Source organism: Pseudoalteromonas sp. Of7M-16 (assembly GCF_022347805.1).
Classification (GTDB): Bacteria; Pseudomonadota; Gammaproteobacteria; order Enterobacterales; family Alteromonadaceae; genus Pseudoalteromonas; species Pseudoalteromonas luteoviolacea_F.
In genome coordinates, this window is sequence record NZ_JAKRFY010000005.1 from 115,343 (window position 1) to 173,013 (window position 57,671).

Annotated in this window: 40 protein-coding genes (2 of these 40 running past the window's edge); 20 read left to right on the plus strand and 20 right to left on the minus strand. The window is 41.3% G+C overall.

Features of this window, described 5'->3' with window-relative positions; all coding sequences use genetic code 11:
* From MHN81_RS06975 to MHN81_RS06990, 4 genes are all read left to right on the plus strand, one after another.
* Window positions 1-361: the 3' portion of a sulfite exporter TauE/SafE family protein gene (locus MHN81_RS06975; protein ID WP_239425371.1), read on the plus strand. Its footprint begins 311 nt before the window's first position; 361 of the gene's 672 nt are visible here — the last part of the coding sequence; its start codon lies beyond the left edge, outside the window; it ends in the stop codon at window positions 359-361.
* A gap of 185 nt (window positions 362-546) precedes the next feature.
* A complete protein-coding gene (locus MHN81_RS06980) occupies window positions 547-1,275 on the plus strand; it encodes an FNR family transcription factor (protein WP_023401635.1) in 729 nt (242 codons plus the stop codon).
* Window positions 1,276-1,370: 95 nt separating this feature from the next.
* Window positions 1,371-2,294, plus strand: a complete 924-nt coding sequence (gene uspE / locus MHN81_RS06985; protein WP_023401634.1) for a universal stress protein UspE — start codon at window positions 1,371-1,373, stop codon at window positions 2,292-2,294.
* A 456-nt stretch (window positions 2,295-2,750) separates the two neighbouring features.
* Complete coding sequence (locus MHN81_RS06990) at window positions 2,751-6,845, plus strand: GEVED domain-containing protein (RefSeq protein WP_239425372.1); 4,095 nt, start codon at window positions 2,751-2,753, stop codon at window positions 6,843-6,845.
* 429 nt (window positions 6,846-7,274) lie between these two features.
* On the opposite strand, the gene ccoG is transcribed toward MHN81_RS06990, so the two are convergent.
* The 6 genes from ccoG to dapB all read right to left on the minus strand — a co-directional run bounded on the left by ccoG (window position 7,275) and on the right by dapB (window position 16,310).
* On the minus strand, window positions 7,275-8,657 hold the full coding sequence (gene ccoG, locus MHN81_RS06995) for a cytochrome c oxidase accessory protein CcoG (RefSeq protein ID WP_239425373.1): 1,383 nt from the start codon (window positions 8,655-8,657) through the stop codon (window positions 7,275-7,277).
* A 138-nt stretch (window positions 8,658-8,795) separates the two neighbouring features.
* Window positions 8,796-10,235 carry a sigma 54-interacting transcriptional regulator gene (locus MHN81_RS07000; RefSeq protein WP_239425374.1) on the minus strand — a complete coding sequence of 480 codons (1,440 nt, stop codon included), beginning with the start codon at window positions 10,233-10,235 and terminating at the stop codon, window positions 8,796-8,798.
* Window positions 10,236-10,402: 167 nt separating this feature from the next.
* Complete coding sequence (gene greA, locus MHN81_RS07005) at window positions 10,403-10,879, minus strand: transcription elongation factor GreA (RefSeq protein WP_023401630.1); 477 nt, start codon at window positions 10,877-10,879, stop codon at window positions 10,403-10,405.
* A 46-nt stretch (window positions 10,880-10,925) separates the two neighbouring features.
* Window positions 10,926-14,144 (minus strand): carbamoyl-phosphate synthase large subunit, encoded by a 3,219-nt coding sequence (carB, locus tag MHN81_RS07010; protein WP_023401629.1) that lies wholly within the window; start codon window positions 14,142-14,144, stop codon window positions 10,926-10,928.
* A gap of 18 nt (window positions 14,145-14,162) precedes the next feature.
* Complete coding sequence (gene carA / locus MHN81_RS07015; protein WP_023401628.1) at window positions 14,163-15,299, minus strand: glutamine-hydrolyzing carbamoyl-phosphate synthase small subunit; 1,137 nt, start codon at window positions 15,297-15,299, stop codon at window positions 14,163-14,165.
* Window positions 15,300-15,509: 210 nt separating this feature from the next.
* Window positions 15,510-16,310, minus strand: a complete 801-nt coding sequence (gene dapB, locus MHN81_RS07020; protein WP_023401627.1) for a 4-hydroxy-tetrahydrodipicolinate reductase — start codon at window positions 16,308-16,310, stop codon at window positions 15,510-15,512.
* Window positions 16,311-16,696: 386 nt separating this feature from the next.
* Between dapB and MHN81_RS07025 the strand changes: the two genes are divergently transcribed.
* From MHN81_RS07025 to MHN81_RS07055, 7 genes are all read left to right on the plus strand, one after another.
* Entirely contained in the window at window positions 16,697-18,010 is a 1,314-nt protein-coding gene (locus MHN81_RS07025) for a Na+/H+ antiporter NhaC family protein (RefSeq protein WP_023401626.1), read from the plus strand.
* 112 nt (window positions 18,011-18,122) lie between these two features.
* Window positions 18,123-18,908 carry a nucleoside-binding protein gene (locus tag MHN81_RS07030; protein ID WP_239425375.1) on the plus strand — a complete coding sequence of 262 codons (786 nt, stop codon included), beginning with the start codon at window positions 18,123-18,125 and terminating at the stop codon, window positions 18,906-18,908.
* Between the two features lie 294 nt (window positions 18,909-19,202).
* Window positions 19,203-19,718: a hypothetical protein gene (locus tag MHN81_RS07035; RefSeq protein ID WP_023401624.1), complete on the plus strand. Its 516-nt coding sequence runs from the start codon at window positions 19,203-19,205 to the stop codon at window positions 19,716-19,718.
* Window positions 19,719-20,257: 539 nt separating this feature from the next.
* A complete protein-coding gene (locus MHN81_RS07040) occupies window positions 20,258-24,307 on the plus strand; it encodes a protein kinase (RefSeq protein ID WP_239425380.1) in 4,050 nt (1,349 codons plus the stop codon).
* Between the two features lie 14 nt (window positions 24,308-24,321).
* Entirely contained in the window at window positions 24,322-25,185 is an 864-nt protein-coding gene (locus MHN81_RS07045) for a hypothetical protein (RefSeq protein WP_023401622.1), read from the plus strand.
* A gap of 49 nt (window positions 25,186-25,234) precedes the next feature.
* A complete protein-coding gene (locus tag MHN81_RS07050) occupies window positions 25,235-26,464 on the plus strand; it encodes a YcaO-like family protein (RefSeq protein WP_239425381.1) in 1,230 nt (409 codons plus the stop codon).
* Window positions 26,461-27,552 (plus strand): TfuA-like protein, encoded by a 1,092-nt coding sequence (locus tag MHN81_RS07055; RefSeq protein WP_239425382.1) that lies wholly within the window; start codon window positions 26,461-26,463, stop codon window positions 27,550-27,552. The genes MHN81_RS07050 and MHN81_RS07055 overlap by 4 nt, the downstream gene beginning before the upstream one ends.
* Here MHN81_RS07055 and MHN81_RS07060 read toward each other — a convergent pair.
* Together MHN81_RS07060 and MHN81_RS07065 are read right to left on the minus strand one after the other, a co-directional pair.
* Entirely contained in the window at window positions 27,549-27,914 is a 366-nt protein-coding gene (locus MHN81_RS07060) for a VOC family protein (RefSeq protein ID WP_023401619.1), read from the minus strand. The two genes, MHN81_RS07055 and MHN81_RS07060, sit on opposite strands and share 4 nt — an antisense overlap.
* Before the next feature lie 614 nt (window positions 27,915-28,528).
* A complete protein-coding gene (locus MHN81_RS07065; protein WP_239425383.1) occupies window positions 28,529-29,131 on the minus strand; it encodes a short chain dehydrogenase in 603 nt (200 codons plus the stop codon).
* A gap of 112 nt (window positions 29,132-29,243) precedes the next feature.
* Here MHN81_RS07065 and MHN81_RS07070 point away from each other — a divergent pair, with 112 nt between their 5' ends.
* Complete coding sequence (locus tag MHN81_RS07070) at window positions 29,244-30,122, plus strand: LysR family transcriptional regulator (RefSeq protein WP_239425385.1); 879 nt, start codon at window positions 29,244-29,246, stop codon at window positions 30,120-30,122.
* A gap of 31 nt (window positions 30,123-30,153) precedes the next feature.
* On the opposite strand, the gene MHN81_RS07075 is transcribed toward MHN81_RS07070, so the two are convergent.
* Complete coding sequence (locus MHN81_RS07075) at window positions 30,154-31,926, minus strand: winged helix-turn-helix domain-containing protein (protein ID WP_239425388.1); 1,773 nt, start codon at window positions 31,924-31,926, stop codon at window positions 30,154-30,156.
* A gap of 116 nt (window positions 31,927-32,042) precedes the next feature.
* Here MHN81_RS07075 and MHN81_RS07080 point away from each other — a divergent pair, with 116 nt between their 5' ends.
* Complete coding sequence (locus MHN81_RS07080) at window positions 32,043-33,530, plus strand: amidohydrolase family protein (RefSeq protein WP_239425396.1); 1,488 nt, start codon at window positions 32,043-32,045, stop codon at window positions 33,528-33,530.
* A gap of 51 nt (window positions 33,531-33,581) precedes the next feature.
* Here MHN81_RS07080 and MHN81_RS07085 read toward each other — a convergent pair whose 3' ends face one another.
* Window positions 33,582-33,950, minus strand: a complete 369-nt coding sequence (locus MHN81_RS07085) for a cupin domain-containing protein (protein ID WP_023401614.1) — start codon at window positions 33,948-33,950, stop codon at window positions 33,582-33,584.
* A gap of 98 nt (window positions 33,951-34,048) precedes the next feature.
* Between MHN81_RS07085 and MHN81_RS07090 the strand changes: the two genes are divergently transcribed.
* From MHN81_RS07090 to MHN81_RS07105, 4 genes are all read left to right on the plus strand, one after another.
* Window positions 34,049-34,972, plus strand: a complete 924-nt coding sequence (locus MHN81_RS07090; protein WP_239425397.1) for a LysR family transcriptional regulator — start codon at window positions 34,049-34,051, stop codon at window positions 34,970-34,972.
* Window positions 34,973-35,095: 123 nt separating this feature from the next.
* Window positions 35,096-37,627 (plus strand): TonB-dependent receptor, encoded by a 2,532-nt coding sequence (locus MHN81_RS07095; RefSeq protein WP_239425398.1) that lies wholly within the window; start codon window positions 35,096-35,098, stop codon window positions 37,625-37,627.
* 1,981 nt (window positions 37,628-39,608) lie between these two features.
* The gene (locus MHN81_RS07100; protein ID WP_023401610.1) at window positions 39,609-39,806 is read left to right on the plus strand and encodes a hypothetical protein; all 198 of its coding nucleotides are present in this window, start codon (window positions 39,609-39,611) and stop codon (window positions 39,804-39,806) included.
* Between the two features lie 395 nt (window positions 39,807-40,201).
* Complete coding sequence (locus tag MHN81_RS07105) at window positions 40,202-40,468, plus strand: hypothetical protein (RefSeq protein WP_023401609.1); 267 nt, start codon at window positions 40,202-40,204, stop codon at window positions 40,466-40,468.
* A gap of 280 nt (window positions 40,469-40,748) precedes the next feature.
* Here the strand turns inward: MHN81_RS07105 and MHN81_RS07110 are convergent, their stop codons facing one another.
* Window positions 40,749-41,117: a DDE-type integrase/transposase/recombinase gene (locus MHN81_RS07110; protein WP_275446949.1), complete on the minus strand. Its 369-nt coding sequence runs from the start codon at window positions 41,115-41,117 to the stop codon at window positions 40,749-40,751.
* Between the two features lie 742 nt (window positions 41,118-41,859).
* Here MHN81_RS07110 and sbcB point away from each other — a divergent pair.
* A complete protein-coding gene (gene sbcB / locus MHN81_RS07115; protein ID WP_023401607.1) occupies window positions 41,860-43,329 on the plus strand; it encodes an exodeoxyribonuclease I in 1,470 nt (489 codons plus the stop codon).
* A 40-nt stretch (window positions 43,330-43,369) separates the two neighbouring features.
* On the opposite strand, the gene MHN81_RS07120 is transcribed toward sbcB, so the two are convergent.
* From MHN81_RS07120 to MHN81_RS07155, 8 genes are all read right to left on the minus strand, one after another.
* Window positions 43,370-44,539: a cystathionine beta-lyase gene (locus MHN81_RS07120; protein WP_239425400.1), complete on the minus strand. Its 1,170-nt coding sequence runs from the start codon at window positions 44,537-44,539 to the stop codon at window positions 43,370-43,372.
* Between the two features lie 3 nt (window positions 44,540-44,542).
* A complete protein-coding gene (gene nudC, locus MHN81_RS07125; protein WP_023401605.1) occupies window positions 44,543-45,496 on the minus strand; it encodes an NAD(+) diphosphatase in 954 nt (317 codons plus the stop codon).
* Between the two features lie 258 nt (window positions 45,497-45,754).
* The gene (gene nagB / locus MHN81_RS07130) at window positions 45,755-46,549 is read right to left on the minus strand and encodes a glucosamine-6-phosphate deaminase (protein ID WP_239425401.1); all 795 of its coding nucleotides are present in this window, start codon (window positions 46,547-46,549) and stop codon (window positions 45,755-45,757) included.
* Between the two features lie 253 nt (window positions 46,550-46,802).
* Window positions 46,803-47,930: a DUF5009 domain-containing protein gene (locus MHN81_RS07135; RefSeq protein WP_023401603.1), complete on the minus strand. Its 1,128-nt coding sequence runs from the start codon at window positions 47,928-47,930 to the stop codon at window positions 46,803-46,805.
* Window positions 47,931-47,997: 67 nt separating this feature from the next.
* Window positions 47,998-49,122 (minus strand): N-acetylglucosamine-6-phosphate deacetylase, encoded by a 1,125-nt coding sequence (nagA, locus tag MHN81_RS07140; protein ID WP_239425471.1) that lies wholly within the window; start codon window positions 49,120-49,122, stop codon window positions 47,998-48,000.
* Window positions 49,119-50,030, minus strand: a complete 912-nt coding sequence (locus MHN81_RS07145; RefSeq protein WP_023401601.1) for a BadF/BadG/BcrA/BcrD ATPase family protein — start codon at window positions 50,028-50,030, stop codon at window positions 49,119-49,121. Before MHN81_RS07145 ends, nagA begins: the two co-directional genes overlap by 4 nt.
* 246 nt (window positions 50,031-50,276) lie before the next feature.
* Window positions 50,277-51,119 (minus strand): 2OG-Fe(II) oxygenase family protein, encoded by an 843-nt coding sequence (locus tag MHN81_RS07150; protein WP_239425402.1) that lies wholly within the window; start codon window positions 51,117-51,119, stop codon window positions 50,277-50,279.
* Window positions 51,120-51,299: 180 nt separating this feature from the next.
* Window positions 51,300-52,409, minus strand: a complete 1,110-nt coding sequence (locus MHN81_RS07155) for a response regulator (protein ID WP_023401599.1) — start codon at window positions 52,407-52,409, stop codon at window positions 51,300-51,302.
* A 108-nt stretch (window positions 52,410-52,517) separates the two neighbouring features.
* Here MHN81_RS07155 and MHN81_RS07160 point away from each other — a divergent pair, with 108 nt between their 5' ends.
* Window positions 52,518-56,300 carry a response regulator gene (locus tag MHN81_RS07160; protein WP_239425403.1) on the plus strand — a complete coding sequence of 1,261 codons (3,783 nt, stop codon included), beginning with the start codon at window positions 52,518-52,520 and terminating at the stop codon, window positions 56,298-56,300.
* 52 nt (window positions 56,301-56,352) lie between these two features.
* Here MHN81_RS07160 and MHN81_RS07165 read toward each other — a convergent pair whose 3' ends face one another.
* A complete protein-coding gene (locus MHN81_RS07165) occupies window positions 56,353-57,039 on the minus strand; it encodes a DUF3334 family protein (RefSeq protein WP_239425404.1) in 687 nt (228 codons plus the stop codon).
* A gap of 117 nt (window positions 57,040-57,156) precedes the next feature.
* Between MHN81_RS07165 and cmoA the strand changes: the two genes are divergently transcribed.
* Window positions 57,157-57,671, plus strand: the 5' portion of a protein-coding gene (gene cmoA / locus MHN81_RS07170; RefSeq protein ID WP_036977273.1) for a carboxy-S-adenosyl-L-methionine synthase CmoA. 211 nt of this gene lie beyond the right edge of the window; only the first 515 of its 726 coding nucleotides appear in the window; it begins with the start codon at window positions 57,157-57,159; its stop codon lies beyond the right edge, outside the window.

Here is a 57,671-nt window from a genome sequence, read left to right on the forward strand (position 1 = left end):
GTTAGAAAAACTTGGTGACTTCATTATCTGGCAACGAATTGTGAAGTTAAACAAACATATTTTGCCAATTGATACCAAGACAAAAGCATTAGCATACGGCGCACTTTGGGGGTGGCTGCCATGTGGCCTAGTTTACACCGCACTATTGTGGAGCCTACAAGCCAAAAGCGCTCTTTACGGAGCGCTTACTATGGTAGCTTTTGCCTTGGGTACCTTCCCTGCACTCTTGGTTGCGGGGCAGTCAGCGCAGTTGCTGAACAAATTTTTGAACCACACAATTACGCGCATTGCGCTAGGAAACCTTTTTGTGTGGTATGGGTTTTACTTGATTATCATTACTAGTAATAAATTAGTAGATTAATCTAGTTTTATGCTTGCGAATATTAGATAATAGCAAGCATCAATTAAGCTTTTAAAAGCAGGAGTTTTTAAAGGCTTGTATCGTGAAAATTTCGAAGTACTGAACTTAATTGAAATATTTAAGTTTTTATTTCATGCAATTTTTGAATTTATTTTTTATGTGCGTCTAAGAGTAATGGATTAATTATGGATTTAAATAATCGCTCCAAAAGTCAGTGTACAATAAGTTGTACAAATTGCAGTATAAGCCAGCTTTGTCTGCCTTATTCACTTAACGGCAACGAAATGGATAAGCTCGATGAAATCATTGAGCGCAAAAAGCCTCTTCACAAAGGAGACTTTTTGTTTGAGTCTGGCTCACCACTTCAGGCTATCTTTGCTGTGAGATCTGGCTCATTTAAATCTTACACCCTGTCTGAACAAGGTGACGAGCAAATTACAGGCTTCCATCTTGCTGGTGATTTGGTGGGTTTTGATGCTATCAATAAAATGCAACATCAAAGCTTCGCTCAAGCACTTGAAACGTCCATGGTATGCGAAATACCATTTGATACACTGGACGAGCTCGCTGGTAAATTGCCAAAACTTAGACAGCAGATCATGCGCTTAATGAGCAATGAAATCAATTACGATCAAGAGATGTTGCTGTTACTCAACAAAAAGACCGCTGAAGAAAGGCTCGCAACATTTATCTTTAATCTATCTAATCGTTTTGGTGAACGTGGTTTTTCTCGTAAAGAGTTCCGCTTTACTATGACTCGAGGCGAAATTGGTAATTATCTTGGCCTCACTGTTGAGACAATTAGTAGGCTACTGAGCCGATTCCAAAAAGCTGGTCTTATCAAAGTCGAAGGCAAATTCATTACTATTTTAGAGTCACAAGGATTAGCTGCTGCGGCAGGTATTACTACTTGATCTAAACCAATTTTTCCATCGAAATAGCTTTATACCTTGGCTATATCAGTTACACTCAAAGTATATTGATTAGCCAAGTGCCACAGGAGGCTTGTATGGATAAGATAAAGAGAATCCTTACTGTTATTGACCCGACTAAAGAGCAGCAAAACAGTCTTGAGCGCTCAATTAGTCTCGCGCAAACAACCGGTGCTGAAATAACGGCGTTCCTTTCCATCTATGATTTTTCCTATGAGATGACAACAATGCTCTCTAAAGAGGAGCGTGAGGCCATGAGGCTTGCGGTCATCAAGGATAGAGAAGCGTGGATCAATGTGTTGATAGAGCAATATACAGATCTTGATATACGAGCCAAAGTGGTATGGCACAATCGGCCGTATGAAGCCATTATTGAAGAAGTACTCAACGAACAGTTCGACATCGTCATTAAGTCCACACATCAACACGACACTCTAAAGTCAGTGATTTTTACGCCAACTGATTGGCATTTAATAAGAAAGTGCCCTGCTCCCGTTTTGCTGGTTAAAGATCAAGCTTGGCCTGAGCATGGTGAAATTATTGCTGCGGTCAACTCTGTAAGTGACAATGAACAACATCAAGAGCTCAACCAACGAATAATTAAAGACGCAAAATTCATTTGTAATTTAGCAAATGCGTCTTTAAGTTTGGTTAATACCTACCCAGCAACTCCGGTGAATATTGCAATAGAGATCCCCGAGTTCAATCCGTCTCAATATAGCGAAGCGGTGAAAAAGCATCACGAAGACGAAACATGGTCTTTGGCCAACCAGTTCGAAATTGCCAGAGAAAAATGCATTATTGAAGAAGGTCTCCCTGAAGATGTGATCCCCTCTGTCGCAGAGAAAAAGTCAGCTGAGCTAGTTGTCATTGGCACAGTTGGACGCACAGGGTTGAGCGCAGCATTAATTGGCAATACAGCAGAGCATGTGATCGACAGTTTGGACTGTGATGTGTTAGCACTAAAACCAGATGGCTACAAGAGCCCACTAGACCACTAACAAAAGAAAAGTCCGATATTAGTATCGGACTTTTTTCTCCTAGCTGTATAACACGCCCATGTGAAAGCTTCGTTCGTTACCATTAATGTACAGCCACCACTTTCGAATTAAAAACTCCCTCCTACTTATAACAGCAAGTCAAACACTCGTTTACATAAAAAATAGTAAATTTTTTTCTGTCCGTACCTAGATTTGTACCTCTTTGATTTTGTTAATGAAAAAGGAACTTAAAAACCTTGTTTCTTATTTAAACACCTCATTACGTTGATAATAATTCAACAAAACCATGTACAAATCTTAATCGCATACTATATATTGTATACAATCATACTTTATAAACTGTCATTAAAGTATGGTATGCAAGAGGTACGTCATTGAAATCAAACGGCTAAAAACCTCTTTAACAACATGTGAAGCATATTTTGCTTTACCCATACTCGTTAAAGGAAAGTTACAGTGCGACAAAAAAAACAATTAAGAAAGCTAGCCCTAGCTACGGCTATCACTGTTTCATTTTCAGCATCTGCTCAAGAAACCTATCTATTTGATAGACAATTGAGTTTCGAAAATGAAATTTCAAACCTAGTGGTGTCATCAACAAATGAACCTACCCAAACAAAGCAAAAGCTAATTTTAGATTCAATCAAACTAAACAGCGCTTTGGGTGAAAACCTGCAAGTAGGAAATTCACTTAGCCTTACAATTGATGGGCAGTTTGTACAAATTCACCTGTACGAAGTAACAAAACAAAATAGTAAAATAACCTATATAAATGGCCGCTCGTCCGACGGGCATGCCAAGCTGTCAATGATAAAAACAAATAACAGCTACAGCGCGAAGATTTATATTGGCAATGCTGGCTATTTATTAACCCCCGCGGGAAATGGACTTTATAAGTTAAGTAAATTTGTCCAAGATAACTCCCCTATTGACTCTACAGCTGATAGACCTGGTTTGGAGCACGGGGACTCTTCACACGGTTTAGTCGGTCACACAGAGATCTCGCCTTTCTTACGCGCAGCACCAAACAGCGATGCCAATGCAACGCCTGAAGTAACCGTCGTAGTTGCCTATACAGATAAACTCGCGGCCGAGGTTGGCGATGTCGATGCATACCTAGCTCTAATGGAAAAAGACACCAACGACAGCTACACAGCTAGTGGTATTAACGCCAGCGTCAGAATCATACACTCCTACCAAACTGGCTATGTATCTACCGGAGACATGGCAGAGGACAACTCGTTACTACTAAATGAAGACACAAGTAGTTGGCTGGAAGAACCTAACCCACTGGCCCCAAACGGATTTGGCGTAGAACTGAAAAGTATTCGAGATGAACACCAAGCAGATATTATGGTGTTTTTAGCAGACCAAAATGCCAGCTCTCCTTGGGCTGGATGGGCAGGACAAATCGGTACGGATGCTGAGAGCGCCTTATTTACTTTAAGTAGCTGGGGTACTTTTAAAAATACATTTGCTCATGAACTTGGACACTTGTACGGTGCAAGACATGACAATGATTCGACGACCACACCTTTTGCTTTTGGCCACGGATATTGTAATGAGTCTAAAACGTGGCGCACACTGATGGCTATTAGCGATTGTGGAGAAAGGCTAAATGTGTGGTCAAACCCCAACAGTACCTATAAAGGAGAAGCTGGGGGGACTGTTGAAGTCAATGACAATGCACGAGTACACAATGAACGCGCTACATTTATGGCTGCTTTGCGAACATCGGCACACAACGCACCGTCAGCTACAATTACGCAAACTACCATAACACCTGGTAGCCTAACAGCTAGCTTCTCTGGTCAAGCTAACGATAGCGATGGCAATATTGTTTCTACGTTATGGGATTTTGGTGATGGTGTATACAATAATAAGCCATATGCACAAGGTGACTCGGTTACCCACAACTATCTATTCCCAGGCACGTACATTGTTAGGTACACAGCTACCGATAACCAAGGCTTGATCCATTCAGCTTCTCAGCAAGTTACCATTACCTCCACGCCTGGCCAAAGCTACTGTGGGGTAAAAGGAACAAATGCCGTCTACCAATATACACAAAGTGTATCTGTTAATGGTAAAGCACATCAATCGGACAGAAGGCAGTATACCGATCACACTGCACTAGAGCCGTTTACTGTTTACGCCGGCTCAGCAACAGGAATTGAGTTGCAACAAGGTACACGTGGCAGTAAGTTTGGCCCCTACTCCGCATATTGGGCTGTCTACATTGATTTAAACCAAAACAATAGTTTTGATGATCCCGGTGAGCTCATTCATTTTTCTGAGCCGCTAGCTAAATCTTCTCCAGAGCCCATACTTGCCAATATCACCATTCCCGACAGCGCACTAGCTGGCACAACTCGAATGCGTGTTATTCAATCCAACACGCTACGTGATGGAGAGACACAACTTGCAGCGTGCGGTGATTTCAAGTTTGGTGAAGCTGAAGATTACAGCATCACCATAATAAAAGAACCAAACCCAGCTGAGTTTACTGCGTCGATTAACAACAACGATTTTAACGTAGGCTTTGCTGTCGACTCTGCTGATGTTGCTTCGGTCAAGTGGGACTTTGGCGATGGACTATTCAGTGACTCTAGCACCAGCACCTCGCTGAGTCCAAGTCACCAATATGTTTTTGGTGGAGAGTACACAGTAACGCTCACCGTTACTTTGAAAAATGGTGAAACATATACACATTCAAAGGTAATTACGGTATCGGCACCTGCTGGCCAAGATTATTGTCGCGCATATGGTAACCAGCCAAAGTATCAATACAACGCGAATGTAAAACTTAACGGCAATAGCGTTACTTCAGGCTCAGCAAACTATACAGACCACACTGACAAAGTACTTGGCGCAGTTAGAGGTGATAATATTCTATCTGTACGTCAAGGTGCTACTGGATCTAAATCTTCTTATAACGCTGAGTGGCGTGTTTATATTGATATGAACCACAACGGCTCTTTTGAGGATTCTGAAAGTGTTTGGTACTGGGTCGGCGCGAATACAGCGAATGACATAGAAAAAACAATTTCTATTCCTGCAACTGCATTGACGGGTAAAACCAGAATGCGTGTGCTACAAAGTTATGAAGAGTTGAAATCTCCATGCGGCCGCATCAGATGGGGTGAAGTTGAAGATTTCACTGTCGACATTCAGTCTGATAACCCAGCTGATTTCTCTGCCAATGTAACTGCGAATAACCTTACTGTTAACTTTACTGACTCGTTTGGAAGTAACGCTGAAATTGCTTCAATTGAGTATGATTTTGGCGACAGCGCGGTAAATCCAAATCATACCAGCACTCAAAGTAGCCCTTCACACACTTACCTATATTCAGGTACTTACCCTGTAAGAGCAAAAGTTACATTGCAAAACGGCGTAAGCTATATGAAAGAGCAAAACGTCGAGGTTAGTGGCGCTGCTCACTGTATTGCATATGCCAAGTCAACAACTCAATGGACAAGTAAAGTACGCGTTGGCAACTTAAGTAATGGTTCAGAAAAGAGTAAGTTCAGCCACTTTGAAAATGCTGGATTCAAATTTAAGAAAGGCGACGCAACAGAGATTGGTTTGACACACGGTTCAAATGGGCCATACCTTGCAAATTGGGCTGTTTATGTAGATCTTAACCAAAACAATAGCTTTGACGACTCAGGGGAACTATTAGTTCTAGCTAACGCGACTACCTTTGATGAAGTGGTTAACTCAGTAACGATTCCAGCTTCTGCTACAAACGGTTCAACAACAATGCGAGTGATCCAATCATATGAATTAACAGATGGGAAATTACCCGCATGTGGCACCTACGGTTGGGGTGAAGTTGAAGATTACTCCGTGACAATTACTGACGAACAAGGTCCTGAATCGGACTTGCACAATGGAGTGACTAAATCAGGTATTTCAATTGCAGCAAAAGAAACTAAAACCTTTACATTTTTTGTTCCTGAGGGCGCTAAAAACATCAAGGTTGAGATGGGTGCGGGAACTGGTGACCCTGATCTATACGTAAAATTTGGTGATTCAGATACTGCAAACAACTGGGATTGTAGACCATATACTAGCGGCAATAGAGACGAAACATGTGACAGCAGCAAATTAACTAAATCCGGCGGTATTTACTATGTTTCGGTCGTAGGCTGGACGGCTTCTGACAACGTTACATTGACCGGTTCATACACAGAAGGTGATGTCATTGAACCACCTGTCAATGCCTGTGCAACTAAGGCACCACAAACTCGTGGCAACTTGTCTAATAATGATGCCATCTGCATGGGCAGTAACACAGTCTATGTTGCCATTAGCGTTCCAGCTGGTCAGTCTAAGCTAACAATCACTACTTCAGGTGGGGACGGCGACGCTAGCATTTACCAAAACGCAGCTGGTTGGCCTAGCACAAGTAACTTCCATAATTCAGCGACTACTCAAGGTAGTAGCGAAGAACAGATAGTGATCAATAATCCGAGCTCTGGATGGCACTACTTAATGGTGTCTGGCCAAGGTACTGGAACACAACTTAACGCAAAGTTTGAATAAACAGATAATCTTCTCACTGGCCAAAGCCTCTTAGCTATAAGGGGCTTTTTTATAAAGCAAACACGGGCACTCCCCCAAATGCTCTCAAACAAAACAGCACTTTCGATACAATACTAGGCCTCCTATTTTTATCTCTTTCGTCTTTAAAAAAGCCAAAATTTTAACTAAGTAGCGCTTTTAGTGAGGGCATTTTTGTTAGTCATGGCACATCAAAATACCGCATCTTTAACCAGGGTTGCCGTACTCACAGATATGTTTATAAACTTAGAACCAAACTTTTATCCAGGTATTACTAACTAAAAAGGGCTGGCGAGCTGATATCAAAATATTGCTTATCAATGAGGATAACCCAGCTTTTAGTCCAATTATACAAGAATTAAAAAAGGGCCTATTGGCCCTTGAGGAATAACCCAGTGCTCTACTAAAACACTAGTTTTTATAAAAATAGCTGTCCTTCGTAATCGAAATACTGCTATCTTCATTCGCGGAAATGGTGAACTGAATTGGCGTGCGCTTTCTCTGAATGTCATAACCATCGGCAGCAATGGTGACAGGAACGAGTAACATCTTACCCCCTTGAATCTCAATCTCTTGTGGCGCACTTAATTCTGCACCTTGTAGCCCATTGAAGCTAACTTGGTAATGCAAAGTTTGCTGGGTTTTATTGATGATGCTTAAGGTGTAAGGGTTTTCAACTAAGCCTTCAAAATTTACTCGATACAACGCATTTCGGTCACGGATCACGGATGCTTCTATCGGTGTGCGATTAAATGCCCAAATCGCCATTGTCGCAACAATCACAGCAAATAACCCCGCGTAACCTATGAGCTTTAACCTAAATGGACTGGAAGTTTTTCCGCCAACTTGATTTTCACTAGCATATTTGATCAACCCAGTAGGATAACCAAACTTATGCATCGTATCATCACAGGCATCAATACAAAGCCCACAATTGATGCACTCGTATTGCAAACCATTTCTTATATCGATCCCTGCAGGGCAAACCTCAACACACAGGTTGCAATCAACACAGTCTCCTAAACCTTTCGCTTTGTGATCAGACTTACGTTTGCGTGGCCCCCTGTGCTCCCCTCTTTGTGCATCGTAGGTAACAACCAAGGTGTCTTTGTCAAACATTACCGATTGAAAACGCGAGTATGGGCATGCGACATTGCACATTTTTTCTCTTAAGAAGCCTGCGTTCCCATATGTACAAAAGGCAAATAAAAACACCCAAAAGCTAACTAGCCCAGACCATTCCAATGTAAACATATCCATGTATAAAGTTTTGGCTGGTACAAAATAAGCCATAAAAGAGGTCGCTGTAAAAAGTGAAATCACAAGCCAAATGGCGTGCTTAGTCACTTTCCTAGCTGCTTTTTGTGCGCCCCAGCTCGCCTTGTCTAATTTAATCCGTTGGTTGCGTGTTCCTTCCACACGGTGTTCAACCCAAGTAAACATTAACATCCAAATGGTTTGTGGGCAGGTATAGCCACACCATACACGACCAAGCCAATTTGTTACGAAGAAAAGGCCGAAGGCCCCGGCCATAAAGATCCATGCTAGGATCATAAAGTCGTGAGGTAAAAATGTTTGACCAAAAATCCTAAATTGCTGACTCGCAACATCTAAAAGAATAGCCTGTTGACCCTTATAAGGGATCCATGGAATAGCGACAAATACAAACATTAGGATCCAACCAAGATAGCGACGGACCTTTTGGAAGAACCCTTTTTGTTCACGGATATAGATTGGGCCCTCTTGCTTATAGGGCTTGATAATCATATCCTCTTCTTTTATATCAAACTTCATATTACTTGCTTACAATGAGTGAAACACTCCTAGCTATTTGCAACTTTCAGACCAAACTGAAACTTCAGTATAGCATTGATTTATATGCATTTTTATTTTTAACTAGATTTGCAAAACGTGATATATCACGAATAAACTCTAAATATCGCGATTTTTAACAATTCCAAGCTTTTTCATTTTCGAGCGCAATGTGCTTTCATTCAAGCCAAGCTTATCTGCAGCCCCTTGGCTCCCTGATATTTTCCAATTACTCAGCTCGAGCACTTCGATAATGTGCGCTTTTTGAATTTCATCAAGGCGTAAGCTGAGCTCGCTTTCTTCCTTTCCTCCCTCTTCAATGCGTAATGGCTGAGAAAGGTGCAGAGTGTGGCCGCTAGCCAGTATAGCTTCTCGTTCGAGTATATTTTGCAACTCTCGAATGTTGCCCGGCCAGCCATACAGCTGTAGCTTTTTAAGTGATGTTTTGGCGATTCCCTTGATATGTTTTCCCAAGCGTACATTCAATTTGTTGATCATGTTGGCACATAACATCGGGATATCTTCTCTTCGCTCCCTAAGCGGAGGCACTTTAATGGGAAAGACGTTCAATCGGTAATATAAGTCCATCCTAAACGCCCCTTGCTCAACCATCTGCCAAAGATCTCTGTTGGTAGCCGCTATAACGCGAATATTAACAGAGATGGTTTTACTGCCTCCAACACGTTCAAACTCTTGTTCCTGCAATACACGCAACAATTTACTTTGTGCTTCTTGGGGAAGCTCTCCGATTTCATCTAAAAATAGTGTTCCGTTGTGGGCCAGTTCGAACCGCCCTTTCCTTCTATCATGAGCACCAGTAAAAGCCCCCTTTTCATGGCCAAACAGCTCTGACTCTAACAAACTCGGGGAAAATGCCGCGCAGTTGACCCTCACAAATGGCAGGCTAGAGCGTGTACTTAGCGCATGCAGGTTGCGTGCTACTAACTCTTTACCTGTGCCATTTTCGCCAAGTATAAGCACGGTACTGTCTGTTTTACTTACTAACTTAATTTGCTCTAACATACGATTGAATACATGACTTTCACCGACGAGACCGGACCCTTGCCAGTTTTGATTGATTTCAGACAATAAATAGCTGTTTTCATCTTTAAGTTGCTCAGAAAGAGACTGAACTTGCGTCAATGCGTCACGAAGTGCCTGCTCCGTTTCAACCTGCTGTGAAATATCACGAAAAATAGCCACGGCACCGATTACTTGGGCATCGCGGTACACTGGCGTTGAGGTATACTCCACTGGAAAGCAAGAACCATCTTTGCGCCAAAACACCTCGCCTTTGACATACCGAGTCTCCCCATCAAACATGGTTTTATAGATCTGACATTCGTCTGCGGGGTATTCACTCCCATCAGCATGGCTGTGGTGATGATATTGATGGATTTTTTTCCCGAGTAACTCGTCAGCGCTCCAACCTGTCATTTTCTCTGCGGCTGGATTAATAAATACAGCATTGCCCGATAAGTCAAAACCGTAGATCCCCTCGCCTACCGCGTTTAATAATAACTTAGGGTCATTTAAAAAATGCTTAATAACTGATGACATCATCTTTCCTCGTGATATTTCACGATTAATACTACGCCAATCTACCTACTCAAACTAGGGACCGGTCTGTAAAGAATGATCTAGGTCAATCGATGACAATAAAAAGGAAGGGACATAAAAAAGCCCAGTAACAGTGTACCGGGCTTTTGGTCTATAGGTTAGACTAATTAGACATATTCAACTTCGATGATTTCGTATTCAACACTACCGTTTGGTGTTTGAATATTAACTGAATCATCCAACTCTTTACCAATTAAGCCACGTGCAATCGGAGAGTTAACAGAGATTAAATTGTTTTTAATATCTGCTTCGTCATCACCAACAATTTTATACGTTACTTCTTCGTCAGTATCGACATTTACAATAGTTACTGTAGTGCCGAAAATAACTTTGCCATTGTTTGCCATTTTTGTGACATCAATAACTTGAGAAGTTGATAATTTAGCTTCAATTTCTTGGATACGACCTTCACAAAAACCCTGCTGTTCACGCGCAGCGTGATACTCAGCGTTTTCTTTTAAGTCACCGTGTTCACGCGCTTCTGCGATGTCGGCAACAATTTTAGGACGGACCACTTTTTTTAGATGGTTCAGTTCTTCACGAAGCATTTCTTCGCCTCGTACAGTCATCGGAATTGATTGCATAAGTCTCTCACTTGCAACCAAGGCCAAAGGCCTTGGCTTATGTCCATTAGTTCAATCGCTGGTGTAGTTCTTGTACAGAGTTTACAGAGCTTCTGTCGTCTGCGGCATGCGCAGTACAGTTTGCAAACGCTGCATTTAGCGTGGTGGTGTAGTTAGTCTTATGCTGAAGTGCACCACGACGTAACACCTTCGAATCTTCAATCGCTTGGCGACCTTCTGTCGTATTTACGATGTAGCTGTACTCACCATTCTTGATGCGGTCAAGGATATGAGGACGACCTTCGAATACTTTGTTCACGCGACGTACTTCAATACCTGCTTCTTCTAAAGCTTTAGCTGTACCGTTTGTTGCATCAAGCTCAAAACCGATAGCTTTCATTGTCTTAGCAAGCTCAACTACGCGTGACTTGTCGCTGTTACGGACAGATAGTAACGCGCGACCGCCACGTGGTAAAGCGTTTGATGCACCTAATTGTGCTTTCGCGAACGCTTCGGCGAAGTTTTCACCAACACCCATAACTTCACCCGTTGAACGCATCTCTGGGCCACGAATTGGGTCAACACCTAAGAACTTAGCAAAAGGAAGAACTACTTCTTTTACGCTGTAGTATGGTGGGATAACTTCTTTCGTTACGCCTTGGCTCTCAAGAGACTGACCAACCATACAACGTGCCGCTACTTTTGCGAGTGCAACACCAGTTGCTTTCGAAACAAATGGTACGGTACGCGCCGCACGAGGGTTAACCTCGATTAGGTATACTTTGCCATCTTTCACAGCAAACTGAGTATTCATTAGACCCACAACGCCAAGCTCTAGCGCCATGTCACGTACTTGCTTACGCATAACGTCTTGAATATCTTGCGATAGAGAGTGTGCTGGTAATGAACATGCTGAGTCACCTGAGTGTACACCTGCCTGTTCAATATGCTCCATGATACCGCCGATGATCACGTTTTCACCATCACAGATAGCATCAACGTCAACTTCGATTGCATCATCTAAGAAGCGGTCAAGAAGAACCGGTGCTTCATTAGATACAGATACCGCTTCAGTCATGTAACGACGTAGGTCATCTTCGTCATATACGATTTCCATCGCACGACCACCTAGTACGTACGAAGGACGTACAACTAGAGGGAAACCAATTTCTTGAGATTTAGCTACTGCTTCTTCTAGTGAAGTCACCGTCGCGTTCTCTGGCTGAAGAAGGTCTAGACGCTCAACAAGTTGCTGGAAGCGCTCACGGTCTTCTGCACGGTCGATCGCATCTGGAGAAGTACCAATTACTGGCACCCCATTCGCCTCTAAGTCACGTGCTAGTTTAAGTGGCGTTTGACCACCGTACTGAACGATAACACCTTTAGGCTTCTCAACACGTACGATTTCTAGTACATCTTCAAGTGTAATTGGCTCAAAGAATAGACGATCAGACGTGTCGTAGTCAGTAGAAACTGTCTCAGGGTTGCAGTTAACCATGATAGTTTCATAGCCATCTTCACGCATCGCAAGTGCTGCGTGCACGCAACAATAGTCGAATTCGATGCCTTGGCCGATACGGTTAGGACCACCACCGATAACCATGATTTTGTCTTTTTCAGACGGTGCAGCTTCACACTCTTCGTCATATGAAGAGTACATATAAGCCGTGTCTGAGCTGAACTCTGCTGCACATGTATCAACACGCTTGTAAACAGGTAAAATCTCTAATTGATGACGTTTTTTACGGATTTCTTTTTCAGAAACACCTGCAATTTCAGCGATACGCGCATCAGAGAAACCTTTGCGTTTTAAGCGGCGCAAGAAGTCTTTGTTAAGGCCCGCAAGGCCTGCTTCTGCAATTTTAGCTTCATCTTTGATGATGTCTTCAATCTGAACTAAGTACCAACGGTCAATTTTAGTTAGGTCGAATACATCGTCAACGCTCATACCGTGACGCATTGCATCTGCAATGTACCATATACGCTCTGCACCTGGCTCACGTAGTTCACGAATGATAGTTTCTTTTGCTTTAGGGTCATCAAGTGCAACGATTGGATTGAATCCCGTTGCGCCAACTTCTAGGCCACGAAGTGCTTTGTGAAGTGACTCTTGCTGATTACGACCAATCGCCATAACCTCACCAACAGACTTCATCTGAGTCGTTAGGCGGTCATTTGCACCTGCAAACTTTTCAAAGTTGAAACGAGGGATCTTAGTCACAACGTAGTCAATTGAAGGCTCGAAAGATGCTGGTGTTGCGCCACCAGTGATGTCGTTTTGAAGCTCGTCAAGCGTGTAACCTACAGCAAGTTTTGCTGCGATTTTCGCGATTGGGAAACCCGTTGCTTTTGATGCAAGCGCTGATGAACGAGATACACGTGGGTTCATCTCAATGATAACCATTCGGCCATCTTTTGGATTCACACCGAATTGTACGTTTGAACCACCTGTTTCAACACCAATCTCACGCAGTACCGCCATAGAAGCGTTACGCATTAATTGGTATTCTTTATCAGTGAGCGTCTGAGCAGGTGCCACCGTGATTGAGTCACCCGTGTGAACACCCATTGGGTCAAAGTTTTCAATCGAACATACAATGATACAGTTGTCGTTTTTGTCACGTACAACTTCCATCTCATACTCTTTCCAACCCAATAAGCTTTCATCGATAAGAAGTTCATTTGTTGGCGATAAATCTAAACCACGTGTACAGATTTCTTCGAACTCTTCCATGTTATAAGCAACACCACCACCGGTACCACCCATTGTGAAAGAAGGACGAATAATACATGGGAAGCCAATGCGAGTAAGTACGTCTTTCGCTTCGTCCATAGAGTGTGCAATCTCTGCGCGAGGACACTCAAGGCCAATGTTTTTCATCGCGATGTCGAAACGCTCACGGTTTTCAGCTTTGTCGATTGCATCAGCTGTTGCGCCAATCAACTCAACATCATGCTTGGCAAGTACACCGTGCTTGTCTAAGTCCAGCGCACAGTTAAGCGCAGTTTGACCACCCATTGTAGGAAGGACCGCATCTGGCTTCTCTTTTTCAATGATTTTTTCTACAACTTCCCAGTGAATTGGCTCGATGTACGTCGCATCAGCCATTTCCGGGTCAGTCATAATAGTTGCAGGGTTCGAGTTTACAAGAATTACTCGATAGCCTTCTTCTCTAAGCGCTTTACAGGCCTGAGCACCAGAGTAGTCAAATTCACATGCTTGGCCGATAACAATTGGGCCTGCGCCCAAGATTAGAATGCTTTTTATGTCGGTACGTTTTGGCATTGTTACTCCAGTAATAAATTAGGCTTTACGCGCTTGCATTAATTCAATGAAGTGGTCAAACAACGGTGCAGCGTCGTGTGGACCAGGACTCGCTTCAGGGTGACCTTGGAAACTGAAAGCAGGCTTATCAGTGCGGTGAATACCCTGTAACGTACCGTCGAATAGAGACTTGTGTGTTGCGCGAAGGTTGTCAGGAAGACTCTCTTCGTCAGCAGCAAAACCATGGTTTTGAGCAGTGATCATCACAACATCACGATCTAGGTCTTTAACCGGGTGGTTACCACCGTGGTGACCAAACTTCATTTTTACTGTTTTTGCACCAGATGCTAATGCCAGTAATTGGTGACCTAGACAAATACCAAAAATTGGAGTGTCTGTTTCAAGGAAAGACTTGATAGCATCAATCGCATAAGTACATGGCTCTGGGTCGCCAGGTCCATTAGAAAGGAAGATACCATCAGGGTTTAACGCCAGTACTTCTGCAGCGGAGGTTTCTGCAGGGACAACGGTTAGTTTACAGCCGCGGTCAACTAGCATACGTAAGATATTTTTCTTTACACCAAAATCGTAGGCAACAACGTGGAACTGCTCTTCACCTTGGTCAAGCGTTTTAAAGCCTTCGCCTAGTGTCCAGCTACCTTCATTCCATTGGAAAGAAGACTCTGTTGTTACTACTTTTGCTAAATCCATTCCTTTCAGGCCAGGGAATGCCTTAGCCGCTTCAAGCGCCTTTTGCTCATCGACATCATCACCAGCGATGATACATCCATTTTGAGCACCCTTATCACGTAGGATACGCGTCAATTTACGCGTATCGATATCCGCTATCCCTAGAATATTACGTTCTTTTAAATAATCACTTAACGATTGTTCGTTACGGAAATTACTTGCAAGTAATGGTAAGTCACGAATCACAAGGCCTTTAGCCCAGATTTTGTCCGCTTCTTCGTCTTCACTGTTTGTACCAGTGTTTCCGATGTGCGGGTAAGTTAAGGTGACAATTTGTTCCGCATAAGACGGATCTGTCAAGATTTCTTGATATCCTGTCATAGACGTATTGAATACTACCTCACCAACAGATATACCGTCGGCGCCGATGGCAGTACCGCGAAACACCGTACCGTCTTCAAGGACTAACAGAGCGGATTTAGTCAAGTTAACCTCCATAGATATGAAAAAACGGGATAAGCAAACACGCTTTTTTCCCGTCTACAAAGCGCTTGGTAACACGCAGTAAATAAATTTTTGGCAAATTCGTTATAGTCTACAGTACTTTCTTCGATTCGTCTAACAATTCAATCAAAAAACTCGAAAATAAGCTGTTAAAACTCTTTTTTAATTGAAACCGCCAAAAAAATAAACAAACTACTTCAAACCTAGCACATCTTGCATATCATAAAGTCCTGCTGGTTTGTTTTTTAACCATTGCGCAGCCCTTACAGCGCCTGATGCAAACGTTAATCGAGATGCTGCTTTGTGGGTTAATTCGAGCCTTTCACCCATGGTTGCAAAGTAAGCGGTATGTTCACCAACTATGTCACCTGCTCGGAGGACTGAATAGCCAATTTCATCTTGACTTTTAGCCGTATGATCACCACTGCGATCATAACGAGCCACTTCATCATGGTCCCATCCTTTAGCCTCTGCAATCGCTTCACCAATTGCTAATGCAGTACCTGATGGAGCATCAATTTTATTTCTGTGATGTGCTTCAAAGATCTCTATGTCCATTTCGTCGGCAAGCTTAGTCGCAGCAGTTTGGACCAAGTTAAGGAGCAGGTTAACACCCACACTAAAATTACGCGCAAAAACGATCGGTATTACTTTCGCAGCTTCTCGTAGCTGTGCCATTTCATCATCAGCTAGACCTGTAGTACCAATCACCATCGGTACTTTATTGTCAATCGCTGTCTTCAAATGTGCCAACATGCCTTGCGGCAAAGTGAAATCAATTAACACCTCAGCATGACACACCTTCGCCTCTTCATCAGAAAACGTTAGCTCTGATGAATGTACCGGTTGTAACGCTTTAATTGGGGTTTCTAAAAAAGGCGAGCTTGATCTAACAAATGCAGCAGCCAACTGTGCTCCTTGTTCTATTTCCACAGCTTCAATTAAAGCTTGACCCATTCTGCCGTTGGCCCCAAACACACCTATTTTTGTCATTATTCTCTCGTTCCTAAAATTATACGTGGTTATAAATCACACTAATCATTCTCATCTAAACTTTACTCGACAGCTGTCGCTGCTAGCGGCTTTGCGAGAACGAATCACATAGCTATTCAGTAAAATCACTAAGTTACATCACTAACTGTGATCACCTCAAGCTTTGTCAGGCCTAGAGTTTAGCCCATCTCTATGTCATAGTCAGTTATTCAATAATTATAATAAAGACCGTAGACTTTAGACGTCTAAACATTTAAACTTCCGCATTCGCCGATTTAATTATTGCGGGCGTTGAAGTTTAAATACAGCTAATAATAGCCCTGTTGGCTGTGGTTATTTCTACTTACACATTGCAATTAAGTAGATACTGTTTTTTGGGGAGTGCTATGCAGCCATCTTTTGACAACACAAAAGCAAAGTTATCTTTGCTACCTTTACTAACCTTCGTTGCCCTATTTTTAGGTGCAGGTCTATATTTACAATCTCAAGGTGTCGACTATGCTTTTTACCAGCTACCCGCACCAGTGGCGATATTGCCAGCTATTGTGCTCGCATTTTGGTTAAACAAGACTTCTATTAATCAAAGTGTCGAAACCTTTATTAAAGGTGCTGGACATAGCAATATCATTACAATGTGTCTGATCTATTTATTGGCAGGCTCTTTCTCTGCTGTAGCCGGAGCAACGGGCGGTGTTGACGCAGTTGTGAACGCAGGATTGTCTTTAATTCCTCCATCTTTCTTACTTCCTGGTTTATTCCTTATTGCTGCTGTTGTTTCAACAGCCATGGGGACGTCAATGGGCACTATTGGTGCAATTGGACCTATTGCTTACGCTGTATCAATCAAAACTGGCATTGACCCAGCTTTGATGGCTGGCACCATAGTATCAGGAGCCATGTTTGGAGATAACTTGTCTATTATTTCGGATACCACAATCGCAGCAACAAGAACACAAGGCTGCGAAATGAAAGACAAGTTTAAAGAGAATTTGAAAATCGCTTTGCCCGCAGCATTTTTTACGGTATTGCTTTTGGTATTTTTAACGCCAGAGCCACAGGCGGTTGAAACCAAGCCTTTTGATTGGCTGCTCGTATTACCTTATATTTTTATTTTGGTATTAGCAGTGATGGGCCTCAACGTATTTGCAGTGTTATTCAGTGGCATTATTTTTGCCGCGGCAGTGGGCTTCGCTGGTGATTACGAAGGTGGTGCTTTTGTAAAAGACGTCTATAAAGGCTTTACTGACATGCAAGAGATCTTTTTATTGTCGATGTTTATTGGTGGCCTGTCTGAGTTTATTAGAATCAATGGCGGCTTAGAATATATCGCTAAAAAGATCCACAAAGTAACCTCTTCACTCGGAAAGCTAAACAGCAAAGTTGCCGATCAGCTCGGTATTGCCGCTTTAGTTATGACCAGTAATATGTGTATCGCAAACAATACCGTGAGTATTATCGTCGCAGGCCCCGTTGCAAAAAAGCTTGCCGATGACAGCGGTATTTCCCCTAAACGTTCTGCCAGCTTGCTCGATATATTTGCATGTGTCATGCAAGGATCTTTGCCATATGGTGCTCAAGCATTGTTGCTAGGTGCAACATTCAGTATAAGTCCTTGGGACGTTTCTACTTCTTCGTTCTACTGCTTTATCCTTGCCTTCACGGCCGTAGCAGTCATTATCTTAAGAAGAAATAAAGCTTAATATTCGCTTGTGCACTCGATCAACTTGGGTGCACATTCGCTCTTCATTCAATTCACATAATTCAATTACTTAATATATAATTACAAGGTTTATCAACTTTGAAGATATATTAATGAATAAAATACGCTCTCTGACATTCATCACCGCTTTGACTTGCGCGTCCTCAACAGTACTTTCTGCAGATTGGAGTAATACGCAACTCCACGTCAACCATGGTGACTTTAAAAACCCATTTAGTACAAACGAGGCAAGCACAACAGTATATTCATTGCAACATAGCTCGGGTTATAAATACGGCGATAATTTCTTTTTCATTGACTATATTGTTGATGATTTAGACGACAATTATCAAGACAGAGACTTTTATGGCGAGTGGTATTCCAACTTCAGCTTGAGCAAAATAGGCGGCTTAGACATTAAAAGTCGTTATATTAAAGATATTGGCATTGTTGCCGGATTCAATATGGCTGGTGACTCCAAAGTTATGAAATACCTGCCGGGATTAAAAGTTTCTTGGGATGTTAAAGGGTTTTCTTTTCTTTCTACTTTATTTACTGCTTACATTGATGACAGCGAAGGCCTTGCACAAGGTGGAGCGCCAGCGCAAACTGATAGCTGGATGATAGACATCGCATGGGGATACCCATTTACCATAGGTAATCAAAAGTTTGAAGTAACTGGCCATGTAGAGTACATAGCAGAACGTGAGAGTGAAACAGGCTCAGATGTAAAAGGTTGGCTGTTAGCTCAGCCGATTATTCGTTGGGACCTAGGTCACGCGTTAGAGATGCCATCAAATCAATTATATTTAGGTGTAGAGTGGCAATACTGGCGTAACAAGCTTGGCACTGATACGAGTGAATCTGTACCTCAAGTGCATGTAGCTTGGACGTTCTAGCAGCTCTGCTGTGAATTCATGCTAGGCGTACACCCCAATGTGCGCCATGGTTTGCGTTCTTATCAAAACCTACCGGATATAGTGTACATAACAACACTAGACTACTACCCAAACTAACTCACCTTTAATTAGCAAAGTCTATATTTGTAATAACATGCTGGGGTCATCGTCAAACTTTATTGAACCAATACATAATTATTATTTTTGTCTAAAGTATTTCGTCACTTCGCCGATAAATACTTTGGTATCGTATACCCGTCTAATTTTACTGGCTGTTATATCAAGGATTTTTTGATGAACTTATTACATGAAATGAGTGTGGCTTATGGCCATATGCTAGCAACGGATCTCATGAACAAAGCGAAAGAGAGAGAACAAGCGGCTGCTGCCGAGCAAAATGAAGACGCCTCTCAATCATCTGAAGAAGCCAAAAATACTGAGAAAACTGAAAAACCTTCAGAATTAGAAGGGGCTCATAAGCTGTCTCATGAAGAAAAAGAAAAACTTTCTGGACGAGAAGCACAAGAAAAGAATGAAGATAAGTACGGCGATTTACCCGACCACATTCGTAGAATGCTAGAGCGCTTAGAAGAAATGAAAGAAGAGCTAGATCTTGTTAAGCAAGAAGTTGCTGAGCTCAATGCAAAAATTGATCACAATGACGAAGCGCAAAAAGCATTCTACGACCAAAGAAACCAATATTTTTTGCAGCTACAAACTCAGTATTTTGACATGATAAAAAATGTCAAAGATGCGATGAAAGAAGCTGGTGTGACTGATATGAGTGTATTAATAAAGGTGATTGCCTAGCAACACCCTCTCCATATTATTGCTATTTTCGTACTGTTGAGCAAAATTAATACCACTCATCTCACTAATGCAATTTTGTGATCATATTTATTGTTGAAAAGTCGCAATAAATATCAAAGCTCTACATTGTCAGTAATACACTTTAAACAAACAAATCAAATCCACTTTTTCTCATATAAAATGCTGACCACAACTGGGATGAGCTGCATTTTATTACACTACATTACACAGGTATTTACTGTGATCTCATTTTGTGGAAAATAAAGGCGTGTTCCCTGATGAGTTTATTGATTTTTTATAAATAAAATAACTATCTTTTTCATTAGACAAAGATATATGATGATTCTTTTATTAATACTAAAAGATGAGTGCCTACACTGCGATACCGAAAAGACTAGCGTTAGAAAAAGCAATAGTTATAATTTGTTCTCTTATAATTAGTTACGTTTGCTATACCTCTGCTATTAATTCACTTTCATATGTCAGTTGTATATCGCAATAAAGACACAAACTTAAATGAAAAGAAGCTTTTTACAATCATGTCATTAACTCAATTCTCTGACTCCCACATTCTTGAACGCTTTGAATCTTCAAGATATGAGTTGTTAAATAAAATAGGTGAAGGTGGCTTCGGGAAAGTCTTTAAAGCGAGGCAAGTAAATACTGGTCAATATGTAGCCATCAAGTTTTTGGCTATTGACCAGCACTTCGACGAACAAAAAAAGCAAAGGTATATTGATAGGTTTAAACGAGAAACTGACCTAAGTAGCCGACTAGAGCATCCGAATATAGTTCGATTACTCAATAAAGGGCAGATTGACGAAGACCTGCTTTACGGTGTTTTCGAATTTGTCGAAGGACGATCACTGCGCGAGCATTTGCTAATAGATGGTGCATTTGAGGCATTGGAAGCGACTGATATTATGCTTCAAGTATTGGATGCGCTTATACATGCCCATGACAAATGCATTGTTCATAGAGACATTAAGCCTGCCAACATTATGCTTACCAGAGCCGGGGCTAAGTTGCATGTTAAAATTTTAGACTTTGGTATCGGCACTTTTACTCAGGACAATAGGCAATCAGACTTTAGAACGCTAACACTCACACAAGAAACGCTAGGCACGCCCTCTTATAGTTCACCAGAGCAATTACGCGGAGAGCCTGCTACAACCAAAACTGACTTATATGTCTGGGGTTTGGTGTTCCTTGAATGTTTAACTGGCTCACCAGCTATGAATGGTACAAGCGTCGCCGCCATTTATCATAAACAGCTTAGCGAAGCTCATATTCCCTTGCCGAGTGCCATTCTTAGCCACCCTATTTCTGAGTTACTTAGACGTGTCCTAAAAAAAGATGTCTCAGAGCGAGTTGTAACCGGCGCCGAAATATTTGATGAATTAAAGTCCACTAATATGTCAAATTTAGTGGGGCTCGCAGCACCAACAGCAAATCATCCAAACTTTGACGACGAAACCGTTGTTTTTCGGCCCGAAGACGCCACCGCGTTATCATCAGCTAGCATTCAAACAGTTAGTAGCGAAAAAAAACAAATTACGGTGCTCGCCATTCGTTTTAGCACCAGCTTTGTTGACAACAGAAAGCATGATTTAGAAGTTTTAGATACTTTATTTAAATCTCAGCGAAACCACTTCATTGATGTTGCATCAAGATTTGGCGCCTATCACGTCGGTAGTATTTCAGATACTTCACTATTTTACTTCGGTTACCCGGCAAGCAGTGACAATGACGCACGTCTTTGCGCCAGAAGTGCTTTGGAAATTCTCAGTGAGCTTGCAACACGAAATGCCTTAATGAGAGAAGCCCATGGAGCCCAGCTAAACATTCATATTGGCATGCACACAGGCATGTTTTTAACCTATGCGAACGCAACGCCTGAAGGGTATGTTGCCAGCGCTGCAATGACTTTGGCTAGAACAGCCAAAGAAAAGCAGATCCTATGTAGCAATGACACCACAGCATTGCTTGAACCGTTTTGTGAGCTTGAACAGTATGTTCAGTTAAAGTTGGGCCAAACCTATCACCCTGAACAAGTATTCTCACTTATTGGAGAGCGTAAAGCGGAAGCATTTGGATTCTTGAGAGGCACACGAAGTAGCCATGAATTTATAGGCCGCCAACAAGAGCTTGCACAGATCCAGACTGTGTTTAATGGCATTGGTTCTGATAACCGCTTTATTCATATTGAGGGCGAAGCAGGCATGGGGAAATCTCGTCTGCTGTTAGAAATAACAAATAGAAATGCCGATTTTGCTTACCAGCTGGCACAGTGTTTACCCGAACATCAAAACAATGCACTCTACCCTATTTTAAATTTAGTAAAACACAAGTTCGGGCTTGAAAAGCTCAGTAGCCATGAGGCTTATCACCTTTTTAAAAGTACGCTGTCAGACAAAATTGAGCAAGTTAACTTAGACCAAGCACTGTCGTCTTTACTCATTTGGCTCAATATTAAATTAGACGGCAAACAACTTCGAAGTCCAAGCTCAGCACAGATGCAAAAAGAGCTGCTTTTTTTATCTTTGTATTCTTTGCTTTTTTCTCTAAAAAGTTTTGCCCCGAAGCGCAATTGCCTTGTTATCGAAGACCTTCACTGGGCCGATAATACCACATTAGAGTTTCTTAAATATGCAACGCCGCAGCTTACATCCGATAGCGTCGTGATAGCCACATCAAGGGAAAAGTTGCCTAAATCATTGGCAAACAAAATTTCTTATACCTCTTTGACATTGGCCAAGCTAAGTGAACCTGATGCGCGCGAGTTTATTAGCAAACTTTTTTCAAATAAACCCGTTTCCAATGAGCTACATAATACCTTGATCAGTCGTGCCGATGGCGTACCTTTATTTATTGAAGAGTTAGTTGGTATGCTCAAACAAAAGGAATATGTTGAGCTCAAACACGGTGAATACTGCTTCTCAAGTCCCGAGCACATTGCTCAAGTGCCGTTGACTTTAAGGGAGTCACTGCAAAGTAATTTGGAATCATTAGGCTTTGCAAAAGACACAGTTCAAAGAGCTGCTCTGCTTGGGCGCGAATTCGAACATCAACGTTTATTTAACCTTGTTGATATTACAGAATCTCAATTGTCTGCTGATCTTCAATTGTTAGTCGAACAAGGAATTTTAGTTAAACAACGTCAAGCACACTCAGACAATTATATTTTCAGACACGCGCTGATCAAAGACGTATCGTACGACTCAATCGACAAAAACCATCTAATAAAATGGCATTTAAAAGCTGCAAAAGTAATAGAACAAGAAGTTACTCAAGACCCAACACTTAGTTCTGAAGTAGCCAGACACTACGAAGCGGCCAACGATATTTCCCAAGCTCGTTTATGGTATTACAAATCAGCTAAATATGCCGAGGTTAAGTATTCACTTGACGAGGCAATCACTTTTTTCGATAAAACGCTTACGTTGAGTGAGTCACAAAAATTAAATAGTGACGATATATACTTACAGAGCTTGTACCGATTAGGGCACAACTACTCGCAAATTGGCCAACAGGAAAAAGCCCGAATTTATTTGAACCAGCTTACTGATAAGCTGGCCCACAGTGACTTCAACGAGCTAACAGTACAAACCTATCTAACCCTTGGAAAAACGTTTGAAATCGTTCATCAACACGGCGATGCATTGGAACAATATGAAATTGCCGACAACATACTGGAAACACTTCCACACACTGAATCACCACAAAACAACAGCTGGTGGCAGTTGTGGTTGTCGTTAAAAAGTGCTCAGTTATATGTCAACTATTGGCTCGGCAATAAATCATCAATGAGCAGATTAGTTGATCAAACGTCTCCGGTTGTAGAACTAATTGGAACTGACGCCGTGAAAGCAAAATTTTACGATGATTTATTACACCTGAAGTTTCGTGAAAATAGATACAATCTTGGCGACGATGATCTGCACATTGCCCAGTTAGCGGAAAACTCAGCTAAAGCAACCGCCGATACGTCGCTTTACGCTTATGCGTTGTTCGTCAACGGCTTTTCACTCTCATTAAATAAAAGGCATGATGCCGCCATCGATAAGTTGAATCAAGCAATTGAAATCGCGAAAAAGCTTAACGACAAGGTTACTTTAACTCGCTGTATCACTTATCAAACGATTTCATATCGACTGGCACAAGATGTGGGTAAAACACTCGCTTGCGCAACCTTAGCACTTAAATATAGCCAAGAAACGGATATGGACGATTACAAAGCAGCTGCATACGCCAATTTGGCATGGGTTGCATTTAAACGCGGCAACCCGACTGAAGCCATCGAGCAATTAGAATGTTGCTTTGCTATTTGGGAAGAGCTCAGCAAAACATATTCTTTTCCTTTCAGTTGGATTGCTTATGCGCAACTCATTTCATTGTCCGCACAGGATCCACAGGCGCGGGAAATGTACCAACCTAAATTGAAACAGATTTGCCACTCCTTGTGTGATGTCAACCAGATGTTCTTAGGTTCTCAAATACAGTCTTTACTAGAAACATATAGTAAAAACAGCGACAACCAACATTTGATAGATATTACGGATGCATTAATTCAATCTAAATACCTATAAAAAGGAAATACAAGATGTCTCAAGCACAAAACAATAAACCAAGTTCTAGAAATGATATTTTTAGAACTTCAAATGCGCCAAAAGTAGCTCAGGGTTTAACTGAAGAACAAATTGCAGAGCAATGGCGCCAAGTAGCACACAATATGTTTGTGCTAAGACAAAATGGCGAAATTGTATACCTAGATGTAGATTTCTATACAGAAGGCTCACGTCTTATCGAGTGGGTGCACTCAGAGCAAGATATTCATAAGTTTTTCCTAAACGAAGACAACCTATTCCCACTCAATTTAATGGGTCCTGCAGTTACAAAAGTGATCCCTTGGAACCTTGCCGAAGCAAAAGACAAGCTACCTACTACATTTGCAGGACAAGCGCCGTTAAAACCAGGTTACATGATTGATTTACGTGTGATCCAGCTGAATCGCCTAAATGCAAACGACCCTAACTTTGCAAGACTTTTAAATTCGGGTCTTGATATTCCAATTCAACTTGAGTCAAACTCATTTGATCCTATCTACCCTGTGCCTCACGAGTTTGAACATCAGTTAAGTGCTCCAATCGAAGAAGAAAACTTATATATCGTATCTTTCAAGAACCCAGAAAGAATTAGAGGTATTGATGACTTGTATGGATACCAGATCAGCTATATCAGCAAAGAAGAGCTCGACAAGGTAGATAATTATGTGCCTAATGAGGACGACAAAAACGAAGCATTGAAGCTAGATGAACTGAAAAAAGAGCAAACAGGTCAGTATTTAGAACGCTATTATGGTGATACAAACGCACAGATCGGGGCAATAAACCCGCGTGATATGGCACCTCACCTTTTAGGCGCTGCATGTTATATCGCTAACTTGCGCACTATGAAAAAAGACTAACTAAGTCAATGAGGCCCTGTTTTCGATGGGGCCTTCTCAAGTTGAAAAAATGAAAAAACAGTATTTTGAAGGCACGCATCGTGTCCTATGCCCTCAGCAAACACTAGATAAAATTTCTCCCATGCTCAAAACGATGGGGATCACTCGCATCGCAAATGTAACTGGCTTAGATAATATCGGTGTCCCTGTTGCAACCGCCTGTCGTCCAAATTCTAAAGCCGTGGCAGTTTCACAAGGCAAAGGGGCAACACTAGCTGCGGCTAAAGTCTCAGCGGCCATGGAAGCTATCGAGACTTATCATGCAGAAAATATAGACTTGCCACTTAAGTTTATGAGTTATAACGAGTTAAAGCAGGAGCACTCCTTCGTAGAAATAGCCTCACTACCTAAATTGAGTGTGAAACCGTTTTGCCCAAAAGAAAAACGCCTTTGGATTGCAGCTGAAGCCTTTGATGACAAGCGCGCTTTATATGTACCCTATGACTTGGTACATTGCGATTATACACTGCCATTGCCTGCTGGCAGCGGCGTTTTTCAAATGAGTACCAATGGACTTGCCTCTGGTAACACCATAGAAGAGGCACAACTTCATGGGTTGTGTGAGGTGATTGAACGAGATGCACTGTGCTTATGGTCATTGAAAGAGAGCCATAAATACCAAAACAAACGCGTGGATTTAAAAACGATTACAGACAGTTCAATCTCTGAGCTACTGTCAAAACTCTCTATTGCTGGTGTATTATGTGCTGTATGGGATATTACCAGCGATATTGGCGTTCCAACTTTTTTAGCAACCATCATTGATGAGCAAGAAAACCCATATAGGCCCCTATATTCGGCCTCAGGAGCTGGAACACACCCAAATGCTAACGTCGCGCTCTCAAGAGCAATAACTGAAGCGATCCAAACGAGGCTCACTCTTATCTCTGGCTCTCGAGACGATATTAACCTCGCCAAGTATGAGTCTAAACGTCAATTAGAGGCTATGTCTGAGCTACGTAAACTCCTACAAGACGAACCTGAGCATCAACTAGACGTTAATTCGCTTATTAGCTTTCAAAGTGAAACCATCGAAGATGATCTTAGTCATGTTCTTCTCAAGCTCAAACATTGTGATATTAATCCCATTTATATCGATTTAACCAAATCAAAATACCAGATCCCAGTTGTCAGAGTTATTGCACCAAGCTTAGAAGGAATTCATGACACCCCAGGGTACGTTTTTGGCCTACGAGCAAAGCACGTAGCACAATCAAACACAGAGAGTCTCATGCCATGAAGGTAATTGTATTTGCAGGACCAACAATCTCTGAAAGTGAGATTACTTCCGTACTCCCAAACGCGACTGTCCTTCCTCCCGCAAAACAAGGAGATATACTCAAGACCAAAGCGCTAAAACCAAATATTATTTTGCTAATTGATGGAATATTTGAGCAGCACCCAGCTGTTTGGCATAAGGAAATACTGGATGCGATTGACAGTAATATCGTGGTAATTGGATGCTCGAGTATGGGTGCTTTGCGCGCAACTGAGCTTGCTTTATATGGCATGATAGGGGTCGGTGACGTATTCGAATCCTTTGATTCTGGAGAAATAGAGGATGATGACGAAGTCACTTTGCTTCATACCGATAAATCATATGGATACGGGCATATTTCAGAGGCACTGGTAGATATAAAATTCACGCTTAAGTCCAGCGTTAAAGCAGGTATTATTAGTGACGAAGTCGCGACATCTATCGAGAGCAAATTAAAAGAAACATGGTATCCCTATCGTACCTATACGCTAGTATTCGAAGCAGCGGCTCAACTTCTTGAGGAAGAAGGCTTAAATCAGTTTATCCACTTTGTGAATAATGCCCCTTCGTTGAAAAAACTTGACGCACTTAAGGCGCTAGATCTTATCAAGACAACGACCGAAAACAAATCTGTATTTCCTCCTGCGCCTAACTTTGATTTTAGCTTTACTGACGCTTGGCAAATGATGCTAGATGAATTCAACGTAGAAGAAAAAACACCGTATTATTCTAGTCATTTACTGTCCAATACGGCAATAAACCATGATGGCTACGAAACTCAAATCTTAAGCCGTTATTTAGCCAAAAAACTCATAAGTGAAGTTTCAAAGGAAGAAACGCTACCAACGATGCACAAAATTGCGCAAAAATGGGCATGTAGCAGTAATGGACAAACGGATTTCAATAAACTTGGAAAACGTTTAGATAGTTTATCTCTTACGCCTGACGAGTTTATTCAGTTTATTGAACGGGAAACAGCTTTAGATCTTTTGAAAGCGAAACTCAGTGATCAGTCCAGTTTCGCAATCGATGAAATTTTAAGTTCAGGTGAACTGGATAAGTTGAACTAATCTTTCATTTGAATGATTTCAATTACATTTCCACTTGGATCTGCAACAGCAATATAGTGTGCAACAGGACATTCTTGCGCACTTTCATGCAGCAAATTTAAATTTTTTGCCTTCAAATCAGCTAGCGCGCCTTCAAGATCAGTCGTGACGAGATTAATGATCATTTGAGATTGATCTGGGTATGTGATCTCCTTTGGCTGCTCAACTTTATTTAAGATAATTGTTAAATCATCTTTTTTCACATACATAGCTTGCGGTAACAGATCATCTCCTATGACCTCAAAACCAAGTCCATTAACATAAAAATCTCTTGCGGCTTCTACGTCATGAACACTCACTTGCAATGCAAAAAGCTTTAACATATTTTTCTCTCATTATTTTATTGAAGTTCATAATTTAATTAAAATGGGTCCGTAATTCAATATACACATGATTTTAAAAGTAATGTTTTCAATTTATAAGCATACAGTTCAATCACAACTCTTCTGCCCTGACGATATCAATACGCGCTTTGTTCATTTCTAAAGCTCTCTTCTCATTCCCACAGAAATGCATAAATAAAAAACAGCCCCTCAAACACAGTATGTCCGTCTCAAAAAATTCTAACAGAGCTATGCCAATTAACACCTATACGAAACCAAAATTGCGCAGATTAAAAGCCAAGATCTTGAAACTATCGTATTTGACTATTCTCGAGAATCAATCCCAATCAAAAACGGTAAGAGTTTTCGTTCCCTAGCTCTGTCATATCTGGCGCCAATCAGGCAATCAGGCAATCAGGCAATCAGGCAATCAGGCAATCAGGCAAAGATTGTACAATGTGTCAGTTAGGCTAGGAATGCGAGCTAAATCTTTAAAAGAGACAAAAGTAACTAACAAGGGTTATATATTTTGACCCTTCTAGGCACTTATAAATACGAGTACCTAGGCTTTTTATCCTGTTTATTTATATACAAGAATTTTTGTAATCTAGTATTTAAACAAACTCCCTCACATCAAGCACCTGCCCTGTCATAACCCCTTCTATCGCCGCTTGATAAGTAATTGCCGTATTTGCAGCCGACATACCCGTGCTGCTATCCATACCCATCATTTCCATAGTTTCTTTTACAAATATGGGGCTTACTGCGTTTATTCTTAGAGAATCACCCAACTCTAAGGCCGCAGCTTTTACAAAAGCGTTGAGTGCACCATTGACCGCACTAATGGAAGCAGAGCCAACCATAGGTTCTTCTGAAAGCATGCCTGAGGTCAAAGTTATACTGCCACCAGCGTTGACGAAACCGGCACCGACTCTATACAAATTGATTTGACCCATCAGTTTATTTTGCCAACCTAACTCATACTGCTCATCAGTTAACTCACTTAATGGAGCAAAGGCGGCCATACCTGTGGTTGAAATTATGGCATCTACTTCTCCCACTTTTTCAAACAGCGCCTGAATTGACAATTTACTTTGTAAATCCACCTGAAATTCACCATCTTTATGGCCTACCGTGAGCACTTCATGCGATTGTGCCAAACGTGCATGGACCGCTTTGCCGATAGTACCTGTTGCGCCAATCAATAAAATTTTCATAGTCATTCTCCAAATTTAATAAGTTGCTTTGATTTGATGAATGCAGTGTAGATAATTCATAAAATATGATAAATAATGACAAAATAAACTCTCTTTTCACTTTTAATGCACAATGAATCTATTTAAATCTATGTTGGTATTTCAAAAGGTGTGTGAATTAGGCAGTTTTAGCCAAGCCGCGGACCAACTTAACTTAGTCACTTCTGCGGTAAGTCGCCAAGTGAACGAACTTGAAAAGCATTTTGGCGTGAGGTTACTGCAAAGAACTACCCGCTCAGTTACACTCACAGCGGATGGACGTCAATACCTTACAAAAATATCTGAAATAACAGACAGTGTGCAGGCGTTGGAAGCAATTCATAAAGACGATGTGGTTTATAGAGACCATATTCAACTCACGGTCCCGCCAATCCTCAGTAAAATGGTACTTACTCCCTTATATAACTCGCTACTAAAGAAACACCCTGAAATTTCAATTTCAATCACTCAAATTAATCGAACAATTAATCTCGTAGAAGAAGGCTATGACTTCGCGATTAGAGTCGGACACTTGGAAGACTCCAATTTAGTCGCCAGAAGTATCTCTGAACTGAAACTGGCTTTGGTCGCAAGTCCAGAGTATTTGAATACACATGGCAAACTCAACCATCCGAAAGAGTTAATGCAACACAACTGCCTGATCAATACCATGCTCACGCACCCTAAGCGTTGGTCGTTCAAAGAGCACAAACGTTCTTTCACCGTAAAAGTAGATGGGCAATATGATGTAAATGATGATTCAGCGCTTTGCGAAATGGCGCGTGCAGGACTTGGCATAGCCTATCTGCCCCTCCAGATTGTTGACGCGCATCTATCAACTGGTGAGCTTGTCCAAGTGTTATCGGATTTCACAGTCGAGCCTCTGCCCATTTCATTGGTATATCCAAACCGCCAATTACTCAGTCCTGCTAAACGTAAATTAATTGAATACCTGACAGATGCGTTTTCTTAAAGACTTGCTTGGTGCTTTACCAATGATCGGGTTATTGCAGATCCGCTTGCGTGGTATTCAACATATTTAGCCACATATCACGTAATTCTACTTCATCAATCAGTTCACTATGCATTTCTATAGCAAAGATGTTGTCATTGGTATCGGGCAGCCATCCACTATCCAATAACTTGAATAGTGACGTTTTCAGTTGCTCTGGCTCTTCGTTTAGGGAATACCAAAAGGGTTGATATCGAATATCCAATTTCGTCTGCCCATTTAAATGATCAGCAATAAGTGCTCTTATTTCCTGCACCTTACTCCCCTGTTCCAGTTTCTTTAAAATCATTGCATAAAGCAAATAAACACCAACATGTTCGTTAACGTTTCGATTCAACCTGCTAACTGACCTAAAGTGCTTTTCAAATAGCTGCTTTGCGGCACTATACTGCCTAGTTTGATAAAGCCCCATGATGTATGGCATTGCATAGTGATTGTCTTCTGGGGCCAGTAAATAGCGCTGCTTTAACAATCCAATTGCGCCCTGTTTATCTTGTTGGTACCACTTTAGCCCTGCACGTACGTAGAGGTTAAATGACGTCACGTTTTGTCGCGTTATTTGGATTTCTTCTGATTTTTGTATTGCTTCTTCTAAGTTTCCAATACTCAGTAAAAACAAAATATGCGAGAGCTTATGCAAAGGATACACTCGACTGTACTCTGTCATGTGTTTTTCGTACCAAACTTTATACGCTTTCGCTCTTTGCTCGTTTAGCAGGTGAAAATCTAATTGATAAAGCGCAATGTGTTTAGCGTGGGGCGCGATTTCAACACTACGCTCAAAATACTTTCGTGCATTTTTTAAGTCTCGACGATTCAAGTAGGTGTATGCTAATCCTCTTAGCACCGTAGGGTTGTTAGGGGCTAGCCTAAATGCTTTTAAATGGGCATCTAGCGCTTTATCTAGATTGTTTTTCTCTCGGTGAAAGCGTCCGTACCAATGCCATAGCATGGGTGATTCATTTGACAAAGAAAGTGCTTGTTCAAAATACACTTTCGCTTGATCAAACTTTCTACTCAAGGTCTCTAATCGTGCAAGCGAAGTAAGTACATCTGCATTGTTGCTATCAAGCTCTAGTGCCTTAAATAAAAGTGGTCGGCATAAAGCATCTACCTGTGATTCAGGAAGTGAGCCATATATTGCCAAAGCCATATGCGTATTACATAAACCACTCATCGCCACAACATGTTCAGGACTTCCTTCCAAAACTTCGGTGTAAATTTGTTTCGCCTTAGTAATTCTCTCTGGTAGTTTAGATTTAGTAAGGTGCTCAGCTAAAGATATAGCCTCAAAGTGCGGGTCACTTTTTAAATCATTTTGTTGCCTTTGGCCAAAAACATAGATAATCAGCAATACTATGAGTACCGCAAATAGAGTGCTTATATACAGATACGCATGTGTCTTTTTCTTTTTATCCACCACGTTGGAGTCTAAGTTAAACACGTCAATTTCAGTAGACAGTCGATATCCTTGGCCAGAAATACGTTCGATATAATCAATGTCGCTTTCTTCATTGAGCACTTTTCTAAGCATTGCTACCGCTTGATAGACTGAGTTGTCAGACACCACTCTGTCTGGCCAAACTCGTTGGGCAAGCTCATCAACGCTTAAAGGGCTATTGCGATTTTCAATCAAGGTCGTAAGAAGCGCCATCACTTTTGGCGTCACAACATGTACGTTAGCCGAACTAGCAAGTTGTATTTTGTTCAATCTAGGTATTACAACCCATTTCCCAACCCGAATACTTTCTATCGTTGAATTCATATTAGCTTTTGTTTTTATTGCTTTTTATTTTTTAAGACAAATTTAAGATTTATATTATTAGTTTTTCATTACATCACTGGCAGTTTTTATAAGCTCTGTGTAACAACGGAGGTCCTATGAAAAAATATATTCAACTTACTGCTCTATTGACTACGACCAACCTAGCTTACGCTAAAGTTGACTTGCTAATCACTGATGCAACGATTATATCACCGATAACCCAAAGCGAAGTATCAATAAAAACCAATCATTGGCTATCAATTTACAATGGGCGAATAATTGAGGTTTCAGATAAAGCGAAACAGCCATCAGCCAAAAAAATCATAAATGCCAATGGACAATTTTTAATTCCCGGGTTAACTGATAGCCACACACATTTACGAACTATGCCTGGTCTTTTAAAAACAGACCAAAACGCTCAAAAAATGCAAACATCCTTTTTAAAACGCCAAGGTAGTAACTACTTATACTATGGCGTAACACAAGTAGTAGACCCTGCAAATACAGCGCAAGGCATCGCTGACTTTAAAAAGCTTAGCATGTCACCCAATGCCTATTTTTGTGGTGCAATGCCAATATATCAGGGCTACTCTGCTCAAGGTATTAAATATCAACACCTTAATGAGCATAGACCTTATTATGTTCATCAACATGGCGACCCAACTCATCTAATCACTACATCCGTTAACTCACATCACGAAGCCCAAGCGGTTGTCAAAAGAATAAAAAAAGACGGGGCAATCTGCGCCAAAATATTTTTAGAAGATGGATTTGATAAAGCGACAAATATTCGCCTCATTGATAATGAAAATGTAGAACAAATAGTTGATGAAGCGAATCGCCAAAATTTGCCGGTGATGGTTCACGCCAATGCGACTGACATGCATGCAATTGCACTCAAAAGTAATGTTGATATTTTAGCTCATGGCATTTGGAATTGGTTGGATGAACACCAGCAAGGGGACGATATTTCCCTCGCTTTACCAAAAGATGTTCAACGCGTTGCTGATGGTATCTTAAAAGCCCAGACTTACTACCAGCCCTCTCTAAATGTCATGCGCAGCCTCACTGATGTAATGGTGCCCAATCATTTGGACAACCCCAAATACAAAACAATTTTACCTAGTTGGCAAATTAGCTGGTATACCTCTGCTAATGGCCAATGGTTTGCTCGTGAAATGGTATCCGGCTGGCAAGGTCTGACGCACCAACAAAAAATTGATTACATGCGCAGCAAACAAACTAACGGCAAACGTGTTTTAAATTATCTTTACCGAAATGGCGGGAAAATACTATTAGGCTCAGACACACCACCTGCCCCGACCTACGCCTCTCAACCTGGGCTATCTACTTTTTGGGAGTTGCAGGATATGCATGACTCAGGTGTCGACCTAGTCGGACTGTTAGCCAGCGCCACAATAAATAATGCCAAGGCATATGGCTTGGAGTCAAAATATGGAACAATTCAACCGGGTAAAATTGCAAATATTTTGTTGCTAAATTCCAACCCTCTCATATCTGTCGATGCGTATGACGATATTCACAGCGTCATCCTAAACGGCCATGCTCACAAAAGAGCAACCTTTCATATTCGCAATTTATGACCGTATTGAATTTTACCCAGGATTGAGTACCCATCTCAATGCTGGGTTCATTCATATCCATATATCATTTTTTGCGGTCAACTTACCACCCGCGTCGCCAGTATTGACAACGCCTTTTGGCTCTATGAGTAAAATTTCACACTCTTTTTCCGCTACAGGTTTATGTTGTTCTCCCTTTTTCACCACAAGCATTTCCCCGCTTTTAAGCGTCACAACTCTATTTTCGAAATGAATGTCCAACTGTCCTTTCAAAACCAAAAACAGTTCATCGGTATCATCGTGTTGATGCCACGTAAACTCTCCAAGTACTTTAACCACTTTTATTTGATAATCATTCATTTGTCCAATTACTTTAGGTGACCAATGCTCTTCAAAAAGTGCCAGTTTTTGAGCCAAATTAATTGCGACGTTATCGTTCATGTATAAAGCTCCTTAAATTGCCTTCTCTGTAGATTAAGTTGCAATCAAACATGAATCAAATGTACATTTTTCAGATAAATATGAATTTGGTACATAGAATGAATCTAAGACAGTTTGACCAAAACCTGTGGTTAGTGCTTGATGCGCTATATCAAACTCAAAGCGTATCCGGCGCTGCAAAAAGCTTAAGCTTGAGCCAATCCGCGATGAGCCATGCATTAAAAAGGCTTCGAATTGCTTTTAACGATCCTCTTTTTGTTAGAGAAAACGGTAAAATGCTTCCAACTCAAAAGGCACTAAATATACAGCCACTCGCACAGCAAGGTCTCGCACTTCTAAACCAAGTTGCCAATGGTCTTGATAGCTTTTGTAAAAGTACGTCAAACCGGCAGTTCGTTATCGCCGCCACTGACTTTACAACTAAGCTATTTATTTACCCTTTGCTCAATATGTTATCCACACTTAACGGCAATATACGAATTAAAGTCATTGATCTGAGCTCTGAAATCCCAACTAGGGAGTTGTCTTCCAATCATATCGATTTGGTGCTGACATTTAGTCACGCACATGCTTTTGAAAATACCCTTAGCCAACAAAAATTAATTTCTGGGCACTATCGTGTCATTGCTAGGAAACAACATCCGCTCATTTCAAATAATCTCTCTTTAGAAACTTATTTAAGTGCAAAACATGTACTAGTCTCTCCTTGGGGGGCAGAAACCGGAAGTTTAGACAATGAACTGGAAAAGCTCGGAAAGTATCGTCATATAGCGGCTACAGTACCACATCTTATGAATGTGGTAGAACTGGTAAGCAACAGTGATTTAATCGCTACGGTCCCCGCTCTCTCTATCAGACAACATGAAGTAAAAAATGTACAGATATTAGAGCCACCACTTGCATTGCCTGACTATAAATTGTTCATGGTCTGGCATCCATCTTATAACTTAGACCAAGGTCTAATATGGCTGAGATCTGAACTCGAAACTATTGCTACACAAATACTTGAAGGTTTTTCATAGTCATGCGTTCGACATCCTGTTTACATATTTAGAACAAAAATATTGCGCTTGAGTTTTATTTGTGACAACGTCTAAGACAGGCAAAGCCGTTAATACAAAAAAATAATTATAGAGTAGTAAGTTATGACAGGATCTCTCAAGCTATCACCAATAGCATTAGCACTATTGGCCAGTACCACGATGGCGCAAGCCAATGAGCCAACTGAAGAAAAAATTGAAACCATTTCAGTCCTTGGCTCAAAAGTCTCAAACCGTACGGCCACCGAATCAACCTCTCCAATCGATATTTTAGATACTGAACAACTCAACAAAAGTGGTTACACAGAATTAGGGCAAAGTTTGCAGTCAATTGCACCCTCTTTTAACTTTAGTCGAACACAGGTTTCTGATGGCTCCGACCTTTTTCGCCCTGCGACGTTAAGGGGACTCCAACCCGACCAAACGCTTGTACTTATTAATGGTAAAAGAAGACATAACCAGGCCATATTTGGCTTAACAGGCACAGTAGGGGCTGGTGCAGCTGGTACAGATATGAACTCCATACCCATGATGGCACTAAAAAATGTTGAGATCCTAAGAGATGGCGCCGCCGCTCGATATGGCTCGGATGCCATTGCAGGCGTGATCAACTTATCTTTAAATGATTCTACAGGTGAAACGACAGGTTTCTTCCAAGGCAGCTCAACTGGAGAAGGTGACGGCGATACCTATGCTTTTGGTTTAAATAGAGGTTTTGATATTGGTAGCGAAGGCGGCTTTATCAACTTATCTCTAGAGTACAGAGACGCTGATGGCACCAACCGAGCTGAGCGCGATACAGGTGGCTCTTCAACCATACCTGCTGGCGAATTATCAGATACTGTCAGGTGGCGCCAAGGTAATTCTGACAGCGAATTTACCTCTCTATTCTTTAATGCTGCTCTCCCCGTAGGAGACAAAGAGTTATATTCCTTTGGCGGCTATTCAAATAGAACAGCGTTTGGAAATGGCTTTTACCGAGATTTTAACCGTGCAGAGCGCAATGTCCCTCAAGTATATCCTGATGGCTTTTTGCCACGAATTGACAACGAAGCTGATGACATTTCGTTAGCCGTTGGCTTTAAAGGGGATATAACGCCTGATTGGAGTTTCGATTTTTCAAATGTGTACGGTCAAAACAAATATGACTACTCCTCTTCTAACACAATCAACGCTTCTTATGCAGCTGAGTACCTAGCCAACAATCCAAATGCGACTGACGAACAGGTTAGAGACAATGCAGGCCCTCGAGGCGGATATTCAGGTGGCTTCAGATTTGATCAATGGACCACAAATTTGGACCTAAACGGTGTTATCGATCGCGCTGATGCTGAGCCAATTTATTTGTCGATTGGTGCTGAGTACCGTAAAGAAAATTACGAAATTGTCCCGGGAGAAGTTGCATCTTATGCGTGCGGCTTCTCAAACGCTTCTAGCTCATTCCCTTCTGTGATCGATTCTTCCGTATTTGCTGATTGTGGTTTTCAAGCTTATCAAGGTTTGAGGCCTGACGCTGCAAACAAAGCTGACCGCTCAAGCCATGCAGTTTACATTGAAGCAGAAACCCTACTTAACGAATATTGGTTGGTCAGTGGTGCGCTTCGTTATGAAGATGTATCGGACTCTGGCGATGATATTATTTGGAAGCTTGCAACGAGATATGAAGTTACCGAGGACTTCGCACTTCGCGCAGCGGCCTCAACAGGTTTTCGAGCGCCTTCGCTGCAGCAATCTGGTTATACCGCATTTACGACCAGCTTGGGGGGTGATGGGTCACTTGCTACATCCTATACGGCAACAGCAGGTTCACCTTTCCCAGAAGCTCTTGGTATAGAAGGCCTACAACTTGAATCTTCCGACAACTACAATTTAGGTTTGGCTTGGGACGTGAGTAATGACCTCTCAATCACGCTAGACTTTTACCAAATCAAAATTTACGACCGTATCAATTTAGGCAGCTTTATAGGTGCAGACAGTGACGAGTTGAACAACTTCCCAGATGCCAATGCAGCGCTCAAAGCATCGGGTGCTGTACAAGCTAATTTCTTCTCCAATTCACTGGACTCGACAACTAAGGGCATTGATTTAATTGCTTCTTACTCTACTGAAGTGGCCTCTGGAGAACTTGAAATAACTTTTGCTGCCAACAAGAATAAGACCACCATCGACAAGGTTAACTCTCCACAAGGAATACCTGAAAGCATCGCGTTAGATGAACAAACACGTTCATTTTTAACTCACGGCCAACCGCAAGAGCGTGCAACATTGACATTTGACTATAAACAGGACAAATGGTCATCACTGCTGCGCTTAAATTACTTTGGCAAAACCGAAGTCGCCTACTTCTCTGGTAAGCACATTGAATTGCCAGGCTTTTTGTCTCCTACAAATAGCTGGCAAGATCACAGCGTTGTCGAGTCAGCGGTACTGGTGGATATCAATCTCGGCTATCAAATAAACGAACACTTTGATGTGTCTTTGGGTATCGATAATTTATTTGATAAAACACCTAATGAGTTAGGTGAAGATGAAGTCTTGAACTTTATCACTAATGGCGCAATGCGTTACCCGCTTAGAGCATTACCGTACGGCTTTGATGGAATGACTTATTACGCCAAAGTGAACTTTAGATTTTAAAAATTGAAGTAATGTATTGAGCACTCGCTCAATACATTACTTTTAGCAATAACCCACACCATCAAGATTCTGTACGATAATCCAGCACACCATTCAATATCGCTACAAAGAGTGTTAGTAACTCGTAAGATCTACATAAATACAGGTCAGCTCAATTCAAAAATAACTACCTTGATTTTTATAAACGCAAGCCTAATAAACTGAGAGAAACATTAAAAAGCACCAAAAGTAAACCAGCCAACTTACACAATGGATAAAAGACTAAAATATTATAGAAAATATAAAAACAGGAATTTATTATAAAGATCTTTATTCGCTCACCATATAGCATTTTATTTAAGTTAATACATTAACTTCGCTAGATTTTATATACATACTGGGCAAACGAAATAGAAGGATATCTCTTACTTTCGTGTATACAAATATCAAATTCTGTACATGTCTTCTTGGTGATATTGGATGCTGTCCCAAGTTCCGCTAGGCAATATTGTGTACACATTATCATTAATATTGGTTTAGTCTTCGCCAGAATTCACACTGATAAAAGGTAAGCAATAAGTGATAAAGAGTTTGTCGGTTGTGATATTGCACACTACTCACTTCTGTTCGTTTTTAATTCTATAGCATCCATGATGACCAATTGAGTAAATATTATTGGTACTAGCTATGGGTTCTTTAAACGGTGCACAACCGCAATAATCTTTTCACGATAGATAATAGCACTGTAAAGCCAATCAACATCCGTTCTTTAAGATCTTCCAGAAGTTTGAAAACTCAACCCCTTCTTCCCTTCAGCACGCCAAAACCTGTTCAGCAAGCGGGCAATCTGTGCCCAAGGCATGTAAGTATAATGTTGCTTAAATCAACTTCTAGAATAGCTTGATTAGATACGCGTTAATATTAAAAAGATAGGTCGACAATTTGCCTAATACAGCTTAGCTGTATTTACCTCATATAGTTTCAGGTTTTACGATGCGGTTTGAACAGTAACGGTTAAGAGTGTCTTGTTATTCGTTTTCCATCACTTTGTGACTTTCTATTGTCGTACAAAAGTCATCCATACACCTGTGGCAGAATTTTAGAGCTGATATATAAGCCAGCATTTGGCTATATTTTTCGTATAAAAAACAGCAAAACCCTAATCACCAACTAGGATTCGATAAGAAGTTAAACCAATTGAATCAAGCTAAGCCTACTAGATTTTCAACTCTAAGACGTCAGCAGCGTTAAGGGCTTCAAATAGACCTAGCCTTTCATCCTTTTCCTGTGCTCCAGAAAAGTAACTACAACCTATCCTGCAGCATTTTGCGGAGGCGGCTCTTTTGCAGTATTGGACGCAGTTAGCCCCCCAAATACTAATGGCAGTTGATTCCGATTGAGAACTATTAAGTTTTTCTTTTTAAGTTTCATTTATTGTGTCCTTATTTATTTTTATCTCGCGCATTTATTCAATGCACAACACGCTTGCTTTTTAAGCACCTGTTAACGATCTCAGTATTGGCGACTAATATATATCCAATATACTACAACCTACTTTCAACCGCACATCAGATGATAATAAGTCATGGCCGTTTTACGCAAATGAAAAATGCATTTATCTTCAATTTATGAGCCTTTTAATAATCTGACGGTTAATTTTACTTTTTTTCCCAAATAAAATAGAGCAGTGCTTAAGTAGTACCTTATAAATACCACTTTTGGATCTAGTCAGAATTAACATTGTGGTAAATTTTCGACATGCAAATTGATGCAACTCCTTATACCGACTTCTAGCATTTGTTTAGGGGCCACGGACTTGATAGCTTTAATTGAGAATTTGCCCCAACGAGGATAGAGAAGCTACTTTTGACATACTTCTGTTTCAGGGCAATTGCAAATGCGACTACTAAGATTTGGCCTTATTTCAAAAAACTTGATAAAACGAACCAATAACGATATGTTAACTTTTGATTGTCAACTAAATTACAAAAGGAAATAACAAATGCAATTAAAGCTTAATAAGAAGAAAATAAAAACTTTATCCGAAGACAAAAACTCAATCCCTCATGCTCAAACACCAGCTGTCGGTGGCGGTAATATTTCAGAATCGCTTTGCGTATCATTCAGTCATGGTGGCTGCTGTGGTACGGTTGCTCCCTCAATACGTGTGTGTAGTGCTGGTATAACTTGTCAGCCATAATCACAGATACGAGCTTAGGGACATGGCCCTAAGCTCTTTAGATAAACCAACTGTAACTACCTCAATTTTAGTATAATGCGCAAGTAGAATTGAGCTTGGAGCTATACTCTTAACACTCGATTAAACGCGTCACATCAAATGCCTCCATTTCACCAAAATTGGAGTGCTATCGGCATAAAATGCGCGACTCCGCCTTTTGCCTCGCCATAAAAAACGCGACCAAAGAGCTATCGCACATTTCTTCGATTATGAACGTTTCCTCTTTATCTAAAACACAGCCAAGTGATGCCAATAAGAATCTGAGATATCACTGTATTTTTCATAAAACCGGCCAATTAGATTTTATTGGTTCCAGCTACTTTGGGCACTGATTAAACAAACATAGGATTTTAGATATGGAATCTACATTCAAGCCTTTAACCACCACGCTGATCCCGGTCAAAGATTACCAAGGTATGTATAACTTACTGATTGTTGAGGGTGACGGCAATAAAGATGGAGACAGAAAAATCAATGTACATTTCAATAAAGAAATAATCGAATATGGTAGCTCATGGGTAAAAGGTACTAAAGGCTTTGATAAAGCAGCTCCATTTATCGAACAATATGGCTTGAGCGAAATGATCAACGAAGCTGTTAATAGATTGCGTAAGCTAATCTAATCAGCACTAGTTCAGACAAGATCTGACTTACCTTCTTAAAATGTTGAGAGTTACCCGTTTAGATAGAGGTGCCAAATTTTTAATCAAAACAAAAAGGTAATTCTCATTCTTCATACTATCAATCCGATCATCAAACACAAAGCTGAGTTAGGCAACCTAATCGAAGAGCTTGGCAATGTTTCTAGTGTAACTACCCCGGCTTTTGTACAGCTTATTAATATATAGCCCTTTGAAGTTTGATCTCCTAGTACATCGTGAGGACATTCGTAATTATAAATATCTAACCATTCATCTGTAATGTCACGAACCTACAGCAGTGACTCAAATAGATATAAATCCAATACTTCTTCTCGATAGCTGTGATTAAACCGTACTGATTTGGACTTCCCGGTTTAATAAACTCAAGTTTAATGCACTTTTCAGTAGCCCAACTTTCCAGAGCACTCGATGTAATTTCAGGACCATTATCCACTCGAATTTGATTTGGTTTTCCAAGCCATGCAATGAGCCGTTCCGGCACTCGAATAGCCCAATCAGCCGTGAGGCTTGTATCAACCTCAATCGTTAATAATTGGCGGTTGTAATCGTCCAGGACGTTCAGTGTTCTAAAACGATGTCTGTAGTTGAGCGCATCACTCATAAAATCCATCGGCCACGAGTCATAATATTTTCTCGGCGCACTTTTTATTCCATACTTTGCTTTGATACCTAAGTCATTTAAACAATTTTGGCTTACCTCATCTTAGATGCCGCTCAACAATTTCTAACAAAAAATCAATCACATCATCATCCGACGACGGTCGCTTGCATCTAAAGTAATTAACGCCACGACTCAAAATAGCTACGTCACAAGCAAATGCCACCTTGACCTCAAACCGTGCTCGTAAGGCTCGATCCAAGCTCTGTGTCTACTTGTTTTTAAAGCTTTTTTGAGATGGTTTCCTCAAGCATTGAATATTTTAAACTGTGAGTCGTAAACATACCTTATAGCTTGCAGTTTGCTTGCAGTTTTCATCTCCAAGTTCATGTCGTGATTGCATCCAACCTTTTTGTATCGGTACAAAGTTTTCCATATCTTTTAAACTAACTTGAGGATAATGACCTATCGATATGATGATTTGTTTACCCTCAAACCATAATCAGCACTGCCACAATACGATACAGTAAATGTTTCGTTTTACGCGTAAGCCGTCTCTGTGAGACAATGTGCATAGAGAATCTTTTTTATTAACGAGATTACGTAGTTTCGCGTCAATAAGTGCTGCCATAATATGCTACCGTTTTATACACACGTAGTGGTTTTTATATACACACATATACACACTTGATCGACATTGCAAAAAACTCGAACAAAAAGAAAACAATACAGTTTTAATGTAAATAGTTGATTTATGAACAAAACAGACCAAAATCAGACGCAGCAAACAGACGAAAATATACCTACAATTTATTGGCACGATTATGAGACATGGGGTGCAAGTCCTCAAAAAGACAGGCCTAGTCAGTTTGCTGGTATTAGAACTGACTATGACTTGAATATTATTGGCGAGCCACTGATTGAGTATTGCCAGCCTGCGCCTGATTATCTTCCGCACCCTGAGGCTTGTTTGATCACGGGGATCACGCCACAGCACGCGCTAAAACATGGGCTGCCTGAAAGCGAGTTTATGGCTAAAATACATGCCGAATTTAGCCGACCAAATACCTGTGTAGCCGGATACAACAGCATTCGTTTTGATGATGAAGTCACCCGCTATAGCCTTTACCGCAATTTTTATGATCCGTATGAACGAGAATGGCAAAATGGGAATAGCCGTTGGGACATTATCGATTTAGTAAGAGCTTGTTACGCTTTACGCCCAGAAGGCATTGAATGGCCAAAAAAAGAAGACGGCTCGCCCAGCTTTCGCCTCGAAGAACTGACCGTTGCCAATGGTATTGAACACAGTGCAGCCCACGACGCGCTAAGTGATGTCACCGCCACAATTGCACTGGCAAAACTGATTAAAGAAAAGCAGCCCAAACTGTACCAATTTTTCTTTAACTTAAGAACGAAAAAAGCACTGTCTGACATTGTTGACGTCTTCAACATGCAGCCTTTAGTTCATACTTCTTCAAGAATTCCTGCTACGCAAGGGTGCACTACTTGGATTGCACCAATGAGTTTTCACCCAGTCAATAAAAATGCTGTTGTGTGCTTTAATCTAACGCACAATCCTAGTGTACTGCTTGATCTGTCTGTCGAAGAACTGCGCGATAGACTTTATACCAAACACTCTGAGCTTGAAGAAGGCATGTTACCTGTGGGTTTAAAACTAGTTCATTTGAACAAGTGCCCAATTATTGCACCAGCAAAAACATTGCTACCAGAAAATGCAGCAAGGTTAGGGATAGACAGAGAGCAATGTTTAGAACATTTAAAATTCTTAAAAGCACACCCAGAGTTGCGCGATAAGGTGTCACAGGTATTTGCAGAACAAGGTGATTTTAGTGAAACCACTAACCCGGACTATCAGCTATATAACGGCTTTATTAGTAAATCTGATAAAGCAAAGTTGGCGATTGTTCGCAGCGCATCCCCTGTTGAGCTAGGTAGCCTTGCGTTAGAGTTTGAAGATCCTAAATTCCATACTCTATTGTTTAGATACCGCGCACGCAATTGGCCTGAAAGTCTGTCTCAGTCAGAATTAGAAACTTGGAGAAAGTACTGCCAAGGTAAGCTTATGCACGGTGAAGATAACCCTTCCATCAATGCGCAAGACTTTATGCTCACCCTTGAGAACCTAGTTTATGAACATGAAGGAAACGAAAAGAAAGTTTCGATTTTAAAAGCCCTGTATCATTACGCTCAGAGCCTTTAATATTAAGAGGCTGTGTATTTGCAGCCTCAACCTACCTTATTTAAAGATGAGATTCGTACACAGCTAATGCTTGCTCTAAGTCAGCTATTAAATCTTCCACATCTTCCAAACCAATATGCAAACGAATAATGGGGCCGTGCTCCCAACCAGTGGTTGTTCTCAGCGCAGCCATAGAGCGGTTGGCTGTCACCAAGCTCTCGAACCCACCCCAAGAAAAGCCCATTTTAAAATGGTGTAAACTATCTAAAAAGCGGTTAATGGCTTTTTGGTTTCCCGTTTTCATAACAAATGAGAACAGGCCATTACTGCCGTCAAAGTCACGCTTAAAGTGTTCGTGACCGGGATTCGACGGCAATGCCGGGTGACGTACATGATCAACCAGCGGATGCTTTTCAACCCACTTTGCCACCGCTAACGCGCTTTTTTCATGTTGTTGCAAGCGAACAGGCATCGTTCTTAAACCACGTAACGCAAGATAGGCATCATCTGCGGATGTACACTGCCCCAACAAATATGAGTTTTCTCGCAGTACTGGCCAATACTCCTCATTAGCTACAGCGACACCCATCATTACATCTGAGTGACCAACAATATATTTAGTTGCGGCTTGAATGCTGATGTCTACACCGTGTTCCAATGGACGATAGTGCCAGCCATTTCCGTATGTATTATCAAGCATAGTGATCAAACCATGGGCCTTGGCTTCTTTCACTAAGGCGGGAACATCTTGTACTTCCATTGTGATAGAGCCTGGAGATTCCAAAAAAAGGACTTTGGTGTTTTCCTGGATCAAGTCTTTAATCCCTGCCCCAATCATGGGATCGTAATAAGTGGTCGTAATACCAAGACCAGATAAAATTTTATCACACAGATCACGAGTCGGCTCATAAGCGGTATCAACCATAAGTAAATGGTCACCAGACTTTAAGAAAGACAGCAAACTCTGGCTGATCGCAGCTGCACCACTGGGATAAAGTGCACAACCTGCGCCATTTTCTAGCTCTGTGATTGCGTCTTGCAATGCATAGTGCGTATTGGTGCCTCGACGACCATAAAACAATGTGCGATTACCACGTTCTTTAATTGCTTCATGCATATCTGCTACTGAGTCGAAAACAACAGTCGAAGCACGTTGAACGACAGGGTTCACTGTACCTTGCGTATATTGAGGTTTACGGCCTGCACTGGCTAGTTTGGTATTCTTTTTCATTCTTTACTCTTTTTCTGGAAGTTGACGCCAATGTTCAACTAAGTAACGTGATATTGAATCTGGTCTGGTAAGTTTAAAGCCGGGTTTGTCTTCACCCCACTCTCCAAATGTATCGAGATCGGCGCGCGAAAACCATTGCGCTTGCTCAAGTTCATCTTGCTCAACAAAAATGTCAGTGCTTTTCGCAGTCGCAATAAAACCGAGCATAAGTGATGATGGGAACGGCCAAGGTTGAGATGCCAAATACTGAACATCATCGACTAGCACGCCTGCTTCTTCCTCCACCTCTCTGGCTACCGCTTGTTCCAATGACTCGCCTGGGTCCACAAAGCCAGCCAATGTCGAAAATACACCGTCAGGCCAATTCTCTTGTCGTCCTAATAGGCAACGCTCCACCCCATCTTTAAAAGTATGAGTGACTAGCATGATCACAGCAGGATCCGTTCGAGGAAAAGTCATATGATTGCAGCTTTTGTTAGTACAAACCCTCGCATGTCCCGCTTCAACAGGGATATTCTGATGTCCGCAACGGCCACAAAAACAATGTGTTTTGTGCCAATAACACAGACCTCTGGCTAAGACTCCAATAGATGCACTCACATGCTCAAGCTTAGGGCCTACCTTTCTCATATCGTCAAAACGATATTCGCCATCATCATAATCGTCTGAACAGACATCTATATGCGCTCGTAATTCGCCTAAATCAATTTTAGAAACATCCAGAGCAAAATAAGCGTGTTGTTCATCTTTGCCTAAAAATACAGCTTGGCTTTTATCTAGCTGTTCTATTTGCGATTGCTTTAAATAGGCTAACTGACTCAGATCTTCAGAGTATAGGTTTTTATCATTATGAATAAGCAACCAGCGGCTTTTATCTCCGTATTGAGTCAACAGCCAGTTTTTATCTTTTCGCTGAGCAGACGCCCTGTCTAACGTCATTTGTGTATAGTACAACAAGCACTTTATCCTTTAATGTGAGTTACCTAATATGATAAGCAGATAATCCTAGATTGTATGAATTAAATTTAGGGCTCAAAACCAAGCACGCGTAGCGCCATCTAAATTCAACGCAAAATCAGAGAAAACACGACCAATAATTAACAAAAATCAAATTTTAGTTTCTACGCTGTCACGCTAACAATAGTCGCGTTGTTTGCCAAGTATTTAGGCAAAAAAAAAGCCCGTAAGGGCTTTAAACTACAGTGTGAATTCACACTACAGAGAGGCAAGGTGTGCTTGAAGCTTTTGATTCTCAGCTTCGATATGTTTGTAAAACTCAATATTCTCTAATTTGCTGGCAGCGGCTTCATCTATCACAATTACCGCATCACGGTGCAGTTGCAATGCAGACGCCGGGCATGAAGCCGTTAGTGGGCCTTCAACCGTAGCTTTAACGGCTTCAGCTTTATTTTCACCAGTAGCCAGTAAAACTACCTTTTTAGCATCTAAAATTGTCCCGATACCCATGGTAATTGATAAGTGTGGTTGATACTCATCTGGGCCAAAGAAACGTGCATTATCGTCAATTGTTTCTTTAGTCAGTGTTTTAACGCGTGTTCTCGAGGTTAAACCAGACGAAGGCTCGTTAAAACCGATATGTCCATTGCGACCGATACCCAAAAGCTGAACATCCACACCGCCAGCTGCAGCGATCTGTGCTTCATATTCCTGACACGCTTCAACCGGGTTTTTCGCGTTGCCTGGAGGCACATGTGTATGGTCTTTATTGATATCGATATGATTGAACAATTGCTCATTCATGAAGTAACGATAGCTTTGTGGATGCGTACCTTCTAAACCTAAATACTCATCAAGGTTAAACGTCACAGCATCTTTAAAACTGATTTCGCCCTGCTTGTTTTTTTCGATAAGGTTTTGATACAACGCAACAGGTGTCGATCCAGTTGCTAAACCCAACACAGACTCTGCTTTGCGATTCAATTGTTTTTCAAATATATCTGCACCATAAGCAGCGACTTCAGCAGCATTTTTTAAAATTACTATTTGCATGATATTAAAGCTCAATGTTGAGTTTGAAATAAGAAAAATGGGATCTGAGCCCTGCTTCGCGTGCAATCAAAACAAGGCCAGATCTAAACCTAATTGGGATACACTGTATTAGGTTATTACCATTATGACAACGCTGTCATTATTATCAGAAAAAAAGCCTTTGTAAAGTAAAAGTGAAGAAAAATTTGTATTTTTTTTGAGCCAATAAAAAACGGCCATCAAAATGACAGCCGTTTTTGCTCAAAATTTGGAGTTATACGCTGACAAATATTTTACGTTTGTACATCCAGTGAAGAACCAATAGCTGCACCAGTAACAAAGCAATCACCGCAAATAGAGGCTGCCAATCAGGACCAACTGCATTGATAAACCCACCAAATACGCTCTTGCTAACAAATTCCCAATTCACCAAGCTAGAGGCTAAGTAAATAATAATTGAGTTCGCGCCGATGATCACAAATGGATAGGCAAATCTCTGGCCGTTCAGAATATCTACCAATGCATAAAATAGCGCGAGTAAAATAGCACTCCAACCTACGGTCACAAATACAAATGAACTAGTCCAAAGTTCTTTGTTGACCGGAAATTGTAAATGCCATAACCAACCAAGCGCCACACTGATTGCGCCGGCTCCAAATAGGTAGCCCGCAGTTTTCCACTGTCCTATTTTGTCTACACGCGCAATAAGCTGACCCGCAAATACACCTGCAATAGCATTGACAATGGCCGGGACGCTAGAAAGAATGCCTTCAGGGTCAACCGGGCGATTTTGATATGTAATGCCAGGAAGTAAGTTTTGGTCAAACCAAGCATTCCAGCTGTATGTGCCAGGTGCAGCAAGTTGTCCAGCACTTCCACCAGGGACCGGGATAAAATTCAATAACACCCAGTAGCCGAATAAAATAGCCCCAGCCACAATACCTGTTGTCCGTAAACTCGTATGCCACACCAACATAGCACAGAAGAACCAAGCAATTGCAATACGGCCCAAGACACTTGAATAACGAATTTCATCGAGCGCTAGTGGAATACCTGTACCCCAGCCATGGTTGTACATAATGCCCAAGCCACATAATAAAAATAACCGTTTAATAGCTTTTTGATAATAAGGCTTTCTTTCACTAAATGGTAAATGGTCTATACGCTTTGGGGATAACCCCATAGCGACGCCAGACAAAAAGATAAACAGAGGAAATATTAAGTCATAAAATGTAAAGCCATGCCATGGGCTATGCACAGTGTGCGCTTCAAAGAGTTTCCAGCCTTGCCAGCCAGTAAGCACAAAAAGCGCTGCGAAAATAGACTGACCACCTAAGATCCAAAACATGTCCATACCACGCAGGGCATCTAATGAAGCCAATCTTTGTTTTTTATTCGTCATCAATACCTTTCCTGTAAAAACAAAAAATCCCCGCTAAACTGCAGCGGGGTTTTTTACCCAGGGAACTTTAAATTTTTTTTCCGCCAATGAAGTTACTTAGAACTTCTTGACTGTTGTTTAATACTACAAAGTCTGCATCAGCCCCTTCCAATAGGTGGCCTTTGTCAGATAACCCTAAGTATTGAGCAGGATATAACGAAGCCATTCTCAATGCTTCTGTTAGCGTTATATCAAGTGTATTAACTGTATTTCTCACCGCGCTTGCCATATCAAGCACGCTACCCGCTAGTTCGCCAGTTGTTGAATTGAGTCTGTCACCCGTTCTAATAACTTTTCGACCGTCAAAAAAGTCAAACTCCATATCATCAGTACCCACTGGAGGCATTGCATCGGTGACAAGCATAATTTTACCACGTTGTTTAGAACGTATCGCTAGTTTTGCTGATGCTGGGTGCACATGGTGACCATCGACAATCAAGCCACACCAAGCATTATCTTCCCATAGTGCGGCCCCTACAACACCCGGCTCTCTTGAGGTATATGCAGACATTGCGTTAAATAAGTGAGTAAATCCGTCAACGCCCACTTCCAATGCCGCCATTGTAGTTTCAAAGTCCGCATTTGAGTGACCCACACTGACCTTCACGCCCAAATCAATTAAGCGTTTGATATCTTCTAGGGGCACAGTTTCCGGTGCTAGGGTAACCATCTTTATACCGAGGTCTTGCCTTGCATAAATCGTAAACTCTTCTTCAGAGATAGGTCTGATGTACTGCTCACTATGCGTTCCCTTTTTAGGGTGAGATAAATGTGGACCTTCGAAGTGGATCCCAACAACACCAGGCTCCCCTTGTGCAATTGCTTGTGCAGTTGCATCCGCAGCACGTGCCATTACTTCAACTTTATCGGTAATAAGTGTTGGCATTAACGCCGTTGAGCCATATTTCGCATGGGCTGTTACAATGGTTCTCAAGCACTCGATGGTTTGTTCAGCATTAAAGAAGCCGCCGCCGCCCCCATTTACTTGCACATCGATCAAGCCCGGCGCGACTAACCCTTCAAGGACTTCAGGGTTTTCATCACAGTTTTGAGCTGCAAATGAAATTTTTCCATCTACTACCAAAAACTCGACATTATTTTTTAATTTGTGCCCATCAAAAAACTGGCGTGCTAAATATTTCTTCATTTTTATACCGCCTTTTCGGACTGCTGCTCAACACTTTGGATTGCAAAGAAAATTGCGCCCATTTCCGGCGGCTGTTTTGGAGATTCAACAATCTTTGCAATTTCAGGGTCAAGCCATTTACGCAATGGTTCAGAAAGACCACCTATCATCGATAAACGAGGCGGGTTATTTTCCATTAAGCGATGCGCTAACTTACTAATATAGTCAGCCCCCTCTTTGACGATATTTAAGGCAACGTCGTCTTTGTCTTCAGCAGCTGCCAAAACAAATCTTGCTAACTGAGCATAACTGCTGGAAGGTTTACCAGCCATCTGTTCGGCAATACCCATCGCTGTTGTGGTGTTGAAATGCTGTTTTAAAGTATCACTTAAAGAAGTAGTTGGACCGAGTTTATCAATTGCCAGTAAAGCAGCCTTTACCGCTTCCAGACCCATCCATGCACCACTGCCCATATCACCTTGTGCAAAACCGTGTCCGCCATAATTGACCGATACACCATCAACCATTGCAAAACCACACGAGCCCGTGCCCGTTATAATTACTGCTCCATCTCCACCTTCGTGCGCACCGATGCACGCAGTATGCAGATCTGTAGTTAAAAACATTTGTTTAAATGGATGATCCCATCTCATTATTTTTTCGTGCAATGCTGGAAGGTTCACACCCGCAAGACCTAAGCCCGCATACAAATTGTGAACAGTTTCAATTCTAAGTCCTGCATCCTGCAGTGCTAATTGAGTCGATACCATTATCGACTCAATGGTTCTTTCAAAACCATGAAGAGGATTAGCAGGCCCACCTAGACCAGTTCCCAAAACGCCGTTTTTGATTGAGTAGATGGTAGCGCGGCACTTTGTCCCCCCTCCATCAATACCTATATACAACTGGTCTTGTTCAACCTGTTTAGCCATCATTAAGCGACCCCTAAAAAAAAGATATGAACGCAAATTTCTTCGCGACACAGTATTCAGTCATGTTGATTTGATGTTACACAATAAATGACAGCGTTGTCATTAAGTTTTTTATTATTTTTTCTCAGTTTGAGAAATTTTAATATTGCACACTTTGACGTAATTGTCAGGAAAAATTCAAAAATCAGGGCTTTTAAAATATAAAAAAGCGGCTATAACAAAGCCGCTTTTTCATTTTAAATCAGAGTGTTACTTAACACCCAGTTCTCTTAGTCGCTCTTGCAAATATGAGTCCGCAGTATAACGTTCTGACAACACTACTTCCGGCTTAGGGTGTAAAAACAGCGGTAGTGAAATTCGAGATTTGTCACTCGCTTTACCCGTCGGGTTGATCACTCGGTGAATTGTTGATGGGAAGTATCCACCTGATGCCTCTTGCAGCATGTCACCGATGTTGATGATTAGTGAGCCAAAATCACATGGTACATCTAACCAACTACCATCACCTTTTTGCACCTGTAATCCAGGCTCATTCGAAGCTGGTAATACCGTTAATAAGTTAATATCACCATGCGCTGCTGCACGAATTGCTCCAGGCTCTTCGTCACCAGTCATTGGTGGGTAGTGTAAAACACGTAACAGTGTTTGATCTGAGTCTTTGATCATATCTTTTAGATCGATCGAAAACTTAGCACGTACATCTTCAGGCGCTTCGGATTGAACCCAGCTTAAAAGCTCGGCAGCAAACTCGTTTGCTAAGCGATAGTATTCTCTGATCTCAGTATCTAACTGAGCAGGAACACGGCCTTTTGGATAAACGTGAAAATATTCCTTAATGTCTTTTACAGTAAAGCCTTTTGCGACTTCTGAAACTTCCGGTGGGAAATAGCCATCTTGAGTGTCCTTGTCAAATAGGAAGTCGTGCTTTTCTTCTGTGTAGAAGAACTCTTGCCAGTTTTTATATATAGACTCTACAAGCTCTTTAGGAATTGGGTGATTTTTAAGAACACCAAAACCCGTATTGCGAAGAGACTCAACAAATTCTTTTGCTGCTGTAGCTGACGTATAATCAACTGTAGGTAGCTGTTGCATAATGGTTCCACCAATTTTTTTGCGTGACTTCAATTCAAAACATTAACTATAAGAATTATTTATAATTAACCCCTCGAACAAAGATATAATATCTTTGTTCGCGAGCTTAGTGAAATAAAGGCACCTACATAAGGACTTATGTCCGCTTCACTCTCGATAATTGTTAATCGTTGATTCAGATCAAGCTGAATCTAATGGAATTTCAATTGCCCACTCTAACCCTCTACCTCGGCTAGATAACTGGTAAGAGCCGCCCAGCGCACTGCCAATTAAATTGGCAGTAACAGAAGCGCTCAGCCCCACATGTCCGCTATTACCTCGCTTAGTTGTAATAAAAGGCTTTATAACCTCTTCCGGGGTGATATCAACTAAACCTTGCCCATGATCGTAGTACAAAAACTCAATATGTTGCTCTTTTAATGTCACTTCTATGGAAATCGCTTGGCCATTTTTCAGCGCGCCATGGGACAAGGAGTTATCTATTAGATTATCAAAAATGGCCAGTAAAATGTCCCTGTCAGCCATGAAGTTTGCATCCATAGCACGCACTTCAATAGAGGTGTTCTTTTTGGACCAACGACTTTTCAAATCATTTAATAAAGCAATAACATTAATTGCTGAAGGCGTTGTTGGACGCTCAACTCGTGCGATCTCTTTGAGCACTTTAACAAACTGTGCAACTCGTGATAGATTTCGCTCACACAGATCTACACCTTGCTTAGATTCTTCGAGCCCTGTAGCAAGCTGCTGTGCACTGAGCGTTTCATTGCCAAATGCGTCAATCAATTGAGATAAGATACCTTCAAAATGCGTCACAGCTGTAATAGCAGCACCGAGAGGCGTATTGATTTCATGCGCGACACCAACCACCATTTGGTTCATTACATGGGACAGTTGCTGACGCACAGCCAGTTTGTGCGCATCTATGAGCTTTAATTGTGTATTTACTCTTGCTAATACTTCTGGGGGCTTAAAAGGCTTAGTAATATAATCGACACCACCAACTTCCAATGCAGCGACAATGTTGTCCGTCTCTCGCTCGGCACTAACAAATATTATTGGGATCTGTGTTGTTCTTTGTGTTTTCTTCAATGTTTTACACAAAGTAAGACCATCCATACCAGGCATTTTGATGTCGGAAATAATCAATGTAGGAAGATGTTCGTTTGCTATAGTCAAAGCAACTTCACCACTTATCGCAGCAAACACCTTATGCCCGTCGTTCCTTAAAATAAGTTGTAAGATTTGCAAGTTTTCTGCAACATCATCAACTATGAGTATTTCCGCCATCTTTTGACACCCTTCACATTTTGTCAGCTCCCTAGGCCATATCACGCCGCTTGTTAATTACGCGCGTGCGACTATTGTTAATATTAGTCAAGATTTGGAAAGTAAGTTATGTCAATAAAAACAATGTTTCATTCGTTTTTTGTAATACTCCCTACCTTACTCGTCGCCAACTTAGTTTTTATGTCAAACTGGGAAAGCGAAATGACGTCACAGAAACATCACATCAGCCAACTCAGTGCGCGTTATGACGCACTAAATCAACTGCAAATGACGAACTTGACGCTGCTGTTTAATATAAAAAACCATGTATTAGACAACTCTGAAACCAAAACACAACTCAAACAACAGCTGATCCGCTCTCGAGTCTCATTGGAATCACTCCAAGCAAATTCCCAGCCTCTCGACAACAATAGTAAGCTCACTCAAGCATTTAACACCTATATGGTGATGCAAACACTATACGAAACACTCTTTGAACAGCAGATAAACATTCAACAACATACTTGGGACAAAAGTTTGATGCCTGCGCACCAGCAATCAACCAACGCAATTGAACTTGCCTTAGATGCGACCCAGGCACAATTACTTTTAGCAAAGCAACGTTTGTATCAAAGCAGTAACAAATTGCTGTTTTATCTCTGGGTAAGCCTAATGAGTTTGTTGTTTATTACGTTGTTTATATTGTATTACTTGAATAAACGCTTTATTTCCCCTTTTACTTTATTGCACCGCGCTTTTTGCATAGACAAAAATTACAATGGCCAGAGTATTTCATTACCCGCTAATTTACAGGGAGAAGTCGCGGACATAGTGCAATCTGTTTCACTGACGTACCAAAACCTCGACGAGCGGGCTGATACAGCAAAAATAAGGCATGCTTTTAGCGGCGAAATACGCCACTGTACCTCTCCCTCACAAATGAACCAGATAGCTGCAAAATTTATTGCAGAACATTTCCAAAGCCCAAGTGTAGCCCTGTACAGATATGAGAATGAAAAGTTTACGCAACAGTCCGTTATAGGTTTCCCAGCCTATTTTGACGAACAATCAATTCAAGTTAATAAACTCGTGTCAGAAAAATGTGTGCAAGCCTTCATCAGTGAGAATCAAAACGCAGTGTTACACAAAGACGGGTTAACTCTTGAAGTACATACCATACTGTACTTACCACTCATTATTGGCGAGGATCTCACTGGGAGTGTAGTAGTCGCCTTTACTAGCCCTTTAAAAAATGCCCATGAGCAATGTTTAAAACTCTTGTGTGAAGATCTGAGCATACAGCTAAGACTGAGTGAAAATACGCAAAAACAAATTGAAGCAGAAAATGCCTTGGCCGCTCATTTAGAGCTCACATTACACATTATCAATGCGATCCCCAATCCAACCTATTACCGAGATACAAACGGCATTTTTATGGGAGTCAACCGAGCCTTTTTAGCATTCATCGATAAATTTGAAGTCGAAGTCACTGATTCCCACTTAAACGACGTATTTGATGATAAAACTGCGACCTACTTGGATGCAAAGTCCCAACGTACGATTGCAGAAAAAGACGCTCACTCATTTGCGCTCTCTATGGAAAATAGCCTCAAAGACCCACGAGAGCTCATTGTATACGAAGCACCATTTTTTGACAGTCTAGGTGATGTCGGCGGTGTTGTGGGCACTTTCTTAGATGTCACTGAGCGCAATGAGCTTGAACGCCAGATGTTAAATGCCAAAGAAGAAGCAGATAAAAATGCGCAGGTAAAAGGGGAATTCCTTGCCAATATGAGTCATGAAATCCGCTCTCCAATGAACGCGATTATTGGCATGGCTCACCTCGCTCTTAATTCAGATTTGTCACCAAAACAGCATGGCTACGTGACCAAAATTGATTATGCAGCAAAACAGTTACTAAAATTGATCAATGACATACTAGACTTTTCCAAAATAGAAGCAGGCAAAGTCGACATTGAGCATATTCCCTTTGAGTTGGATAAAGTACTCGACAATGTAACGACCATTGTCGGACTCAAAGCACAAGAGAAACAGCTCGATCTAATATTTAATGTACCAACAGATCTACCCAACAACTTTGTGGGCGACCCGTTGAGACTGTCACAAATACTCATCAATTTAGCTGGCAACGCGGTTAAGTTCACCGAAACGGGCGGTGTAACTCTTTCGGTATCAATGCTTAACAAGCAATCAGATCAAGCTAAGATCACTTTCTCCGTCAAAGACACCGGAATTGGTATGAGTAAAGAGCAACAAACGAAGTTGTTTCAATCTTTTTCTCAAGCAGATACATCAACCACCCGAAAATATGGCGGTACAGGACTGGGACTGACCATTTCTCAGCAGTTGGTAAAATTACTCGGGGGCGAAATTTTCGTTGAAAGTGATTTAAATTGTGGTTCTGAGTTTTACTTTACTCTGCCAATAGCTATCAATAACTACGCATCAACACCTGTGAAAATTGGTCAAAGCTTTGAAGGTAAATCAGCTTGTGTGATCGATGACAACGAAGATGCCAGAGACATCATGGAAACCATGCTCGAATCTCTGGGTTTTAAGGTGTCACTATTTGAAAGTGGAAAATGCTTTATCGAGCAACTGACGCAATCACATCATGAACACGATATCTACTTTGTAGATTGGCATATGCCAGATATAAATGGTGTGGACACCATAGAGCAATTGAAGCAAAAAGATCTATCAGGCTTTTTTGTGCTCGTCACCGCTCACGGCCATGAAGTTGCGTTCAAAGAGTCACACAAAAGCATGATTGATAGTATGCTGCTTAAACCATTTAACCCGTCAAGCTTGCTAGACTGTATTCAAGTTTGTTTTGGCGCAACACCCTCCCCCTCAACACAACAAAAAATTGAAGATAATCAACAAGTGCTTGCAGGTCTGCACATTTTAGTAGCAGAAGATCAACCAGTAAACCAAGAGATCGCCGTGGAGATATTAAGCTTCCATGGTGCACAGGCAAGTGTCGCCTGCAATGGTGAGGTGGCGCTTAAAGCTGTGCAAGACAATGATTACGATATAGTCCTTATGGATATGCAAATGCCTGTCCTAGATGGGGTCGAAGCGACAAAAGCCATCCGTAAACTTATTCCTATAGATAAACTACCAATTCTCGCAATGACGGCCAATGCAATGGGACCTGATATTCAACTGTGTTTGGATGCGGGGATGAATGGGCATGTCTCTAAACCGATAGATGTCGAGGGACTGCTCAACACCATTGTCGATACTTTAGCATCGATACAACCCTCGGAACAAAAAGTCGACATTATTACAGACGTCCCAAACCAACCGCAACCTGAAGCCATTAGCAATATTGAGCTGATAGGAATTAACGTTAACGAAGGCATACAGCGCGCGGCAAACAACGAGTCGGTTTATTTCAAGTTATTAAATAAATTTATAACCCAACAGATTGAAGAGGTGATCAATTTAAAGCAGGCCGTAAGCATGGGAAATTCAGAGTTATCACTCGATATTCTTCATGCTATGAAAGGCGCTGGAGCTAACTTATCAATGGAGTACTTTGCAGAAATTGCACATGATATTGAAGAGCAAGTCAAAACAGATACTGTAGATCTCAATAAGCTGGAACAGCTATCAGACTACTTAGCCGAGACAAAAAACAAGGCTTCTTTATTACTTGAACGAAAAAATGAGAAAGCAAGCCAGCAGCATCAATACTCTGTCAATGAATTTGCTGTAGCGCTTAAAGAGTATGACTCAAAAGCAACTGATATTGTAGAACACCTTGAAGAGACCGAAGGTTTAGACGAGCACACCATTAATGAACTCAAAATTATGGTTGCAAGATTTGAATTCGCCGATGCGTATAAATTACTGCAAAGTGTTACAGGCGAGCTAGAAAGCTAAATGGGTTTGCTCGTGACAAGCTGCCTTGCACGGCAAACCCAGATTATTAATTTTACAACCCTAACTCTGCCATGAAGTCATCATCTGCCGCGTCTTCCTGCGTCTGCGCTGGCTGCTTTGTTGCTTTAGCTGAAGTCGCATTTTGATTTGCGATGATATCATCTGGGTCTACAGCTTCTGAAATATCAAAATCATGAAGCTTAATAAACTCAGTTTTATCCATCGCTAGCTCAAGGTAAAAAATGTTCTGTCCCTGTGTAGTAAACGTAACTCGCCTCGCTTGAGGCCTGTCCATCGTTGTATCTACCGAGATCTGCACCTGTTTGTTAATCGCCATCATCTTCGGCTGGTTTTGGGTAATGGAAGTATGTAGCTGCTCCCGCACTTTACCAGTAAAGTCACCCACTATCTGGTTCATCAATTCGCCCATCACGTTGGACACATCGTCAGATAAGTGGCTTTGAGCTATTTCGCTTTCAGGCATTCCCATATTTCGCATGTAATCCTGATACACTTCCATTGCCGCCTGCGCTGTAAAATTCGTCACGACAAGACCTGTAAAACCACCGTCAAACAAAACAAAGCAACCGATATCTGGTCTCATACACGTACGAGTGATTTTTTGAACCATTGCTGAGTAGGATATTTGATTACCGCTTGCAGAAGAAAGCACCTCAGTAACTGAGTGACATAGGGTGGATAGGATATCTTCTGTACTGACAACTTTATTTTTCGCCATTTTTTATCTCATTTTTTACTTCTTATGACTAATAGTAGCCAAGCTACTCAATTTATCACTGACTATCCAGTATAAAATGCTAAAATGGCAAGATTATTTTTGTATGAGAGTAGTATTGTGACTGGCAAAGACAGTATTTATGCCGCAGAGCAAGAAGTAAAAGACTTTACATTTGACGCTAATGTCGTTGAAGTGTTCCCAGATATGATCCAACGGTCTGTACCTGGATACGCCACAATGGTGAGCACTATGGGTAAATTGGCGGGTCAATTTGCACAGAGTAATTCTAATTTATATGACCTTGGGTGCGCATTAGGTGCCGTTACCTTGAGCATGCGACGTAATATTGACAAAGAAAACTGTCAGATTATCGCGGTTGATAACTCAGCCCCTATGGTCGAGCGCTGTAAGCTCCATCTTAAAGGTTTTAAATCAGAAGTGCCTGTCGATGTACTATTAGGCGACATCAACGATATAGAAATACAAAACGCCAGCGTTGTTGCAATGAACTTTACCTTGCAATTTATCCCTCAGGAGCAGAGGCAAGCTGTACTTGAAAAAATCTACGCAGGGTTAAAACCCGGTGGTGTTTTACTTCTATCCGAAAAGATCAAAGGCGAAAATGATGTAAA

Coding starts and splice junctions, on each gene's coding strand:
- MHN81_RS07045 (WP_023401622.1), top strand. CDS start 24,322: ATGTCTCAAGCACAAAACAATAAACCAAGTTCTAGAAATGATATTTTT.
- MHN81_RS07030 (WP_239425375.1), top strand. CDS start 18,123: ATGAATAAAATACGCTCTCTGACATTCATCACCGCTTTGACTTGCGCG.
- MHN81_RS07120 (WP_239425400.1), bottom strand. CDS start 44,539: ATGAAAAAGAATACCAAACTAGCCAGTGCAGGCCGTAAACCTCAATAT.
- ccoG (WP_239425373.1), bottom strand. CDS start 8,657: ATGAAGTTTGATATAAAAGAAGAGGATATGATTATCAAGCCCTATAAG.
- MHN81_RS07060 (WP_023401619.1), bottom strand. CDS start 27,914: ATGTTAAAGCTTTTTGCATTGCAAGTGAGTGTTCATGACGTAGAAGCC.
- MHN81_RS07070 (WP_239425385.1), top strand. CDS start 29,244: ATGAATCTATTTAAATCTATGTTGGTATTTCAAAAGGTGTGTGAATTA.
- MHN81_RS07000 (WP_239425374.1), bottom strand. CDS start 10,235: ATGTCATCAGTTATTAAGCATTTTTTAAATGACCCTAAGTTATTATTA.
- MHN81_RS07135 (WP_023401603.1), bottom strand. CDS start 47,930: ATGACGAATAAAAAACAAAGATTGGCTTCATTAGATGCCCTGCGTGGT.
- MHN81_RS07100 (WP_023401610.1), top strand. CDS start 39,609: ATGCAATTAAAGCTTAATAAGAAGAAAATAAAAACTTTATCCGAAGAC.
- MHN81_RS07040 (WP_239425380.1), top strand. CDS start 20,258: ATGTCATTAACTCAATTCTCTGACTCCCACATTCTTGAACGCTTTGAA.
- MHN81_RS07075 (WP_239425388.1), bottom strand. CDS start 31,926: ATGAATTCAACGATAGAAAGTATTCGGGTTGGGAAATGGGTTGTAATA.
- MHN81_RS07090 (WP_239425397.1), top strand. CDS start 34,049: ATGAATCTAAGACAGTTTGACCAAAACCTGTGGTTAGTGCTTGATGCG.
- MHN81_RS06980 (WP_023401635.1), top strand. CDS start 547: ATGGATTTAAATAATCGCTCCAAAAGTCAGTGTACAATAAGTTGTACA.
- MHN81_RS07055 (WP_239425382.1), top strand. CDS start 26,461: ATGAAGGTAATTGTATTTGCAGGACCAACAATCTCTGAAAGTGAGATT.
- MHN81_RS07050 (WP_239425381.1), top strand. CDS start 25,235: ATGAAAAAACAGTATTTTGAAGGCACGCATCGTGTCCTATGCCCTCAG.
- MHN81_RS07025 (WP_023401626.1), top strand. CDS start 16,697: ATGCAGCCATCTTTTGACAACACAAAAGCAAAGTTATCTTTGCTACCT.
- MHN81_RS07035 (WP_023401624.1), top strand. CDS start 19,203: ATGAACTTATTACATGAAATGAGTGTGGCTTATGGCCATATGCTAGCA.
- greA (WP_023401630.1), bottom strand. CDS start 10,879: ATGCAATCAATTCCGATGACTGTACGAGGCGAAGAAATGCTTCGTGAA.
- MHN81_RS07095 (WP_239425398.1), top strand. CDS start 35,096: ATGACAGGATCTCTCAAGCTATCACCAATAGCATTAGCACTATTGGCC.
- MHN81_RS07110 (WP_275446949.1), bottom strand. CDS start 41,117: ATGGATTTTATGAGTGATGCGCTCAACTACAGACATCGTTTTAGAACA.
- MHN81_RS07145 (WP_023401601.1), bottom strand. CDS start 50,030: ATGATGGCTAAACAGGTTGAACAAGACCAGTTGTATATAGGTATTGAT.
- dapB (WP_023401627.1), bottom strand. CDS start 16,310: ATGACAAAAATAGGTGTGTTTGGGGCCAACGGCAGAATGGGTCAAGCT.
- uspE (WP_023401634.1), top strand. CDS start 1,371: ATGGATAAGATAAAGAGAATCCTTACTGTTATTGACCCGACTAAAGAG.
- MHN81_RS07105 (WP_023401609.1), top strand. CDS start 40,202: ATGGAATCTACATTCAAGCCTTTAACCACCACGCTGATCCCGGTCAAA.
- MHN81_RS07165 (WP_239425404.1), bottom strand. CDS start 57,039: ATGGCGAAAAATAAAGTTGTCAGTACAGAAGATATCCTATCCACCCTA.
- sbcB (WP_023401607.1), top strand. CDS start 41,860: ATGAACAAAACAGACCAAAATCAGACGCAGCAAACAGACGAAAATATA.
- MHN81_RS07065 (WP_239425383.1), bottom strand. CDS start 29,131: ATGAAAATTTTATTGATTGGCGCAACAGGTACTATCGGCAAAGCGGTC.
- carB (WP_023401629.1), bottom strand. CDS start 14,144: ATGCCAAAACGTACCGACATAAAAAGCATTCTAATCTTGGGCGCAGGC.
- MHN81_RS07085 (WP_023401614.1), bottom strand. CDS start 33,950: ATGAACGATAACGTCGCAATTAATTTGGCTCAAAAACTGGCACTTTTT.
- MHN81_RS07080 (WP_239425396.1), top strand. CDS start 32,043: ATGAAAAAATATATTCAACTTACTGCTCTATTGACTACGACCAACCTA.
- nagB (WP_239425401.1), bottom strand. CDS start 46,549: ATGCAAATAGTAATTTTAAAAAATGCTGCTGAAGTCGCTGCTTATGGT.
- MHN81_RS07160 (WP_239425403.1), top strand. CDS start 52,518: ATGTCAATAAAAACAATGTTTCATTCGTTTTTTGTAATACTCCCTACC.
- MHN81_RS07155 (WP_023401599.1), bottom strand. CDS start 52,409: ATGGCGGAAATACTCATAGTTGATGATGTTGCAGAAAACTTGCAAATC.
- MHN81_RS07150 (WP_239425402.1), bottom strand. CDS start 51,119: ATGCAACAGCTACCTACAGTTGATTATACGTCAGCTACAGCAGCAAAA.